The organism is Prosthecobacter sp. (genome assembly GCF_044227185.1).
Classification (GTDB): Bacteria; Verrucomicrobiota; Verrucomicrobiia; order Verrucomicrobiales; family Verrucomicrobiaceae; genus Prosthecobacter.
In genome coordinates this window covers 396877-454547 of the sequence record NZ_JBGAFO010000003.1, presented here as the reverse complement: position 1 = coordinate 454547, position 57671 = coordinate 396877, and the positions used below count along the sequence as shown (strand labels likewise).

The window sequence follows — 57671 nt, the reverse complement described above, 5'->3', positions numbered from 1 at the left end:
AGCATCTGGCGCAGAAGCCCGAAGAGCCGCGGGGCGAAACGGTCATAGAGCTGGTCGAACGCGCGCGTGTCCCCGCGTCCGGCACGCTGGAGCAGGTCTTCGTCGCTGAGTTCTGGCTGGCTCATTAAAGGAGGGGGCACGAATCGCGCCTGAAAGGCTGCGAAGCGCGGATTCCATGCCAGAGCTAATGCGGTCACACAAGTTTTTGCGTCACCAAACGGCGCCTGGATTCAAAAAAAAGTCACTTTACGTCCACCAAACGGCAGCTTCTGGTGAAGAGCAGGGACGAATGAATCCGCTCCATCTTCAGGCCCGTCAGCCGCGCCAGCGCCTGCCGGTAGAGCACGATCTGCGGGCGGTATCCCGCCACTTTTTCAGCCAGGGCCGCCTCGTCCGCCGCTTCATCTGTCTTAAAATCAATCAGTCGCACCGAGTCGTGCTGGATGATGACCCGGTCAAACACACCGCTGATCCAGCTCCCTTCGTGGATCAAATCAAACGGCCGCTCCCTCCAGGCCTGGGCCTCGGGTGAAGGCCTGCCAAAAACATAAGCTGCCGCGGCTGACCGCAGCACGGCACGCACCATCTCCACGGCAGTCCCTTCCACCGCCTCCCCGCGCAGCAGTCCGGCCTCCCGCCAGCGTGATTCCAAAGCAGTCATGCTGCCCCCCCCATCCCACCATTCCACCTGGGCGAGCAGTTCGTGGACGAGATTCCCCAGCCTGCGGCCCGGCTCCCTCCCTGCGCCAAAGAGCATGCTGCCTTTGATCTCAAAGGCCTCCTCTCCCGAGGGAGTCACACGTCTGGCCAGCGGCTGAAACTCCCGCAGCAGATCCCCCAGAGGATGCACCGCCGGCGGCGTCGGCGGCGGCTGGGGCGCTGTGCCCGCACACGCGGCAAACCACTGCGCCTCGCCTGTCTCCCACTCTGCATGGTAGGCAGCGCCGGGCTCAGCCTCTCCGCCCTCGGGCACGTCGAGCATCCGGCGCAAAAACTGCGCCTCTTTCATGGCGGGCTCTTTGGCCTTGGGCGGCGGCTCGGCGATCAGGTACAGCCCGCGCTTGGCCCGTGTCATGGCCACATACAGACGGCAGAGCGACTCAAAACCCGACTGCCGTTCCGCGGCCTCCCTTTCCTCATGCAAAGCCTCATGCAGGGGCACAAAAAGACGCGGCGGCTCCTGCAGCACCCAGGAGATGCCCCGCGCATCCCGGTTCACGATCAAGGAGCGCCGCCGCACAGCGTCCATCGCCTCGCCATCCAGATCGGGCAGGATGACCACGTCGAACTCCAGGCCCTTGGCCTTGTGCACGGTCATCACCTGCACCGCGTTTGCCGCGCCGCGCACCTGCACCGGCATCTCGTGGGCATGCTGCAAAAAGGCGTCCACATCCCGCGAGCCGCCGGCATCGAACTCGGCGGCCATTTCGCCAAACTGACGCAGCCGCAGCTCGTGAAAAGCGTCCATCTCCGGCAGCAGCGTGCGCAGGTGCCGCGTCCACACTTCCGTGAAGCCGACGAAGCCGCGCTCAAACACCTCCTCACGCACCTGATGGCAGGTCTGCAGCCAGCTCTGCCGTGGAAACTCGATGAGCTGCCACAGCGGCGTCATCTTGAGATGCTCCAGCGCCAGCGTGTCCCCCGGATGCGCCGCAAGCTGCAGCAGGGACAGCAGCGCCAGCGTCACGGCATTGTCCGTGGCGGGATAGATCTGGGATTCGCACACGATCTCCATCCCCGTCGTCGCACGAAGCTCTTCGGCGATGGCGTTGGCCGTCTTGTTGCCGCGCACCAGCACCGCGCAGGTGAGTCCGCGCTCCAGCGGCCGGATCTCATTCAGCAAAGCCGTCACCGCCGTCGTGGTGGAGGCGCTGCGCTGGCCTTCTTCATTCACCACGCTGAGCAGCGCGGCATAACCGCGCAGCTTCCGGTTCCGTTCCGCCGCCTCATGGGCTTTGAAGGCAAAGCCAGCGGTGCAGCCGGGAAGCAGCGCCTCGATGCGCGCCGGATCCGCAAAGACCGCGTTCACGGCATCCAGCACGGCCGGAGCGCTGCGGAAGGACTGGCTGAGCGTCTGCGGTTCCAGCCCGTCCTCCCCCTGGTGCGGCCATTCGCCCAGCACATCGTCAAACAGCCCCGGCTCCGCCTGCCGCCAGAGGTAGATGGACTGCTTCGGGTCACCCACCGCGTAAAAGCTGCGCCTGCCGGAGTCATCCTGCATCACCTCATCCACCAGGCCGCGCACCACATTCCACTGCACGCGGCTGGTGTCCTGAAATTCGTCAAACAGCCAGTGATCATAGCGCCCGTCGAGCCGGAACCACAGATCCCCGCTTTCGCCGTCCGCCCATCCCGCGCCATCCGTGGTCGCCGCCGCCAGCAGCCTCTGCACATCGGCAAAGGACAGGCGCCCGCGTGAGCGCACGCGGCGCGCATACTCGGCCTCGTACAGTTTCATCAGCGCGGCCATGCCCTGGGTGCGCTGCGCGCGGCAGACGAGCTCCAGGTTGAGGATTTCCACCGCCACACGCATCCAGGCGCGCGCTGTTTCTCCGGTGAGCTCGGTTTTTTTTCCGCGCCCCCAGGCGATTTCCGCCCTGCCCGATTTCAGCTCCTGCCAGACGGCGGCTGTCTTTTCCAGAAAGTACTTCACCCGGCGCGGCACGCTGGTCCCAGGCTTCAGGGTGGAGGCTTCGGAGATCAGTTCCTGGATGTAGCCCGCCCCTTCATCCGTGCGCGGCACAAAACGATTCCGCAGATCATCGAGCGCCGCCGCAAGGCCGGTGCTGCTCTCCAGCACCAGACCTGGCAGCGTGCCCCAGGAGGAACCATCCCCGCTGTCCATCCAGGTCGCGTGATGATTGTCGATCCAGGTTTCCAAGCTGCCCGCCGCACTGCGCTCCTCAATGCCGAAGGTGGCCTGCTTGAATCCTTCCAGCAGCGCGCGGCCTGCATGCTCATCCTGCGAGGAATGGATGCGCTCCAGCAGGGCGTCCAGCGCCTCCCTCCGCGCCTGCGCCGCTTCATTTTCAGCCATCACACTGGCGCCCAGCGGCAGGCCCAGCTCCAGCGGAAAGCAGGCGGTGATGCTGGAGAAAAAGCTGTCCATCGTCCCGAGGCGGAGGCGGTGAAGGCGCTGCGTGACCCTGCGCAGCAGCACGACGAACTCCGGCCACTGCGCCGGCAGCGGCGCCATGCCCGCGAAATACTGCTCCGGCCTTTCATCATGCTGCGCCAGCACGGACAGCCGCTGCAGAATGCGCTGAAAAAACTCCCCCGCCGCCTTGCGTGTGAAAGTCATGGCGGCAATCCCCTCCGGCGCCTGCCCGAGCGCGAGCAGGTGCAGATGCCGCCGGACGAGCTGGTAGGTTTTGCCCGAACCTGCGGAGGCGGAGACGAGGATGTGGCGGAGGCGGTTCACAGGCACCTGCGATGCAAGCCCACGTGGCGCGCCATGTCCAGCACTCTCACCGCTCCACCCAGCGCCTGATCCATGGCAGAGCGAGCACGACGGCGATGATGACCGCCGCGCCCAGGTAGAAGCCCGCGCTCATGAACTCAGCCCTGCCAAACACCAGTGCCGCGAGCACGATGCCGTACACCGGCTCCATGTTGTAAACCACGTTCACCGTGAAGACACTGACGCGGCGCAGCACGTCCATGAAGCCCGCATACGCGGCCACGGTGCAGACCAGCGCCAGCACCGCGAGCGAGAGCGCGGAGGCGGCATCTGGAAAAGCGGGGAGGCCCCCCTTCTCCAGCAGGGGCCGTGCAAGCAAAGCGGCCAGGCAGGCCCCGCTCATCTGGTAGCAGCCCATCACGCTCCAGTGCGTGCAGCGGGCGACCTGCTGTTTGCTCAAGGTGGCAAAGAACGCGGCCAGCACCGCAGCGGCGATGCCTGCGGAAAAGCCGGCCCAGTAACGGAACTCCACCTGATAGATGAGCCACACAGCGCCCACCATGACCGCACCCACGAGCAATTCAGAGAGGCGCCAGCGCCGCGAGCCATCGATGAGGGGTTCCACCAGCGACGCCCACAGCATGGAGGTGGGCATGGCCGCCAGACACACGGACGCAGTGGCCAGCCGCGCGGACCAAAAGAACAAAACCCAGTGCAGTCCCAGAACCGCCCCCACGGCGAGCATCGCCAGAACATGCGTGCGGGGCGCCCGCAGCGAATGCCCCAAAGCCGCGGCCACCCCCGCAAAGCAGAATGCGGCCAGGGCCGTGCGCCACACCACCACATCCACGGGCGGAAGCAGGATGAGCTTGCCCAGGATCGCCGTGAAGCCCCAGGCCAGCACCACCAGATGCAGTTGGACATAATCGCGTGCGTGGGAGCGGCTCATGGTTTGTGACGAAACTGTTTCTTCAACCACCCGGGTCCTGAAAGCATCCTCTTTGCGGGCGGAAGCAGGATAGAAATGGTCCAGAGACACCTTTTTTCACCTTCTGGCTTGGAAAAAGCTGAGTGGATGCCCTTAGAACTTACGCCTTGACGTGGGGCGGCGCGGAAGCAGTAATGCAGGCTTGTCGTGCCCCGGTCTGGGCGTGCCTTGCCGCCCAGTCTTTTTTCCCGTCCGCCCACTCTGCCATGCCTATGAATTACGGAATCTCCCTCCTGTCCCGCCTGACACTTATTTTTGCAGTGGCTGTCGCTGTCTTGACAGTCATGCCGCGGCAGGTGCAGGCCCAGGCAGGCATTCCGGCCGCGCCCACGGTCAAGAAGATCGTGCAGGACGTTCAGATCATCCAGAAAGGCGCGGTGAAGCTGGATGAAAACCGCATTCGCAGCCAGTTGTCCACCCGGGTGGGCCAGCCCTTTTCCAATGACGCGGTGGAGCGCGACATCCGCGCTCTCTACAACACCGGGGCCGTGGAAAACCTGGAGATCAACGCCGTGGATGTGCCCGGCGGCGTCAAAGTGATCGTGGAAATCGTGGGCCGCGGCGGCATCGCTGAAATCAATTTCATCGGCAACACCGCCATCGAAAACAGCAAGCTGCGCAAGGAGATCGGCGTCAAAGTGGGGGACCCCGTGGATGACATCAAGCTTTCCGCCGCCCAGCAGAAGATCGTGGAAGTCTATGAAAAAAAGGGGTTCTCCGATGTGACCACCAGCTATGACATCACCCCTTCGGCCCGTGAAGGATTTTCCACGGTGACCTTCAAGGTGGAGGAAGGTGCGCGTGGCATCATTCACGACATCCGCTTTGAGGGCAACACCGCCATCAAGTCACGGGTTCTGCGCGGCAAGATCAAGTCCCAGGAGCACCACATCTGGAACCTGTGGGGCAAAAAGGGCAAGCTGAACAACCAGGACCTGCAGGAGGACATCAAGAAGCTGGAGCAGGCCTTTCAGGACGAGGGCTACATGTACGCAAAGGTGACCGAGATACGTCGGGAGCCGGTCTCCGCCAAGCAGATGGACCTTGTCTATGTGATCAATGAAGGCGCCAAATACGACATTTCGGCCGTCAAGCTCTCTGGAAACACCATTTTCAAAAACGACACCTTGATGCAGGGCATCCAGACCGAGCCCGGATTCCCTTACAAGGTCAGCTTTATCAAGGGCGATGAAAAGATGATCCAGGATTATTATGGCTCCCGTGGCTACGCCGATGCGCGTGTGGAGACCAGCACCATCGAAACCGGCGCCGGACAGGTGGCCGTGGCCTACCACATCACGGAAGGCACGAAGTCCTACATCAGCAAGGTCAACATCTCCGGAAACTCCATCACGAAGGACGAGGTCATCCGCCGCGAGCTTCCCTTTGCCCCCGGTGAAGAATACAACACGGTGAAAGTCGAGGCCGGCAAAAGCCGCCTGCAAAACCTCAACTACTTCAGCACGGTGGACATACGCCCCACCCCCACCACCGTGCCGGGATACAAGGACGTGGACATCAATGTGGCGGAGCAGTCCACCGGCACGGTGAACTTCGGCGCGGGCTTCAGCTCCATCGACAGCATCACCGGCTTCATCCAGGTGACCCAGACCAACTTTGACATCAGCGACTGGAAGGATTTCCGCGGCGGCGGCCAGCGTTTCAACACCAACATCCGCGCGGGCGCCCTGCGCCGTGACGTGACCGTGAGCTGGACGGAACCGTGGTTCCTGGGCCGCGAGCTCTCTCTCACCATGGAGGCGTTCTTCCACAACCTCTACTACCTCTCCAACTTCTTCAACCAGACCAACGTCGGTATATCGTCCGGCCTGCGCAAACGGCTCGGCGAACACGCCTACATTGACACCACCTACACTCTCCAGCAGATCAAGATCGGCAGCATCGCCAGCGGCGCCTCCACCCTCATCGCCCAGGAGGCCGGCTCATACCTTCAGAGCAAGATTGATGCGAGCTTCGTGCATGACACCCGCGACAGCGTCTTCATCACGCGCAGCGGTCACAAGATCGAGGCGGGGCTGCTGCTCTCCGGTCTGGGCGGGGACGTCCCCGTGTATGGCGGCAGCATCAAGGGCCAGCAGTATTTCAACCTGCCGGGAGACACCATCCTGAGCTTCGAAGGCATGTTCCAGACCGTTAACAGCTGGAACGGCAGCCGGGTGCCCATCTTTGAGCGCCTGTTCCTCGGCGGCGCCAACAACCTGCGCGGCTTCACCTACCGTCATGCCGGTCCGAAAGACAACACCGGTGAGCCCATCGGTGGCCGGACCTCCATGTATGCCACCGGCGAATTCTCCGTTCCCGTGAACATCACCGCCAACACCGAGAAGGCGCCGCGTGTGGTGTTCTTCGGCGACATCGGCACCATCTCCGGCGCCACCGGCGCCACCACCGGCAACGGCTTGATCTACTCGGACGCCGGCATCGGCCTCCGGCTTTTCCTCCCCGTCGGCCCCATCCGTGTGGACTACGCCGTCCCCATCGGCAAAGACCCCTCTTCTGGCAGCGGCGGCCGCTTCCAGTTCAACATGGGCTACAAGTTCTAGCTCTGTGTGCCGGACATTTTGTTTGTCCGTCCCCCAATCCCGTTCAAACCTCCCCCTCCTCCTATGATTCGCAGCGTTTTCACCGCCCTCCTCCTCGCCACTGTCAGTCTTCCGGCCGCCGATCTTAAAATCGGTGTGATCGACATGTCCAAAGTCTTCCAGGAGTTTCACAAAACCAAGACCGCCGCGGAAAAGTACAAGGCCAATTTCGACAAGGCCGGCCAGGAGATGAATGAGCGCCAGGAAAAATACAAGGTGCTGGCCACTGAAATCCAGAAGCTTCAGAAAGTCGGCCAGGATCCCATCATCACCCCCGAACAGCGGGCGAAATACAACGCGGAGCTGAACGAGAAGGTGAAGGAGATCCGCGCTTTGGAAATGGAGATGCAGGAGTTCGCCGAGCGCCGCCACCAGCAGCTCAAGCAGGAGGACATGACGATCCGCAAAGGCCTCTATGAGGAAATCCTCGTCGTCGTTCGCGCCCAGTCCGAAAAGGGCGGGTATGACTTCGTCTTTGACAAGACCGGCGTCAGCCTTTCCACCGTGCCGATCCTCGTGTATGTCAAGCCGGGCTCCTCCACCGATCTTACCGACCAGCTCATCGTCGAGCTGAACAAGGATGCGCCGCCTCCCGGGGCCGAGCCCAAGAAAGAGGACGCCGCCGCCGCCCCGGCGCCCAAGAGCGAAGAGCCCAAGAAGTAGCCCGCGGCCGACCAATCTCCCAAGGCACGCCGCAAACCGTTGCGACGTGCCTTTTTTTGTTTATTCCATTCATCAGCCTGCATCATGAGCTCCATCACCCTGCAGAAACTCGCGGAACTCGTCGGAGGAACCCTCTCCCTGGGGGGGGCGGACTCGGTCATCACCGGCCTGAACTCCCTTCATGAAGCCGTGCCTGGAGAAGTCACCTTTCTGGGGAATGCGCGCTATCTGCCGGGGCTGAAGACGACGCGCGCCTCGGCGGCTCTCGTTCCTGAAGATCTCGATGGCGAGCACGCGCGGGAGGGCCTCTCGCTCATTCGTCTGAAAAACCCCACGCTGGCCTTCTCAAACGTCATCCGTTTCTTCGGCCCGCCCCCCGTGGAATTTGTTCCTGGAATCCATCCCACCGCCGTGGTGGCTGCTGACGCGGCCTGCGACCCGCAGAAAATCAGCGTCGGCCCGAACGCCGTCATTGAGGGCGGCGTGCAGATCGGAGACGGCTGCACCATCGGCGCCGGCGCCTACATCGGCCGCGGCGTGAAGCTCGGCGAAGGCTGTGTCATTCACGCCAACGCCGTCATCAAGGAGTACTGCGTTCTCGGGCGGCGTGTCATCCTTCACAGCGGTTCCGTGATTGGCAGCGACGGCTTTGGCTACGAGATGGTGCAGGGCCGGCATCAGAAGATCGACCAGGTCGGCATCGTGCAGATTGATGACGATGTGGAGATCGGCTCCTGCACCACCATCGACCGCGCCCGGTTTGGCCGCACATGGATCGGCGAAGGCTGCAAGATCGACAATCTGGTGCAGATCGGCCACAACTGCACGCTGGGAAAACACTGCATCATCGTTTCACAGACCGGCATCTCCGGCAGCACGCGCCTGGGCAACTACGTCACCATGGGCGGCCAGGTGGGCGTGGCAGGGCATCTGGAGATCGGAGACCAGGTGATGTTCCTGGCCAAGTCCGGTGTCACGAAGAACATTCTCGAAAAAGGAGCCTACACCGGCTACCCGGCGCGCCCGCTCATGGAGGGCCGCAAAATGCTGAGCCTGCCCGCCAAGATCCCCGACCTGCTGGAGCGTGTGCGCGAGCTGGAGAAAAAGCTCGCCGCACTGGAAAAAAGCGCGGTCCAGTCCTGAGCCGGGGGGCGTAACTTGGCCTGAAGCCAGCGCGGGCATTGCCAAGGGCCGGTGTTCGCTCTATCTTCGCCTCCCCCATGACCGCCGCCTCCATCCTTCCGCTTCCCGTGATGCCAGACAGCCACGGCCATTTTGGCCAGTACGGCGGCATGTTCGTGCCTGAGACTCTCATGGCCGCGCTCTCCGAGCTGACCGACCACTATGAGCAGGCCAAGGCGGACCCGGCTTTTCAAAAGGAGCTGGACGGCCTGCTGCACGAGTACGTCGGCCGTCCGACGCCGCTCTACTTTGCCGAACGCTGGACCGAAAAGCTGGGCGGCGCGAAGGTTTACCTCAAGCGCGAGGACCTGCTGCACACAGGTGCGCACAAGATCAACAACGCACTCGGGCAGATCCTGCTCGCAAAGCGCCTGGGCAAAAAGCGCATCATCGCCGAGACCGGAGCCGGCCAGCATGGCGTGGCCACGGCCACGGTGTGCGCGCGCTTTGGCTGCGAATGCACCATCTACATGGGCAAGGTGGACATGGAGCGCCAGGCGCTGAATGTGGCGCGCATGCGCTTTCTCGGCGCCAAGGTGGTCGCCGTCACCGCCGGCCAGGCCACGCTGAAAGAGGCGGTGAATGAAGCCATGCGCGACTGGGTGACCAACGTGCGCACCACGCATTACATCCTCGGCTCCGCGCTGGGCTCACACCCCTTCCCCATGATGGTGCGTGATTTCCACCGCGTCATCGGTGTGGAGGCCCGCCGCCAGATTTTGGAGCGCGAAGAGCGCCTGCCGGACCTCCTCGTCGCCTGCGTGGGCGGCGGCAGCAACAGCATCGGCCTTTTCCACCCCTTCCTGAATGACAAGGACGTGCGCATGACCGGCGTGGAAGCCGGTGGCGACGGCATCATCCCCGAGCGCCATGCCGCGCGCTTCCAGGGCGGACGTCTTGGCGTGCTGCAAGGCACGAAGACCTGGCTGCTGGCAAATGCGGACGGGCAGATCGAGCTCACTCACAGCGTCAGCGCGGGGCTGGACTATGCGGCCATCGGGCCGGAGCACGCCTGGCTGCACGACCAGGGCCGCGTCACCTACAATTACGCCACGGATGAAGAGGCGCTCGGCGCATTCCAGGAGCTCAGCCGCATTGAGGGCATCATCCCCGCGCTGGAGAGCAGCCATGCCATCGCTGAAGTGCGCAAAGTGGCGCCCACCATGCGCAAGGACCAGATCATCCTCGCCAACCTTTCCGGCCGCGGGGACAAGGATGTGGCCCAGGCGGCGCGCATGATTTTCGGGGAGGAACTGAAGTTCTAGACGCATGCCATGAAGCTGTGGAGCATCGTCTTGGGTCTGCTGGCCGTCGTCTGCGGCGGCAGTGCTTTGGCGGCGCCAAAACGCATCCATGTCTTCGTGGCTCTCGCTGACAATGCGAGCCAGGGCATCGCCCCGGTGCCGGCAAAGATCGGCAATGGTGACGACGCGGACGCCAATTTGTACTGGGGCGCCTCCGAAGGCTTCCGCTCCATCTTCGGCCGCAGCAAGGCCTGGAAACTCGAAAAGGCCGAGACCAGTCCGACCGCGGAAATTCTGGACCGCCGCAGCTACCGCCATGCGGACAAAGACTGCATCCTCGTGGCCGAAGCGTGGCGCGGAAAAAACATCCACGAATGCCTGGAGGCCTTCTTCGCCTGCCTGCGCGACCGCCGGGGCGATCTCACGGCCTTCATCGGCCACAACGAGCTGATGGACGCGCCCATGGCGGTATCCGTCCTCAGTCCCGGGGCGCCGCCCACGGACGCCATCATCCTCTGCTGCGTCAGCGGAAGTTTTTTCAAAACGCCCCTCGCCGCCCTGCAGGCACGCCCCGTTCTCACCACGGAGCAGCTCATGTACCCCGGGGCCTTTTTGCTGCGTGACGCCCTGGAAGTCTGGCTGCGCAACGGCTCCCGGCCCGAGATCCGCATGGCCGCCGCCAGAGCCTATGCGGCCAATCAACACATCTCCGTCAAAGCCGCCTCGGGGGTGTTTTCCAAACTGGAGTGACATGATGAACCCCGACCCTTCATCCTCCGCACTCATCCAGCCTGGAAACGTCATTCAGCAGGACATGGCCAGGCTGAAATCGCTGCTGCATGATTCCCTGGCTCCTCACCTGCCCGCGGAGCAGAAGGACATGCGCATCCTCAACCTCGCCTGCGGGCGCTGTGATGAGGCGGAGACCCTCATCCAGGTGGGCTCCGAGCTCACGCAGGGGGGCGGAGTGGAGATGATCGGCGCGGACATCCGCATCCGCGAGATCCGTCAGGCGCGCGAAACGCACGGGCATCTCCCCGCGCAGTTTTTGATCGAGGACGCCACCAAGATCGACCAGCACAAAGAGCTCAGCGATGACTTCAACATGGTCTTCCTGCGCCACCAGAACTTCTGGCACGGGCAGGAGCTGTGGAAGAAAATTTTTGACCAGGGCATCGCCAAACTGCGCCCGGACGGCATGCTCGTCATCACCAGCTATTTCGATGTCGAGCACCGGCTCGCGCTGCGGGCGCTGGAGTCGCTGGGCATGGAGGTCGTCAGCAACCGGCGCAACAAGGAAAGCCGGGCGCTGAAGGACGCCCCCGGCAAGTCCGTGGACCGCTGGGTGGCTGTTTTGCGCCAGCGGCGGGCCTGAGACAGGCCGCCAATAACATTTACAAGGGCCTCGCAAGGCGGTAAACTCCTTGCCCCTTCCCCAATTTAATTCATGAACCGTCTTTTTTCCGTCCTCATCCTCATGGCGGCGTTTGCCCTGGCTGCACCGGTGTTGCGTGCCCAGTCCGTTGATGTCAGCAGCGAGGTGGCGGACCAGTACTTCCGGGGCTTCGTCCTCAACAACGAGGCCGCCAAACTCGAGGCGGCGGGCGACTTCACGCTCGCGCAGACCAAATTCAAGCAGGCGGGGGAGATCATGGACAGCATCGCCCGCAATTACCCGACCTGGCAGCCGGAGATGCGCGCCGCACGTCAGCAGAAGATTCAGGACGCCCTGGCACGCCTGCAGGTGCGCTCCGCGCAGACCATGTCCACCGCCGTGCCAGCCTCCGCGCCCGCGCCTGAACCTGTGGCTGCTGCGGCTCCGGCCCCGGCCATGCCCGCCGCCGTGCCTGCACCCGGCCTGCTGGCACAGCCGGCCCCCGCCGCCCCCTCGGCTCCTGGTTCCCTGCCGAGTCTCAGTGATATTTTCAACCAATACGAGCAGGCGTACAAGCAGCGCATCGGAGAGCTGGAGGCAAAATCCAGCCAGCAGCAGGTCGATCTGGGCAAATGGCAGAACTGGTACCAGTGGGCCTCCGGTGAGATCACCACCGCGCGTGAGCAAAACTCCATTCTCAGCCAGAAGGCCTCCGCTCTGGAGCAAAGCATTCTGGCCCTGGGCAGGGAGGTGGAGGCAGGCCGCGCCATGCAGGGCCAGATGAGCAAGCTGATGGAGGAAAAAATGGCGGTGGAGCTGGAGATGCGCAAAAACGCCCAGCGGATCACGAGCTCCGAAGCCGCCGCCAAAGACGCCTCCGAAAAGCTGGCCGAGGCCTCCAACCGCATGGCCGCCCTGGAGCAGGAGCGTGACAAGGTTCTCAAAGAACGCGAGAACCTGGTGAAGGAACGCGACAGCGCCATCACCCAGCGTGACGACGCGGTGAAGCAGCGCGAGACGGCCGTCAAGGAACGTGATGCCGCAAGCGCGCGCAGCCTGGGGCTGCAGGCGGAGGTGGACGACTTGAAAAAGAAAACCAGCAGCGCCGAGATGAAGCGCCTCATCGCGGAGAACGAGGAGTTGAAGCGGAAGGTCGCCGAGGCGGAGAAGCAGGTGGAGACGCTGCGGGCGGATGTGGGCCGCAAGGACAAGGAGATCGCCGACCTGCGCGGCCAGCTCACCGGGCTGCAGGGCCAGATCGCCGAGCTGCGCAAGGAGAGCGCCGGCTACCAGACCCAGGTGGCGGAGCTGACCAAGCAGCTCAAGGAAGTGCAGACCGGCGGCATGGAGGGCAAGATCGCCGCCACTCCTGAGCTCACCCGCGAAAATGAAATGCTGCGCGGCATCATCATGCGCCAGTTGCGCGCCCAGCACCGTCAGCAGGCCGCAAAGGACCTCATGATCGCCGAGCTGCAGAAAATGGAGAGCGCCTCGAACGATCTCGTGAAGCAGGTCGAGGAGATGAAGAACGCACGCATGATCCTCACCCCGGACGAGGAGAAACTCTTCTCCGACCCCGTCGTGCGCGAACTGCTCGGCCCGCAGGGAGTTCAGGCCACCCTCATCGCCAACGCCTCCCCTGAGAGCGACAAAAAGGCCGCGCCCCCTCCCCCGACCTCCGTCGAAAAACTCATCAGCGAGGCCAATGAGTCCTACATGAACAAGAACTTCGAGAGCGCCGCCAAACTGTACCAGGACGCGCTGCGGGCCGAGCCCAAGAACGTCACCGCGCTCATTGGCCTGGGCATCACGCGCCAGCGTGAAAACAAGCATGCCGACGCCGAGGTCTCCCTGCAAAAGGCGCTGGCCTATGATCCGGCCAACGAGCCCGCCGCCTTCGCCCTCGGCGTCACCTACTTCAAGCAGGAGCGCTGGAAGGATGCGATGACCTACTTTGAGAAGAGCCTCGCCAAGCGCCCCGACAACGCCAGCGGCAGGCATTACCTCGGCATCATCGCCACGAAGCTGAACCTGATCGAACGTGCGGAGCGCGAGTTCAAGACCGCGCTGGCCATCGACCCCGACTATGGCGAGGCTCATTTCAATCTGGCGGTCCTTTACATCACCTGGGATCCGCCGAAGTGGGACAAGGCGCGCGCGGAGTACAGCGAAGCGATCAAGAAGGGCGTGCGCCCCGACGCCAACCTCGAAAAACTGCTCGAAGGCGGCAAGGTTTCGCAGCGTTAAGGCAGACGGCGGCCGCATGACTGCCGCCGCTCCTCTGCCATGAAACCCCTGCTCTTCCTCCTCTGCGGAATCTCCAGTCTCACAGCGCAGACCTTGGTGGAGATCGGCGGGAAGGCGGACGGTCCCGTCATCGAGCTGCGCTACACCACGGCGGACAACTTTTTCAAAACGGCCTTCTACCCCGCGCAGGCGAAGGCTCTGCTGCGCCCGGAGACGGCGGCGAAGCTGGCGCGAGTGCAGGCCGAATTGAAGTCCCAGGGGCTGGGCCTGAAAATCTGGGATGCCTACCGTCCCCTCGCGGTCCAGCGGGCGATGTGGAAGGCGCTTCCAGACGAGCGTTATGTGTCGGATCCCGCAAAAGGCGGCCGTCACACCCGGGGCGCGGCGGTGGATGTGACACTCGTCGATGCGCGCGGCGAGGAGCTGCGGATGCCGACGGCGCATGACGACTTCTCCGAAAAGGCGGGCGCACGCTTCAAGCTGCTGCCGCCTGAAATTTTCAAGAACCGCGAGAAGTTGCAGCAGGCGATGACGAAGCATGGTTTTGTGGTGCTCGAAAGCGAGTGGTGGCATTTCGATGATGCGGACTGGCAGCGGTATGAAGCCCTGGACCTGCCGCTGGAGAAGGTGCGGCAGAAGCACCTGATGCTCGACTCGCGGCTGGTGGAGGAAACGGGGAATGCCAGGCTGGTTCTCGGCACGCCGGAAAAGCATCCGGCCAATCCGTTGTTCCAGGCGGACAAGCCGTGGGAGAATTCCATGAACAATCTCTATCCCAATGTGATCTGGGATGAAGAGGCCGGGCTTTTCAAGCTGTGGTACAAGTGCGTGCTGGCAGACAAGGAGGTCATCGCGCAGATGGATCAGCCCGGCACCGTGCACGATGTGGGATGGTATCTGCTGTATGCCACCTCCAAGGACGGCATTCATTGGGACAAGCCTGAACTGGGCATCCACAAGTTCGCGGGCAGCGGCGCCAACAACATCGTGGCCCGTGACTGCCCCAACGTGGGCGTGTTCAAAGACTTCCGCGATGCTGATCCGCAGCGGCGCTACAAGATGGTGAGCGATGTCGGCCTGGGCAAACCGCAGGTGCGCTTCTCCGCGGACGGCATCCATTGGGGCGAGGCCCTGGCGGCGCATGGCTTTGGCGCGCAGAACGGCGACACCCATAACAATGCCTTCTGGGACGACCGCGGCGGGAAATACCTGTGGTTCACGAAGCTGTACCTCGGCGAGCGGCTGGTGGCGCGCTTTCAGAGCGATGACTTCATCCATTGGAAAAACGACGGCCTGGTGCTGCGCTCCAGCCTGGAGGAAGGCCGCGCCAGCCAGACCTACTGCATGCCGGTCTTCCGCTACGGCAGCCTCTATCTGGGGTATGTGATGATGTACCACGTGGGCAGGGGCCGCACGGTGGACTGCGAACTGGCCTGGAGCCATGACGGCCTGCAATGGCAGCGCGTGCTGCCCGGCACGCCCTTCATTCCGCGCGGAGCGAAGGGGAGCTACGACAGCGAATGCATCTACGCGATGGCGGGACCCCCCATCCTGAGAGATGGCAGGCTCATGATCTTCTATGGCGGCGACGACTTTCCGCACACCGGGTGGAAGCGTCATTGCCTGCCCTGCCTGGCCATGTTGCGGCCGGATGGCTTCGCCGGCTATGCGCCCGTGGAGCCCGGCAAGCCCTCCCACGTCCTCACCACTCCGCTGCGACTGACGGCGGAGCCTGTGTGCATCACCGCGGATGTGGCTCCTGGCGGCAGGCTCCAGGTCTCCGCGGTGGATGAGCAGGGCGCAGTGCTGGACGTGGCGGAACCCATTTCATCCTCCGTGACCGATGCGGCGCTGAAATGGAACAAGGGCGGGCTCAAAGTCTCAGAGGCGCGTTTGCGCATCGCACTGGATCATGCGTTGATTTATGCTGTCAGCGGCTGCGAACTGGTGCGGCAGGAGCCACCATCGCCGGAAAGCCCGTTGAAAAAGCCGGGCCGCGAGATGCACCCCACCGCCACGCGGACGATTTCATTTGATGCGGACGCCCAGGGCTGGAAGGGCGTGGACAAGATGGAACACCGTGCCTCTGATGGCGCGAAGGGCGGCTACGTTCATGTGTCACGCAGCGGCAGGGCGCTGCCCATTGCTTTCTCACCCCTCACCGCCAGCGAGTCACCGCTGGCGGGAGACTGGACGAAGATCATCGGCGGCCAGAGCGCGGAGATCACCTGCGAGGTGCGCTCCCTGAAAGCGGGCGGGCGGGTGATGATCGAGCTGTTCGCGAACGACGTGGCGCAGTGGCAGTTTGAAACGACGACCGCCTTTTCCCACGCCTGGCGCAAGGCCTCAGCCACCCTGCGCTATGACTGGGACGATGACGAAGCGCGGGCCGCGGGCTGGAAACGCGCGGTGAACGGCTTCTCCTGGGCGGACACGATCCAGCACATCGGCAAGGTCGTGGTCGTCCCGAGCGCCGCGGGAGCGCAAGAGAGCTTCGATCTGGATGAAGTGAGCGTCAGCGGCTCCGCCCCCTGAAAAATCAGGGACGGATTTCCTCGCCAGTGGCCGCGTTTGCCAGGGTGATCTGCTCGCGGTGGAAGGCGGGATCGCTGCGGAAGGTGAGGCGCGCATGATACTTGCGCTCCAGATCCACCAGCAGTTCGCCGTCTTCGGTTTTCAGACGGTTCAGCACTTCGGGATGCACGATGACGATGAGGCTCTTCTGGTCCTCCTTGGCACGGCCCAGAACGGCGATGAGGCGGCGCTGAAGCTCCACGCTCATGGTCAGCGGGGTTTTGACCTGGCCGTGGCCCTTGCAGTATGGGCAGGGCTCATAAAGCGTGGTGCCGAGGCTTTCATTGAGCCGCTGGCGGGTCATCTCCATGAGGCCGAACTGCGAGATCTGCAGCACCTGCGTCTTGGCCTTGTCGCGCTTCAGATGCTCGATCATCAGCTTGTACACGGCCTGCTGGTCGCGGCGGTGCTTCATGTCGATGAAGTCCACCACGATGAGGCCGCCCATGTTGCGCAGGCGGAGCTGGCGGGCGACTTCGGCGGCTGCTTCGAGGTTGGTTTCGAGCAGGAGCTTATCGACATCCTTGTGGCCCTTGTTGCGGCCGGTGTTGACGTCGATGGAGACGAGGGCCTCCGTCTGGTCGATGACGATGTAGCCGCCGCAGGGCAGCCAGACCTGGCGGTAGAACGCGTTGTCGATCTGCTTCTGGATGCCGTAGTGCTCAAAGATGGCGGTCTGGCCCTGGTAGTAGTTGATGCGGCGCTTGGCGCGGCCGGAGATGTGGGCGGCCATGCGCTGCATGCGCTCGACGGTGGGGGCGTCATCGCAGGCCACTTCATCGATGTCCTCGGTGAGGAAGTCACGCACGGTGCGCTCCACCAGATCCGGCTCCTGGAAGCAGCACACGGGGGCGTTCTGAGCGTCGCGCTTGGCGACGATCTGGTCCCACTCGTCCAGCAGGATGTTCAGATCCCGCACGATGTGGCGCGCGCGCTTGCCGGAGGCCTCGGTGCGCAGGATGATGCCCATGCCTTCCGGCAGGCTGATTTTTTCGATGATCTTGCGCAGGCGGGAGCGCTCCTTCGGATCTTCAATCTTCCGGGAAATACCGCAGGTGTCGTTCAGCGGCATCAGCACGAGCAGGCGGCCCGCGAGAGAGATGTTGGTGGTGACGCGCGGGCCCTTGTTGCCCACGGGGCCCTTGGTGACCTGCACCATGATTTCAGAGCCGATGGGGTAGAGGCTGGGGATGTCCTTCGCCTCGATGCGCTTTTTCTTTTTGCTGCCGCCGCGGTTGATCTCCTCCAGGCCGGCGTCCAGCGCGGCGGGGATGGCGTCCCAGAAATGCAGGAAGGCGTTTTTGTCGAAGCCGATGTCAATGAACATGGCCTTGAGGCCCTGCTCGATGTTGCGGATGCGGCCCTTGAAAACGCTGCCGATGAGGCTCTGGGTGCCGACGCGCTCGATGTTGTACTCCTCGACGACGCCCTTGTCGAGCAAGGCCACGCGGTTCTCCAGTTTTTCGCAGTTGATGACAAGGCGGACGCCGCTTTTGATGTCGCGTTTGCCAGTAAGCAGTTCTTTGATTCTTTGAACGAAGGTCAATGCCATGGTGTAAAATCTCCCCTAAAATAGTGCAGTTCTTCAGCGGAAGATTCTGCGGAAAAATCCGCCGCCGCTGGGAGCGGGATCGGATGGTTTGCTGTCCTGGGAGCCTCCCCGGCTGAAGATACCGACCCTGCGCACTGGCACGGCCCTAGGCACATTCTGTCCGGAGCTGGTTCCGGCCGATCCCGCTGAATCGGCCTTCCGTTGGATGTTGGGCGTCGTGTGCACACGAGGCTTGTCAGCATCATCGGGTTCTGGCGCGGACACACCCGTGCCCGTGTCACCGTCCTCATCCGGACCGAGCGCCTCGGCAGGCACCGCGGCATCGACGTATTGGACGGATGCGATATGATTGAAATGACCTTCCGCGGGCTCCATCGGCTCGGGCACCACGGTGAACGTTGAATTGGGATTATCCAGGGCCAGGCACTGTTCGAGCACACGCCGCGCCACAGGCGCCGCGCAGCCGCCGCCAGACTTGCCATTCTGCACCAGCACGGAGACGGCGAAGCGCGGATTCTGATAAGGGGCAAAGCAGATGAACCAGGTGTGGTTGTCATCGTGTTTGTGCCGGTTCTCATCGAGGCGCCAGTTCTGGGCGGTGCCGGTCTTGCCAGCCACCTCCACACCGGTGATGCGCGCGCCCTTGCCCGTGCCTGAAGGATCATTGACCACCTTCCACATGCCTTTGCGGATGACTTCGATTTCTTCGGGCTTCACGCTGGCGGAAAGGTCGCCACGAAGGCTGGGCGGGTTTTCCAGCACCGCCTTGTCGTGGTCCATCACGCGCTTCAGCAGATGGGGGCTCCAGGCCTTGCCGCCATTGGCGACGGTGGCGCTGACGGACGCCATCTGCAGCGGGGAGGCGAGCACCATGCCCTGCCCGATGGAGGTGTTGGCCGTGTAGCCATCACTCCAGCGTTCCGCAGGGCGGTGCGCGCGCAGCCAGTCGGGATTGGGCAGAATGCCGGGATCTTCGTCTTCCAGCTCGATGCCGGTCTTGGTGCCCACGCCGAGGATCTTGCCCACCTTGGTGATGTTGCCAATGCCGGCCGCATTGCCATAGCGGTAGAAGAAGCAGTTGCAGGAAAACTTGATGGCATCGCTGAGGCCGAGCGTGCCGTGGGAGCCGCCGCTCTGGCGCTGGATCCAGCACTGCATGGCCTTGTTGCCGTAGGTGACGCTGCCGCTGCAGTTGAACCGGCTCATCTGGATGCCGGCGAGGCAGCCGGCAAAGGAGATGGGAATCTTGAAGGTGGAGCCCGGCACATGACCTTTCACCGCGCGGTTGAGCAGCGGCACCGTCTTGTTGTTCAGCAGCGCATCCCAGTCCGACTGCTGGATGCTGGGAATGAAGTTGTTGGGATCGTAGGAAGGAACGGAAACCATCGCCAGCACTTCTCCGGTGTTGGGGTCGATCACGGTGACGGCGCCGCGGCCGATCTTGGCATCGCGCAGAGCCTTGTCCGCAATGATCTGCATGCGGGCGTCGAGGGTGAGGTAAACATCGTTGCCCTTGCGGGGTTCTTCGTACTCTTCATCCACTTCACCCACGGGTCTGCCGCGCTGGTCGCGCTGCATCACGCGCACACCGGGCTTGCCGTGCAGATACTGGTCAAAGCTCTTCTCCACACCGGCGCCCCCGAAATCATCCGGCACATAATAGTCCCAGCCCTTGCGGTCTTCGGCGGAGGCACGCTGATCGTCCGGCAGACGGACGTAGCCGAGGATGTGGCAGGCGACGGATTTGAGGGGATAGACCCGCGAGGCACGCTCGGCGACAGTCACCCCGGGCAGGCCCAGATTGTGCTCGGCGATGCGGCTGAACTCGGCAAAGGTGAGGTCATCCCGATAGACCCAGGGGACAGCGCCGCCAAAGCTGCGATAATGCACCTGCAGGGACTCCTTGGAGTACTCCTTGTGGACACCCATCTCGATCATCCGCCGGGTGATCGTATCTTCAAAGATCTTGTGGATGTCGAGTTCGGGCTTCTGCCGCTTGATGCCCTTTTCGACAATATCAAAGGTGATTTCCGGAACGGCCGTTTTGTTTTGCTTGGCGAGCCGCTTGTACTCCGCGACGACCTCCGCCAGATTGATGCGGACCTCGAAGCTGGCCTTGTTGGTGGCGAGCACGACGCCGTTGCGGTCCTTGATCTCTCCGCGGGGGCCGGGAATGCGCGCACGCTCCTTCTTCGCCCCGGGGATCATCTTGGCAAACTCCTCCCGGCGGTCGATCTGCAGCGACCACAGCCGGAACACGAGCAGCCCAAACCCGCACAGCATGGCGAGGGTGAACAGGTAGAGACGGAAGCGGTATTTAACGACCATCGAAACGGTACCTCAGCCCTTCATATTTGATTTCATAGCTCGACAGGCGGGCAAGCGAGTACAGGAGCAGGAAGATGAGCGGAGCGGCGAGCATGGCAAGCAGGCTGTCGGTGATCATCTTTGACCATACGCCCACCGGAAACTGCAGGGAACCCCGCAGGAATGTAATGATGAGAAACTGCGAGAGCAGCCACACGAACACAGCGATGCCGACCATGAGCACCGGCAGCTCAAGACGCCCCCGCTTGAACAAAGGGCGGATGCCCTGCAGCAGGGTGCCGAGCATGCCGAAAAGCACGATGGACAGGCCAAACGGCAGCGGATGGCTGCCCGCGCCCAGCTCCACATCCGCGCCCGTGCCAAACACATCCTCGCCACCCGGGAAGCTTTCCACAACCCCCTGAAGATGGCGCGCATCCCAGAGAAAACCGGTGATGAACGCGAGCAGCAGCATCATTGAAAACGGCGCCGCCACGGAGGCGCTGAAGAAAAACACCGCCGGCAGAAACAGCGTGGCAAACTGGGCGATCTCCAGCCCGGGAATGAACTCCTGCACCATGAAGGTGAGCAGCAGCAGAATGATGGAGATCGGGTGAAACAACATGGCGGCTCAGGGCTTGGCGCGTGCTGGTGTGGGTGCGGGTGCCGGCTCCGGCGCGGGCTCGGCCGCCTGCATCTCAATCACAAAGACGTAGTCCAGAGTGGAGAAATCTACGGCGGGTTCGATGACGGCCTCTCCGGATATCTCACGGTTTTCAAAACGCTTCACGCGGCCCAGAAGCAGGTTTTCCGGAAACACGCCGCCCTCTCCGGAGGAATAAACACCGGCGCCGGCATTGATGTTCGAATTGCGGTGGAGGAAACGCAGGTGCAGTTCGGGACGCACCTCCAGCGCGGCGCGTTCGCCACCGAGGATGCCCTGCTCCAGGGTGCCTTCGATCTTGGCGGACACGCGGCACATTTCGTCCGTGAGCAAAATCACCTTCGCCATGTGGGGGGCGAGCGTGGAAGTCTTTCCCACCAGGCCGACGGAGGTGATGACCGGACTGTCCGTGCCGATGCCATCCAGCGAACCTTTGTCGATGATGAGGCTGTTCCACCAGGTGCTGGAGCTGCGGCGGATCACCTTGGCGGCGGTCATCTTGAAAGGAGCGGACTGCTTGAACTCGATGAGCTGGCGCAGCTTGGCATTTTCCTCAATGATCTGGTTGTACTTCTGCTGAATGATGCGCAGGCGCTCAAGCTGGACGCGCTGCTGTTCATTTTCCTGCTTGAGTTCAGCGGGATTCACCTGCGGAGCCACGGCATTTTCAGCAGCCTGCTCCATGGCGGCGCTGCTGTGGATGAACGGGGACAGCAGGCTCATGACACGGGCCTGGATCCGCCGGGTGGTGGCCGTGTCAAAGGTGAACACGGCCACCAGTCCTGCGATGAAGATCAGAAGCGCGAGGATGTTGAGCTTTTTCATGAGTGGCCTTTCCTCCGGGCTGCATGCGGCGCTGGTCGGCAGACACCTTCAAGCGAACGCAGTGCGGCGCGAAATGGTCATCAGACTTCAGTCGTGCTGACTTTGCGCAGGAATTCGAGTTCACTCAGCACGCGGCCGGTGCCTTCGCCGACGGCGCTGAGCGGATCCTCCGCCACATGCACGGGAAGCGCGGTTTCTTCCTGCAGCAGCTTGTCCAGGCCGCGCAGCAGCGCGCCGCCGCCGGCCAGCATGATGCCGCGGTCCACCAGGTCCGCGGAGAGCTCCGGCGGGCAGCGCTCCAGCGTGGTGCGCACGGCGTCGATGATGGCATTGAGCGGCTCCAGCATGGCTTCGCGCACTTCCTGGCTGGTGATGGTGATGGTCTTCGGCAGGCCGGCCACCATGTCGCGTCCTTTGACTTCCATGGTCGTCTCCTTGCCCAGCGGGAAGGCGGAGCCGATGCGCAGCTTGATTTCTTCCGCGGTGCGCTCGCCAATCATGAGATTGTAGGCGCGCTTCATGTAGTTGATGATGGCTTCGTCGAGCTCATCGCCGGCCACACGCACGCTGCGGCTGTAAACGATGCCGGAGAGCGAGATGATGGCCACCTCCGTGGTGCCGCCGCCGATATCGACGATCATGTTGCCCGCGGCTTCCTGCACCGGCAGGCCCACGCCGATGGCCGCGGCCATGGGTTCTTCAATGAGATAAACTTCACGCGCGCCGGCCTGCTCCGCGCTTTCCTTCACCGCGCGCTTTTCCACTTCCGTGATGCCGGAGGGCACGGCGATGACCACACGCGGCCCGCGCATCTTGCGCCCGCCGCCCTGCACCTTTTTGATGAAGTGGCGCAGCATGGCCTCCGTGACGCGGAAGTCGGCGATGACACCGTCTTTCAAAGGACGGATGGCCGTGATGCCGCCCGGGGTGCGCCCCAGCATGCGTTTGGCGTCATCACCCACAGCCACCACTTCGTTGGTGCCGGTTTTAACCGCCACCACCGAGGGTTCTCTGAGGACGATGCCGTGATCTTTTACATAAACGAGGGTGTTTGCCGTGCCGAGATCGATGCCGATGTCTTGGGCGACGAAGCCAAAAAGTTTGCCGAACATTGAGAATAAATGGGAAAAGTGTTGATGCGATCAGGGTTGGGAATCCAAATGCGCGGCGGAGAATTCCAACTGTTTTGAGAATCACGAAAAGCAACGCGGCGCACGGCATTCCAACCCACTTTAAAGCTAAAACCGCCTGAAAATGCGTCAAGGGATGTTTGTAAGAAGCTTGGAATTGCCCATTTCGGGCCATTTCGGGTCAAATTTCCCGCCTTTCAACCCCGGACCCGGCTGAAAGCGGCCCCCTCGACCCCGTACACCCTTCCCGCCAGCCGGTCCGTCTCCACCCAGTCCAAATTCGTGGTGGTGATGATCTTCTGCGTTCCCGGAGGCAGGCAGGACAGCAGGGCCCGGCGGCGGTGGGCGTCCAGCTCGCCGAAAACATCGTCCATGAGCATGAGTGGGGGCGAACCACAGGCATGCTCCAGCACCTGGGCCTGGGCCAGCTTCATGGCCAGGGCAAAGGACCGCTGCTGCCCCTCCGAGGCAAAGGTGGTGGCATCCAGGTCATTCAGGCGCATGCCGATGTCATCCCGGTGCGGACCGAAGGCGGTGGAACGAGAGCGCGCCTCCTCCTCCCGGGCGGTCAGCAGCGCCTCAAACAGGCTCTGCTGGGGATCGCTGGTGGGCTGAAAGGTGATGGAGACCGTTTCCGAGCCTTCGCTGAGCTTTGCATGGGCCAGGGACACCTCCGGGGCCAGAGCCGCACATAGCTCCTGGCGCCGCAGCCAGAGGGTGTGGGCAAAGCCGTTCATCACCCGTGCAAAGGCGTCTGCCTGCTTCCAGGCGATGCTGGCGTCCCGTTTCAAAACATGATTCCGCCCGCGCAGAGCACGCTCATAGCCGCGCAGCGCATGCAGGTAGTCCGGAAACATCTGGCTGGCGGCGAAGTCGAGAAACCTGCGCCGATGCTCCGCGCCGCCGCGCAGCAGGCTCATGTCCCGGTGGTCCATCCAGACCACCACCCCGGAGGCGGCGAGATAGTCTGCGGACCTGCCGCACACAGAGCCTTCCACCGCGAGGCGCCGTGTGGTGGCGGACTGGGCATAGCGCAGGCGTTTGCCCCGCCAGTGTGCCTCCACCAGGCAGGTGGAGGCGCCGAAGCGCACGAGCTCGGCGCGGTTTGAAGTGCGGGGTGACTGCAGACGCAGCAGCACGCAGGCGGCCTCGATGAGGGAGGTCTTCCCCTGGGCATTGCGGCCGACCAGGAGCGTGACATCGGGATGCAGCTCCACCTTCGCCTCGGCGAAGCAGCGGAAATCGCGCACAAACAGGTCGGAGAGCATGCGGGCAAAACACTTCCGCACGACGCCGCATTTCCGGTTGCGTACACGTTGCGCATGAAGATCAATCCCGCCCTTCTATGGCCTCCATCCAAACAGTCAATGGCTTTCGCGAATTCTTCCCTGAAGAATGCGCGTTGCGTAACTACATTTTCGACACCTGGCGCGCAGTGGCCCGTCGTTACGGCTTTGTGGAGTATGAAGGCCCGGTGCTGGAGCCGACGGACCTGTTTCGCAAAAAGAGCGGCGATGAGATCACCAGCCAGCTTTTCTGCTTCACCACCAAGGGCGAGGACGACGTGTCTCTGCGTCCGGAGGTGACCCCCTCCCTGGCCCGCATGGCCACGGCACGGCAGCGTGACTTCAAGAAGCCCATCAAGTGGTTTCAAATCGGCTCCTGCTTCCGCTATGAGACACCGCAGAGGGGCCGCACGCGCGAGTTTGTGCAGTTCAATGCGGACATCCTGGGTGATGCCTCTCTGGCCACAGATGCGGAGCTCATTGCTCTGGCGATCGACACCATGCGTGAGTTTGGCGTGAGCACAGAGGATTTTGAAATCCGCCTGAGCAACCGCGAGATCTGGAACCTGTATCTGGCGGAGCGGAACATCGCGCCGGAGCAGACCTCGGCCTTCCTGCAGATCATCGACAAGATCGAGCGCGCGAAGCCGGAGGACACGGAAAACAAACTCGCCGCCATCGGTCTGAGCCTGGCAAATGTGCGGGCTTTCATGGCCTCCGCGGATGAGAACAATCCCGCCTTTGCCGCACTGCGTGAGAACCTGGCCGCGCGCGGCCTGTGGCAGTACGTGCGGATTGATGCGACGATTGTGCGTGGACTGGCCTACTACACCGGAACGGTCTTTGAAGTCTTCGACAAAAAACATGGCCTGCGTGCCGTGGCAGGCGGCGGCCGCTACGACAAGCTGTGCGCACTGATGAGTGACGGCAAGGTGGACATGCCCGCCGCCGGCTTCGCCATGGGCGACGTGGTCCTCGGCATCCTGCTGTCGAAAACTCCAGGCGCGCAGATGAAGCTGACCAGCGCCCTGCTGGCCGCCAGCAGCATTGATGCGTTTGTCGTCGTCGCGGATGAAGCGCAGCGTGGAAACGCGCTGGCCGCCGTGCAGGCCCTGCGCGCCGCAGGCGTGCGTGTGGACTACAGCTTTGGCCCGCAGAAAGTCGGCAAACAGTTCCAGGCCGCCGAGGACCGCAAGGCGCGCCTTGCCATCACCTTTGGGGCCGAATATCCCGAGGTGGTGATCAAGAATCTGCTGGCTCGCTCGCAAAGCGCGGTGGCGGTGGACTCCCTTGTGGCCGAGGTGCAGAAGCTGCTCGCAGAGCCCGCGATTGGGCCGCTGATCGCCTGAGGATGGCAAAGAATGCTCTCGACGATTTTCTTCCTATAACGTAATTTTTTCGCGTTATAGGAAGAAAATCATGTTTGTCGGAAGAAGCGAAGAAACAGCCCGTCTGCGTGCTGCCATCGAGGCGCGCACGGCGAAGATCGCGCTCGTTTACGGGCGCCGGCGCATTGGCAAGACTTCGCTGATCCGGCAGGCGGTGGGCCGTGAACCGGCGCTGTTCATCGAAGGCCTGGAGAACCGGCCCACGCAGGCTCAGATCGCCAGCTTCCTGCAGCAGGCCTCGCATCAACTGCGGAAAAAACTGCCTGCCGTAACCTCCTGGCAGGAGGCGCTGATGGCGCTGGACAAGGCCCTGGCAGGGCGGCGCATGGTGATCGTGCTGGACGAGTTTCAGTGGCTGGCAAACTACCGTCAGGAACTGGTGTCCACGCTGAAGATGGTCTGGGAAAACCACCTTTCCCGCAAACCGGGCCGCACGCTGGTTTTGTGCGGCTCCATCGCCTCCTTCATGACGACGAAGGTGCTGAAGTCCAGCGCGTTCTACGGACGAACCGATGTGGTGGTGCACCTGCAGGGTTTCAGTCTCACGGAAACCGCGCGCATGCTGCCCAAACGCGGCGCACAAGAGGTGCTGGACGCGCAGTGCCTCACGGGCGGCGTGCCCAAGTACCTGGAACTGCTCTCCAGCGCACCCTCCATCATGCTGGGGATGGAGAAGGAAGCCTTCCGCGCGGAAGGCTATTTCGTCGAAGAATACGAACGGGTTTTCATCAGCCATTTTGGCGGCAACAGCGAGTTTCAACGGCTCATCCGCGCCCTGGCCGCCGCACCGTATGGATTAAACCGCCGCGACCTGGCCGCCGCCGCCGGTGTGGATGAAGGCGGCATGCTGAGCCAGCGGCTCTACGATCTGGAGGCGGCGGGCTTCATCTCCTCCCAGCGGCCCTTTGACAAAGGGGCCGAGACACGCCTGCTGCGCTATCATTTGAGCGATCCGTGGATCAGCTTTTACCACGCCTTCATGCGCACGCGCCTGCGCCAAATCCGTGAGGGCGGGCGGCGCGATCTCTTCACCAGCATCCGGCAGACCGGCGCTTTTCGCGCCTGGATGGGCCGCGCCTTTGAACTCGTGTGCATGCGCCACTGCGACCAGATCGCCCATCTCATTGGCTTCAGCGCGGTGGACTATGACGCAGGCCCGTGGTTCCGCGCACCGCGCAAAGGCATCAGCGGCGTGCAGATCGACCTCGCCTACGACCGCAAAGACGGCGTCATCACCCTGTGCGAGATGAAGCGTCAGACCGCGCCGCTGGGCCGCGCCATCATCGCTGAAGTGGAGCGCAAGGCGGAGGTGCTGCGCACAGAGCATCCGCGCCGCACCATCCAGCCTGTTCTGGTGGTGGACGGCCCGGTCTCGAGGGAAATCGAGGCTTCCGGATACTTTTTCCGGATCATTCAGGCTGTCGAACTCATGAAATGATTTTCTTCCTATAACGCTTTTTTTTGGCGTCATAGGAAGAAAATCATTTCCCATGAAAACATGCTCCTGTGGCGGTGTGGCAAGGAATCGCGCTCACGTCCCGTTTGCTGAGAGCTCTATGAAGTCCCTGATTTTCTTCCTGTTCTCAGCCCTGGCGGCCACGCTCCATGCACAGCCTGTTTTCCGCGCGGGCGTCTCCGCCATCGACATCACGCCGACGACTTTTCCGCGCATCATAGCGGGCGGGTTTCTCGAAGGGCGGGGTGAAAAGATCACGGACAAGCTGCACGTGCGCAGCTTTGTGCTCGATGACGGCAGGACGAAGATCGCCTTCGCCATCGTGGACACCTGCATGATGGAGCAGACGCTCATCGATGAAGCCAAGGCGCTCGCTTCAAAACAGTGCGGCATTCCGGTGGACCGCATGATGGTCAGCGCCACGCACACCCACTCCGCACCCGCGGCGATGGGCTGCCTCGGCACACGCAAGGACACCGAGTATGGCAAATTCCTCACACCGAAAATCGCCGAGGCCATCGTCGCGGCGGACAAGGCCCTGCAGCCCGCACGCATCGGCTGGGGCAGCTTTGACGACTGGGAGCACACGCACAACCGACGCTGGATTCGCCTGCAGGGCAAGGAGGTGGTGGATCCCTTCGGCGAACCTACAGGGCGTGCCAACATGCACCCCGGCTACCTCAGCAAAGACGTCGTCGGCCCCAGCGGCCCGGTCGATCCGCAGCTCTCCGTCATCTCCCTGCAAACCACCGACGGCAAACCGCTCGGCGTTCTCGCAAACTACTCGCAGCACTACTTCGGCAGCGGTCCCATTTCATCCGACTACTATGGTCTCTTCTGCAAGCACCTCGCCGCCAAAATAGGACAGCCGGGCGATGGCAACGGCCCCTTCGTCTGCGCCATGTCCCAGGGCACCAGCGGCGACCAGATGTGGATGGACTACGGAGCGGAGAAGAAAAACATCACCCTGGATGCTTATGCCAGCGCTGTGGCCGAGAGTGCAATGCTGGCGCTGAGGACAGTAAAGTATCACGACCATGTGCCACTCGGCATGGTGGAGAAGACGCTGGAGCTGGCATACCGCGTACCGGATGAAAAGCGGCTGGCATGGGCGCGGCCCATTGCAGCGAAGATTGTGAACGATGTTCCGAAGAACAAAGAGGAAGTGTATGCGCGTGAGGCGCTGATCCTGCATGAGCGCCAGAAGACGAGCGTGAAACTGCAGGCCATCCGCATTGGTGACCTGAGCATCGCCACGCTGCCAAACGAAGTTTATGCAATCACGGGGTTGCAGTTGAAGTCCGTCAAAACGTCGATCAGCCATTTCAACATCGAACTCGCCAATGGAGCCGAGGGTTACATACCGCCGCTCGAACAGCACGCACTGGGAGGTTACACTACATGGCCGGCGCGAACCGCCGGCCTGGAGGTGGCCGCCGAATCAAAGATACGAGAGGCTCTCGTGAGCATGTGGGAGGAGCTAAAGCCGAAGTTTTTCGGCGCACTGAGCCATGAACTGGCCCCCTACTCGAAGGAGGCAATACACTCAATGGCTTCAACCCATGTGGATTTCCAGGATGATGGCTACGGCACGATTGGTTCAGGAGCCCCCTCTCAAGACATGCCCCAGGTGGCCATCAAAGGCCCCCATGCCTTATGGGTGCCTGGAATCAATGCCGGACGTGGCTATGACGATGAATCCGCCCTCAAGCCGGAGGTAAAAACCCGGCCTGACAAAATCAACCGCTCCATTCACCTGGCCGGAGGCCATATTGAAGTCACCAACTTGAAGCGGGGAGCTCAGGCTTCAATCGCCCTCTGGTTCTGGCTCGGCCACGAAAGCGGCGCGAGCGATCGCACGGGTGAGTTGATCAACGCACTCGGTGTCAGCTTGAAAGCGCACCAGGACGCGAGACACCACGTGCGTCTTGCCTTGGGAGGCGAGGAGTCGAAGGAGGAGCTGTTTGCAGACGACTGGCATTTCGCCGTTCTCATCCGTGATGGCGACACCGTGCGTGTGCACATTGACGGCGCGGAGAAACCTTCGCTGGAAGGCAAAGCCGGCAAGGCGGCAGCAGAGGCAACTTTTGGCAAAGGGCTTCAAGGTCGGCTGGACGAACTTACCGTCTGGGATCGCGTCATTGAGCCCTCTGTCATCGCCAAACTTTGGGACATTTCGAAGGTGGCCGAAGACAATGCGCGGCACGCGGTCAAACGGGCGGAACGAGCGAAACAAGCCCAGGTTCAAACCTCGGCCATTTTAAAAGGACATGAAAAATGGTCGGCCTCTCTGCGCTTCCGCAACACAAAAGCGAACGACGCGAGCCCCGTGACCGCCTACCTCATCTCCCGCGGCCCCAAGGGCGATCATCAGGCTCCGGGAGATCATCTCGGCATCGGCGGCCATTACAAAGACTCGCAGCCCGGGCGCCTGTTTGTCTTTAACGGCAATGCCGCGAACCAGATCGTGCGTGGGCAAACCGTCATCGCCCCCGGCTCGTGGAATGACGTGAAACTGGAGCGCACCGGGACACGCGTGAAGGTCATGCTCAATGGCAAACTGGAGATCGACGCCGAGCTTCCCGTCACCGCGCCCGAAGCGACCGGGTTGTTCTTCGGCAGACGCTGCGATGGCTTCGCCCCGCTGGAGGGCGAGTTCACAGATGTGGCCGTCACCGGTTTGGAAAAACCTGCATCAACAACGAACGTGGAGCTCGCCTCCCAGCCGCTCTCTCCCGAGGAATCCGCAAAAAAGTGGCACGTGCGTGAAGGCTACCGCATCGACCTCGTCGCCGCAGAGCCTGTGGTGCTGGACCCCGTGGCATTTGACTGGGATGACAAAGGTCGCCTCTGGGTCATCGAGATGGCCGACTACCCCCTCGGCATGGATGGCAGCGGCAAAGCAGGCGGCCGCGTGGTGATGCTCGAAGACACCGACGCCGACGGCCGCTACCACAAGCGCAACGTGATCGTGAACGACCTCAGCTACCCCACCGGCATCCTGACCTGGCGCGATGGCGTGCTGGTGACTGCCGCGCCAGACATCTTTCTCATCAAGCCCAATGGAGAAAAGAAAGTGCTCTACACCGGCTTCAGCACCGGCAACCAGCAGCTCCGCGTCAACGGCCTGCGCTGGGGCATGGACGGCTGGGTGTACTGCGCCGCAGGCGCGCACCACGGCGGCTACAACAAGGGCACCCAGATCGAATGCAAGCTCACCGGGCAGAAGATCGATCTCGGCAGCCGCGACTTCCGCTTCAAGCCCGACACGGGCGAGTTTGATCCCCAGAGCGGCCCCTCGCAGTTTGGCCGTGCGCGCGATGACTGGGGTCACTGGTTCGGAGTGCAGAACAGTTTTCCCCTGTGGCACTACGTCCTGCAGGATCACTACCTCCGCCGCAATCCCTACGTCATCCCGCCAGATCCGGTTCATCAGCTCTTCCCGCGCAATCCGCCGGTGTATCCCGCCAGCAGCATGGAGAAGCGCTTTCACAGCTTCGATCAAGCAGGCCGCTTTACCAGCGCCTGCGGCATCGAGGTGTACCGCGACCGCGTGCTGTTTGACGATGGCAAAACCCACGCCTTCACCTGCGAGCCGTTTCACAATGTGGTGCAGCATCACGTGCTGGAGGACGACGGTGTGACCTTCAAGGCCACGCGCGATCCCGCGGAGTCGAAGATGGACTTTCTCGCCAGCGAAGACCGCTGGTGCCGCCCCGTGATGGTGCGCACCGGCCCGGATGGCGCGCTGTGGGTGGCGGACATGTACCGCTACATGATCGAGCACCCGCAGTGGCTGCCGCAGAACGGGAAGGAAGAACTGCTGCCGCATTACCGTGAAGGGGATGACAAGGGACGAATTTGGAAAGTGAGCCGTTCTCAGGAACCGCCTAAAGGCGGGACTACAATACAGGGCCTGGGCGCCGCGAATGGCTGGCAGCGCGACAAGGCGCAGATGATGATCGCATGGGGAGTTTCGAAAACCGAGGTCCAAACGCTGCTGACGGACAAACTAGCGCAGACACGGGCACAAACCGCCTGGGCCTTGCTCACAAACGGCAAACTGATCCCAGCCATGGGATTGAAACTGCTGGTTGATGATTCGCCACATGTTCGTGAGCAGGCGCTGCAAATGGCGGAGAAGATGAAGTGGCTTGAAGACAACAGCGAGTTGCAAAAGGTGCTGGCCCGAATGGCAGACGACAAGGATGAGAAGGTGAGGCTGCAACTGGCCTGCACGCTTGGCGAGCTGAAGGGCGACTGGGCGGCGGACTTGCTGACCGCACTGCTGCAGACAGCTCCCGATGGCTCGCCTCTGCAAGGCGCGGCCATGAGTTCGCTGCTGCCGCATCTGGAACGAGTGTGCTCGCTTTTCCCTGAAGGCGACAACCGCGTCATGGGCATGCTGTTCCGGTGTGCGCTGGCGGTGAAAAATGAGACCGCGCTGGCGGCTTTGCTGTCGCGTCCGGACTCACAGAAACATGCCGCCGAATTTCTGGCGGTGCTGGATGGGAACGGGCTCTCGCTGACGAAGTTCATGGAGCAGACCACTTCAGCCGAAGCGCAGAAAGGATTGAAGGCCATGGCTGAGATGCTCGCCAAAGCGGTGACGGCGGTGAAATCGGCGCAGGCCTCGCCACCGATGGCGGAGCTGGCGCTGCTGGCTTCTGACCGCGGACATCGGGAGATGGTGCGGGCGCTGCTGCCGGAGCTGTGGGGAAGATCTGCCAGCCCGGAGGTGCTCAGATTGGTGGGGAAACTGCAGCCGCAGAGCGGCGTGGAGTTTTTGCTGGCGGAATGGAATGAACGAACGCCTGCGGTGCGGTTGCAGATCATCGAGACTCTGCTTTCCAACGATGGATGGACTCTCGCTCTGCTGAAGCGACCGGAGGCGAAAGGCTGCGATGCGGCGACTCGGGCGCGGCTGGTGAAGCATCCGAAAAAGGAGATCGCCAAACAGGCGGCGGCGGTGTTTGCGGATTCCACGAGCGCCGCGCGCGCCGCCGTGGTGGAAAAGTTCAAACCAGCCCTGAAACTCAACGGCGACGCCGCAAAAGGAAAGACGGTGTTTGCACAGGTGTGCATCAGCTGCCACAAGCTGGACGGCGTGGGCCTCGAGCTCGGCCCGGACCTGCGCAGCGTCGTGCAGCATGATGCGGAGAAGCTGCTCAATTCCATCCTCGACCCGAGCGCGATCATTGAGCCAGGATTCATGGCCTACCACTGCACGCTGAAAAATGGCGAGCAGCTCTATGGAGTGATCACCACGGAGACGAGCGCGAGCCTCACCCTGAAGATGGCGGGCAATGTGACGAAGTCGGTGCTGCGCAGTGAGATTGAAAAGCTGCAAAGCACCGGTGCCTCCCTGATGCCCGAAGGCCTCGAGGCCGCGCTCACACCGCAGTCGCTGGCGGACTTGATCGCCTATCTGCAAACGCCGAAGTAATTTTCGGATTCGCACTATGTGGCTAGAGAGCCCTCTTCTGGCGCGTATTGGACCCCGATGTCTTCTCCCGACCATCAATGCAGCGGCCATGGCGGATCGCACGCCTTCGGCTTCATGAACCCGCGTGTGCGGGATGGCGTGGTCGTGCACAGCAGGCGCTCGGTTTTGAAAACAAGCCTCGCAGGCCTGGGCGGTCTCACTTTGCCGGCGCTCACAAAACTGCACGCGGAAGGAAAGACCACCGGGAAAGGCAAAGCGGTGATCCTCCTCTGGATGACCGGCGGCCCCTCTCAAATCGACACCTGGGACCCAAAGCCTGAGCGGCCACGCGAGATCCGCGGCCCCTTCAAAACAATCCCCACCAAGCTGCCGGGCACGCACATCTGCGAGTATCTGCCGAAGCAGGCCGCGATGCTGGACAAGTTCACTTTGATCCGCTCAGTGGACTGCCGCTTCAGCAATCATGAGCCCAACATGGTGATGCAAACGGCAAACCTGGCCAATGAGCCGCGCACCAATGCCAAGGCGAAATACTATCCGTCCTTTGGCAGCATTGTGGCGAAGCATCATGGCCCCAATCATCCCGCCATGCCGCCCTATGTGGTGCTGAACATGAAGTCGCGTTCCCACGTGGCCTGGGGCGGCTATCTCGGCACGCAGTATGATCCCTTTGACGGCAGCAGCGCCACCAAGCTTTTCCAGCTTCCCGCGGGCCTGACCATGGACCGCCTGCAGTCGCGTCTCACCCTGAGCCAGCAGATGGACGGCTTGCGTGCCGGCATCGATGCCAGCGGCATGATGAGCGCGATGGACAGCTTCTCCCAAACGGCCTTCGACATCGTCGCCGGCGGCCGCGCGCAGGAGGCCTTTGATCTGAACAAGGAGCCGCAGAAAGTGCGCGACCGCTACGGTGAGCATGATTGGGCGAAGCAGGCGCTGCTCGCGCGGCGACTCGTGGAGCGCGGCTCCTCGTTTGTCACCATCGACCTCAGCAACCACGGCGCCTCCGGCACTTGGGACAATCACGGCGACAACATCCCTCCCTACGGCGGCATCTGGAACGGCCTTCGTCCGCTGCTGCCGGTGTTTGATCACGTGATCACCACCCTCGTGAGCGATCTCGCTGAGCGCGGCATGCTCGATGACACGCTGGTCATCACCATGGGCGAGTTTGGCCGCACACCCACGCTCGGCACGCAGGGCAGCACGGACGGGCGCAATCACTGGCCGCATGTCATGTCCATGTCTCTCGCCGGTGGCGGCTTCCGCCACGGCCAGGTCATTGGCGCCTCGGACAAAGACGGCGCTCAGATCGATGAACGCCCCGTGACACCCGGCGATCTCGCCGCGACCATTTATCACCACATGGGCGTGCCGCTGGATGCCACCTACACAGATCATCAGGGGAGGCCGAACTTCATCGTGGATCAGGGCGCGCCGCTGCGGGAGCTCATTTGAGTCCGGGCAGGCCGTTAAGCTCCGCCCCGTTAGGACCGTGGCCTATCGCCCACGCTCCTTTCATTCTTTACACGATGAGGGCTAGATGCCAGTCTCTACCATCGTTCGTGATTTCGCATGCCGATGACTGTTGTTGTTCCCAAAGAAACCCACGCAGGAGAAACGCGCACCGCCCTGGTGCCCGAGCATGTGGCGAAGCTCACCGCCCTGGGAGCCAGGATCGAAGTCGAGTCCGGCCTCGGACATTTCTGCGGCCACAGTGACATCGAATACACCCGGGCAGGAGCCACGGTTCACACCGACCGCGCGGCCATGCTCGCAAATGCAGATGTCGTGCTGCAGGTCCGCAAGCCATCCCTCGAAGAAGCGGGCGCCCTGCGTGCAGGCGCGGTCTGCATCGCGCTGCTGGATCCTTTTCAGTCGCCGGAGCTCATTCGTGCGCTGGCATCACGCGGGGTCAGCGCCATCAGCATGGAAATGGTGCCGCGCAGTACCCGCGCGCAGAAGATGGATGTGCTCTCCTCACAGGCGAGCCTGGCCGGCTATGCGGCGGTGATCGCAGCCGCGGCGGAGACCGGAAAGATTTTCCCCATGATGATGACACCGGCAGGCACCATCAAGCCGGTGAAGGTCTTCATCATCGGCGCAGGCGTCGCAGGCCTGCAGGCCATCGCCACCGCGAAGCGACTGGGCGCGAAGGTGGAGGCCTTCGATACACGGCCCGTCGTCGAGGAGCAGGTGAAATCCCTCGGTGCCAAGTTTGTGAAGATCGACGTGGGCGAGACCGGCCAGACCGAAGGCGGCTACGCCAGGGCCCTGACAGACGAGCAGCTCAGGCTCCAGCGCGAAGGCATGGCGCGCATTTGCGCCGAGTGTGACATCGTCATCACCGCAGCGCAGGTGTTTGGCCGGCGCGCGCCCCTGCTGCTCACCGGCGAAATGCTGGATGCCATGAAGCCCGGCAGCGTGGTGGTGGATCTCGCGGTCGAGAGCGGCGGCAATGTGGAAGGCGTCGTGGCGGACCAGATCACCGATCGCAAAGGCGTGAAGATCATCGGCACCGCCAGCCTGCCCTGCCGCGTGCCGGTGCATGCCAGCCAGATGTATTCCTCAAACATCACCGCGCTGCTCACGGAGTTCTGGGACAAGGAGACCCAGGCGCTGAAGCTGAAGCTGGAGGATGACATCCTCAAAAGCTGCGTAGTCACCCACGGCGGGCGCATCCTGAATGAAAAACTCGCCACCACCACCTGACATGCCATGACCGGGGAAATGCTCATCTTTGTCATCTTCGTGCTGTCGGTCTTTCTCGGCTTTGAGCTCATCTCCAAGGTGCCCTCCATGCTGCACACGCCGCTGATGTCCGGCACCAATGCGATCCACGGCATCATCCTGCTCGGCGGCATGCTCGCCCTCGCTGAGTCCGACGGCTTCATCCAGACCACCGCCGGATTTCTCGCCGTAGTGCTCGGCTCCGCCAATGTCTTCGGCGGCTTCATGGTCACCGACCGCATGCTGCAAATGTTCAAACGCAAGAAGTGAGACTGCCGCCGCCATGATCACCTCCTTCGCCTTTCTCATCGCCGCCGTTCTGTTCATTCTCGGCATCAAGATGCTGGCATCCCCCAAGACAGCGCGTCGAGGAAATCTCGTGGCAGGCCTGGGCATGCTGCTCGCGCTGCTGGCGGTGCTGCCGCATCTGCACGGCTCGCATGGCGGCGGCGTGCCAATGGGGAAATGGTTCCTCATCTTCACCGGCATCGTGCTCGGCCTGGTCGTCGGCGCGGCGGGTGCCTACAAGGTGAAGATGACGGCCATGCCGCAGATGGTCGCCCTTTTCAATGGCGCCGGCGGCGGCGCGGCGGCCCTGGTCGCCGCCATCGAGTTTGCCCATCTCTATCCGGGTTCGAGCCTGAAGTTTGTGGTTCCCATGCTGTGCGCCGCCATGATCGGCGCCGTGTCCCTGTCCGGCAGCGTCATCGCCTTTCTCAAGCTGGAGGGCCACTTTGACAAACCCGTCACCTATCCCGCGCAGCAGTGGCTCAATGCCGCCCTCTTCGTGGTCAGCCTCCTTTTGGCGTTCGCCATGGCCTCGGGCTCGCACAGCATGGTGCTCATGGGCCTCTTCCTCGTGATCGCCCTCGCCCTCGGCGTGCTGATGGTCATGCCCATCGGCGGTGCGGACATGCCCGTGGTCATCTCCCTGCTGAATTCCTTCACCGGCCTCGCGGTGGCGGCGGACGGCTTTGCCATCGACAATGTCGCCATGATCATCGCCGGCACGCTCGTCGGCTCTTCCGGCACCATCCTTACCCTCGCCATGTGCCAGGCCATGAACCGGCCGGTCACAAACGTTCTCTTCAGCGCCTTTGGCAAAGCCGATGCCGCCTCCGGCACGGGTGCCGCCGCCACCGGCAGTGTGAAGTCCGTGCAGGCAGATGAAGCTGCCCTGCTGCTCAGCATGGCAGGACGCCTCGTCATCGTCCCCGGCTACGGGCTCGCCGTGGCCCAGGCGCAGCATCAGGTGCGGCAGCTCGCGGATGAACTCGCCAAAAAAGGCGTCGAGGTCACCTTCGCCATCCATCCCGTGGCCGGTCGCATGCCCGGCCACATGAATGTCCTGCTCGCCGAGGCCGATGTGCCCTATGACCAGCTCGTTGAAATGGAAACCATCAATCCCGAGATGGACCGCGTGGACGTCTGCCTCATCATCGGCGCCAATGACGTGGTGAACCCCGCCGCACACGAGGACAAGTCCAGCCCCATCTACGGCATGCCCATCATCGAGGCCGAGAAAGCCGGCACCGTCATCGTCATGAAGCGCAGCATGGGCAAAGGCTTCGCCGGCATCGAAAACGCCCTCTTCCTCCGCGACAACTGCCGCATGCTGTTTGGCGATGCCAAGGCTTCCCTGCAGGAGCTGGTGACACTGGTGAAGGCTGGGTGAGCCGGGAGCAATGACGAATGTCGAATGACTTTTCCGATGATGGCCCAAATTTGTTTACACCCATGAAAACAATGACCGTCGCTGCAGCATCCCGAAACTTCAGCTCCATTCTGAATGATGTCGCAGCCAGCCAGGAAGAGGTCGTGATTGTGCGTAATCGTAAACCAATCGTCCGGCTTGTTCCGGAACCTCAGGCTCAAAACGCGCTGGAAGTTTTCGGTGACCTCTATGGCACACTCGATGATGAAACGGCGGAGGCCCTGGCTGACGCAGTTCATTTCAGCAAAAATGCCCAGGCTGGCCCCCTCAACGAGCTCCGCGACCCTTGGGATCAAAAATGAACCATGAGACTCGCATAATAAGAGGGTGACAACAGTCGCCCAAGATCAGCCCCCCTCACACGCAGTCTTGTCCAGAGCTCCCGGAGGGAGCAGAGAAGGTAGCCGGTGGTGAAGCGAAACCGCGCAGCGGTGCAGCGGGAACCACCGGACTGAGGCAGTGCGCCACATCCCGTGAACGGCGCATACCGGAGGTATGCGAGAAGCCTGCTGCCAACCAGCGTGGACGTGGAGTCCGCGTACACCTCTCGCATGCCTTCAGCATGCGGCCTTGGGCAAGAGGGCTCCATGCACGTAGTCCGGTGGTTCTCGCTCGCCAAGCCTCGCTTCACCACCGGCTACCCTCTTTGCTCCTTCCAGGAGCAGGTAGCAGGCCTCCCTTTGAAGGGAGGTCACCAGCCAGCACTGAAGGGTGTCACCCCATTTCGCAAGTCTCAATAGATGCTTTAAAACTGCCCCGCTTGGAAATCCCCGCCCCGCATGCTACAGGCATCCATGCGCATCCATGTGGTCAGCGATCTCCATCAAGAATTCGGCGAGGTTTCTCTGCCGAAGGTGGATTGTGACTGCGTCGTGCTGGCGGGCGATGTCTCGACCAAGACCAACGGCTTGAAGTGGATCCTGCGCGAATTCCCCGATGTTCCAGTGATCTACATCTGCGGAAACCACGAGTTTTACGGCGAGAACTATCCCAGCCTGTTTGACAAGCTGCGCGAGCAGGCGCGGGGCACCAACGTCCACTTCCTGGAGAATGAATCCGTAACGATTGGCGGCGTCCGGTTTTTCGGTGCCACCCTTTGGACGGACATGGCGCTCATGGGCGACTGGATGGACGGGGCGGCCGTGGCCGGTCCCGTGATGAATGATTATAAGCGCGTGCGCAACTCAGCCCGTGGCTACAAGCGCCTCTCCCCCCGTGATACTCGTCTGGCACATCTGGCCTCGGTTCATGCTCTGAGAAACTTCCTCGGCAGCGGCGATCCCCGGCAGTCCGTGGTCGTCACTCATCACGCCCCTTCGCTTCTGTCACTGCCCGAACGCAGGCGCACTGAGGAGATCAGTTGTGCCTACGCTTCTCATCTCGATGCCTTGATTCAGGAGTTTCAGCCGCAGCTCTGGGTGCATGGTCACATTCACCACAGCAATGACTACCGGATTGGAGAGACTCGTGTTTTAGCCAACCCACGGGCCTACCCCGACAGTCCCAACAAGGGCTTCATCCCTGACCTCACCATCGGGCTCACCGCTGCAACGTCCCTCCCAGACCGAGCGTAATGCCATTCCCCGCCACCTTTCCCTCCCCATGCGCCTCCTCCTCACAGCTTTCCTCTTCGCCATCACCCTCCACGCCCAGCAGCCCGCCGCGCCGAAGCCGAAGGCCTACACCGATCCGGCACAGACCAACGAGGACTTCCCGATTCAGGGCGAGTACGTCGGTGAGATCGACGGCAAGACCTACGGTGTGCAGATCTGGGCGCAGGGCGGTGGAAAGTTTGAGGCCGTGAGCCACCTGGGCGGCCTGCCAGGCGCGGGCTGGGATGGAGACCGCTCAACCATGACGCGGGTCATTGGCACACGGGCCGAAGGCGCAAAGAGTGCCTCCTTTGAATCTCCCGACGGTTCCATCAAGGCGGAGGTCAACGGTGCAAGCATCTTGGTGAACAATTCGGACGGCGTGAAGATCATGGAGCTCAACCGCATGAACCGCGAATCCACCACACTCGGAGCGCCAGCGCCGGCGAATGCCGTGGTGCTCTTTGACGGCAAGGGCGTGAACCGCTTTCCCAAGTCACGTGTCGATGAAAAGGCAGCCGCTCTGATGGAGGGCATCACCAGCGAGGACACCTTTGGCGACTGCAGCCTGCACGTGGAATTCTTCCTGCCCTACATGCCCGAGGCCCGCGGTCAGGGCCGCGGAAACAGCGGCCTCTACCTCCAGGGCCGTTACGAGGTGCAGATGCTCGACAGCTTCGGCCTCGAAGGGAAGGACAATGAGTGCGGCGGCCTGTACAAGATCGCTGCGCCAAAGGTGAACATGTGCCTCCCTCCCCTCACCTGGCAGACCTACGATGTGGATTTCACCGCCGCGAAATACGACGCTGCCGGGAAGAAAACCGCGAACGCCAGGATCACCGTCAAACACAACGGCGTGGTGATTCATGACAATCAGGAACTCCCCGGCGCCACGACCTCCGCCCCCAACAAAGAGGAGAACACCCCTGGGCCGGTCTATCTCCAGAACCACGGCAACCCCGTGCGTTACCGGAACATCTGGGTGCTGCGCAAGTAACGCTGACACCGCTTCCAGCGCACAAACCTAAGCTTTGTCTTAGCCCGAAATTGTGAACAACCTACGCCTTTGTGAATACAAGGGCCGCATTTTTTCGCGAATAATTATGGCAAACGGACTGAGATTCCTTTATTTAAGGCCCATTAACTACCAATCCCGCCTGTGTTTGGGACTGGACTTTCAGTTCGCCTGCTCATGCCTGCTGCCAAGAATGGCTCCAAAAAATCAGCCAAGCGCTCTCCTTCCAAGCGCAAGGGAGTGGGCACCCACGTCATCGACTACGAACCGGAATCCCCCGTCATCCGCAAGCACGAGGCCGTGGAGCGCCGCCGCCGCGGCTTTCGCACCGCCATGTGGCTGATCACCGCCATGCTCGTGATCGGCGTCGGCTGGGTCACGTGGCATGAGGCGCTGGAGAAAAATTCGCAGTTCCTCCTGAAGACCGTGGAGGTGAACACGGCCGGCACCCTCACCCGGCAGCAGATCGTGGCCGCCACCGGCCTCACCGAGGCCACCAACCTCCTCACCATGAACCTGCGCGACGTGCGCGCCAGGATCGAGCGCCTGCCGCAGGTGAAGTCCGCGGTCATCCAGCGCGACTACCATGGCAAGCTCACGCTGGATGTGGTGCAGCGCCTGCCGGTCGCCTGGATCGAATGCCCGAAGCACAAGCTCATGTCCCCGCTGAGCGGCAAAGGCTGCCTCATCGATGCCGAGGGCGCGCTGGTGCCCTGCAATGTCATCACCAAGGAATACCTCGCCATGCCCCGCATCCAGTTCGCGGCGCTCAGCGAGGCCACCCCCGGCGTGCCCTGCAAGGATCTGCAGATGCACGCGGCCCTGCGCCTGATGGAGAAGCTGCAAAGCCGCGGGAAGGACGACCTGCCCGCCCTGGAGTCCATCGAAATCCCCAATTCCTGGTCCCTCGTCGCGCATTTCACAGGCGAGGCCAGGATCACTTTCGGAGTGGATGATCTCGATCCCCAGCTCGCACGCTTTGACCGCGTGATGCATGAAGCGCGCGCGCGCCAGTGGCGCATTGCCACGCTGAATCTCATCGCCAGCGTCAATACTCCCGTCACCTTTCATGAAACGCCGGACATCGCCGGGCTGAATCTGGCGGAGACCGCCCCCACCCCACCTGCACGCTGAATCCCATGGCCAAAAGCACCATCTACGCAGGACTCGAAATCGGAACGCACAAGATCTGTGTCGTCGTGGGGGAGGCCAAACGCGACGGCGCCATCAAGATTCTCGGCGTCGGCCAGGCCCCCTCGCGTGGCGTGCGCAAAGGCGAAATCGTCGATTTTGAAAAGGTGCAGACCTGTGTGAACGATGCCCTCGTGCGCGCGGAGGACCGCAGCGATGTGATGATCCGCAATGTCTTCCTCGGCGTCACCGGAGCCCACATCGAGAGCTTGAACAACCGCGGCCGCCACCGCCTGCCGGACGAGCAGACGGAGATCGGCGAGGACGATGTGGAGGAGGCGAAGGAGATCGCCCGCAGCGTCTCCATCCCGCAGTCGAATGTCTTCCTGCACAGCGTCACGCGCCAGTACATCGTGGATGGCCAGGAGGCCGTGCGCCAGCCCATCGGGCGCGAGGGCCGCGTGCTGGAGGCGGACTACCACATCATCCACGGCGTGCGCGGCCGGGTGCAGAATGCCATCCGCTGCGTGCGTGAGATTCCGCTGGAGGTGGAGGACGTCGTTTTCAATCCCGTCGCCGCGGCACAGGTCGTGCTGACCCGTGAGGCCAAGATGCAGGGCGCTCTCATGATCGACTTCGGCGCCGGCACCTGTGACTATGTCTTGTATGAAGACGGCATGATCACCGCCTCCGGCTGTGTCCCCCTCGGCGGCGACCACATCACGAACGATGTCTCCATGGCGCTGCAGATCCCGAACGGCCGCGCCGAGCGCCTGAAGGTGGAGGAGGGCAGCGTCCTCTATGAAGACGTGCCTGAGGGCGAGATGCTCAGCATCGAGGACGACACCGGCCTCATCCTCGGCGAGATCGAGCGCGCCTTCCTGAACGAGGTCATGAACCTCCGCACTAAAGAAATATTAACCCAGGTGCGCGTGCGGGTGGAGGACCACCTCGGCCGTCTGGGCGCGGGCATTTATCTCACCGGCGGCGTCAGCATGATGAAAGGCGTTGACGTGGTGGCCCGCGAAGTGTTTGGGATCAAGGTCACGCGCGCAGGTTCGGCTCCCGTCAGCGGCATCACCGCCACTTTCGAGAATCCGCAATACTCCGCTCCTATCGGCCTCATCCGTTACGCGCAGATTCTGGACAGCGAGAAGCCCTTTCTATCTCCCCTCAAGCGCCTCGGCCGCCGCATGCAGGAGCTCCTTTCATCCATCACTTTTTAAAGCAAGCACTCCATCCTCAACCACCCACGATTATGGTAGAATACGACCGCTCCCAATCTCCCGAAGGTGCCAGCTCTGCAGCACCTCGTATCTGCATCGTCGGCGTCGGCGGCGCGGGCTCCAATGTTGTCGATCGCATCACCCTCGACCGCATTGTGGAGGCCACCCTCGTCTGCGCGCACACGGATGTGCGGGTGCTCGGCCATTCCATGGCCCCGGTCAAAATCCAGCTCGGTGCCGAGCTCATGAAGGGTATCGGCGCCGGTGGCGACCCCGATCTCGGGCGTGAGGCCGCCCTGTTCTCCCGCGAGCAGATCCGGCAGTCGATGGAAAACCACGACATCATTTTCATCAGCGCCGGTCTCGGCGGCGGCACCGGCAGCGGTGCGGCCCCCGTCATCGCAGAAATCGCCAAGAACACCGGCGCTCTCGTGCTCGTCGTGGCCACCATGCCCTTCAGCTTTGAAGGCCGCCGCCGCCTGGCCCAGGCCGAGGAGGCCCTGGAGCTCCTGCAAAAGCGCGCGGATGCCCTCGTCCTGTTTGAAAACAACCGCATGGGCGAGCTCATCCTGCCGAAGGACGGCATTCAGAAAGCCTTCAATCAGGCGGACCAGCTCATCGCGCAGAGCCTGCGCGCCATCTCCACCATCACCACCACCCCGGGGCTGGTGAAGCTCGGCCTCGACGACCTCACCTCCGCCCTGGCCAACGCCAACGGCCGCTGCCTCTTCGGCTTCGGCGAAGCCCGCGGCCAGAACCGTGGCACCGAGGCGCTCAAGAAAGCGCTCAAGAGCCCCCTCATCGACTCCGGCCGCCTCCTGCATCAGACGAAGAACCTGCTGGTCCACGTGGCTGGTGGCGAATCGCTCACCTTGGTGGAAGTCGAAGGCGTCATGAAGCAGCTAGGCCGCCATGTGCCGGATCAGACCCACATTCTTTTCGGTCTCGGGGTCGATGCGAAGCTCGGAGACGCCGTCGCCGTCACGCTTATCAGTTCGCTCGGCCTCAACCAGCTCAACGCCCACGCCACCGCTGCTCCGCCTTCAGAAATGCTGCAGCCGCGCATTGAGGCGCCAGCGCCCGCACCCGCCGCGCTTGCACCCGCCCCAGCTCCGGCACCTGCTCCCAAGCGCGAGCCTGCCGTGAGAAAAGCCCATTCCGCCTACGCGCCGCCGCCGGTGGAGTCTCCGCCTGATCTTCTGTTCAAGTCCGAAGAATTTGTCTCCGTCCCCGCTGTGGGAGAGGCCTTCCCTCTGGGCAGCCTCCAGGCAGACGCCGCCCGTGTGCAGCCCCAGCCTCTGCCTCAGGCCCCTCCCCCACCTCCACTCCAGGAGCAGCCGGTGGCGCAGGTGGAAGAAGAACACCCGTTCATTGAGGAGGAGCCCGTCGTCGCCCCCGCTCCGGTCGTTTCCTCCACCCAGGAAACAGCCCGCATTCCGGTGCGCACGCCGGCCGCCAAGGAGCTGGCAGATGCCGCCCGCAGCAGCAAGGAATCCACCCTCGCCGCCGTCGTGGCCCGCAGCGTCACCCTGCAGACCGAGCCGGCGCCCGCGCAGGATGATCTCATTTCCTTCGACGAGCCTGAATCCGAAGCCACCACCATCAGCGCCACCACCGCCGTGCTTGCCCGCCCCAAGGCCGCCGCCGAAAGCCAGCAGACCTTCAGCCTCGGCGAAGAAGACCGCGGCCGCTTCAAGGACACCGAGCCCTCCATCGTGCAGGGTGAGGACCTTGATGTCCCGACCTGGATGCGCCTGAAGAAGAAGCTGCGCCGTTAAAACACGGGCTCAGGCGCGTTTGTTCTCACGCATGAACGCCCCTTTCTCCCGCCGCCGCCTGCTTCAATCACTTCCGCTTGCCGCATGCGCGGGCGGTTTCCACATCCTCGTCCGCTCGCAGGAGGCCAAGAAATCCTGGATCACCGGCAATCCGGCCATCGACAAGCCCCGTGAAATCGCGCTCGGCCTGCTGAAGCCCACCCAGGCGCAGATCGAGCACGCCTGGGAGCTCCATTTCGGCTCCGTCGTGTTTGAGAGCTACGGCTTCGCCCCCCGCTGCGCCATCGACGCCGAGGCCATGAACGAGGCCATCAAAGCCGGCGCCGGCGCCGCCGAGATCACCGACCTGCGCGAGTCCATGTCCATGAACCGCAACGCCACCAATGAGCGCGAGCGCAAGGAGTTCCTGGATGCCTTCCACGCCGCCGGCGTCACCTGCATTTTCCAAAACACCGGCGAGGAAGGCAGCGACCCCATGCGCCTGATCAAACGCTTCGCTCATTTCACCAAAGCCACGGATTTGCTGAAGCCCGCGCTGTCCAAAGTGGTCATGGCGGATGAAATTGTGGCGTTGAAGAAGGCGGGAAATGTCGGCCTGTGCTTCACCACCAACGGCGTGCCGCTGAAGATGGACTGGGAGAGCGTGCGCGATGAACTGCGCTTCGTCCGCATCTTCCACGAACTCGGCGCCCGCATGATGCACCTCACCTACAACCGCCGGAACCCCCTGGGCGATGGTGCCGGCGAACCCCACGATGGCGGGCTGAGCGACTTCGGCCACGCCGCAGTGAAGGAGATGAACAAGATCGGCGTGATCGTGGATGTGGCGCACAGCGGCTGGACGACGGCCCTCGACGCCGCCAAGGCCAGCGCCAAACCCATGGTGGCCAGCCACACCACCTGCTGCGGCGTTTATGAGCACTTCCGCGGCAAACCCGACGCCACCATCAAGGCCATCTGCGACACTGACGGCCTCGTGGGCATCTGCTGCATCCCGCGCTTCCTCGGCGGCAAGGGAGACATCACGGCGATGATGGATCATCTGGATCATCTCATCAAAAAATTCGGCGCCAGCCATGCCGCCATCGGTTGCGACGTGGCCTACACCTCCCGCTTTGACAAGGAGGAGCGCGCCAAGCTCCTCAAAGCCCCCGGCGGCAGCGCCGACAGGTGGGAGCACCTCTGGCCGAAGGATGATTACGTCACCACCATCGAGGCCGAGCAGAGCGTCGCCTGGTCCAACTGGCCCCTCTTCACCCTGGGCATGATCATGCGCGGGCACAGCGATGACGCGATCCGCCAGGTCATCGGCGGGAACATGCTCCGCGTGCTGAAGGCAAATCAGGTCTGAAAAGTGGCAAAAACCGCACTTTTGCCCCCTGCAAGGTGGCACAACTGCTGCGCGTATGGATTTTGGCGGGAAGTGGTGTAGAGTCGCTTTCCGTCGAACCCCCACATGACCCTCCGCCTCCAGTTTCCCTCTCTCGTTTTGGGCGGCTTTGCCGTCGCCGCTTCCCTCGCGCCGGCCGCCGAGACCTTTCCGCCTGACCAGATCGAGTTCTTCGAGAAAAACATCCGCCCGGTCCTCGCCGAGCGCTGCTACGAATGCCACAGCGCGCACAAGCACCAGAACGGCCTGCGCCTCGATTCACGCGAGGCCATCATCCGCGGCAGCGAGTACGGCAAGGTGGTGGAGCCTGGCAATCCAAGTGCAAGCAAGCTGGTGAAGGCCATCAATCACGTCGCCGGTGTCGAGTCCATGCCCAAGAAGGGCGGCAAGCTGCCCGCGCCGCAGATCGCCGCGATTGAAAAATGGATCAGCATGGGCCTGCCCTGGCCCGTGGAAGCCACGGTGGGCGAGCACCCAAAGGCCGACCCCATGCAGCACTGGGCCTTCAAGCCCGTGCAAAAGCCCGCCCTGCCCGCCGGCTACACCGGCAATCCCATCGACGCCTTCGTGGGCGCTAAGCTCAAGGCCGCCGGACTGGATTTCGCCGCCCCGGCCGACCCCGCCCTCCTCACCCGCCGCCTCTACCTCACCCTCACCGGACTGCCGCCGAGCTATGAAGTTCTGCAAAAGAACCCCGCCCCGCAGGCGGTGATTTCAGAGCTGCTCTCCCAGCCCGCCTATGGCGAGCGCTGGGCGCGCTTCTGGCTGGATGTGGTGCGCTACGCGGACACCAACGGCTACCAGGTGGCGGGCCGCAGCAACTACTACCCCTTTGCCTACACCTACCGCGACTGGATCGTGAAGGCGCTGAACGATGACATGCCCTACGACAAGTTTGTGAGCTACCAGCTCGCGGCGGACCGCATCACCGCCGCCACGCCAAACTCCCCCGACCTCGCGGCGCTGGGCTTTTACAATGTGGGAGAGCGCTTCATCAACGACAAGCTGCTCATCACCGATGACCGCATCGATGTCATCGGCCGCGGCCTCATGGGCCTCACGGTCGCCTGCGCGCGCTGCCACGATCACAAATTCGACCCCATCCCCAGCCGCGACTACTACGCGATCTACAGCATCCTGAACAGCAGCGAAGAGCCGGACGACACCGTGCTGCCCATCATCGGCAAGGCGGCGAACGAAAACGATGCCAAGGACTACAACGCCAAGGTGGCGGAGATCGAGAAGAAGGAGCTCGATTTCAAGCGCACCGTGTATGACGAGTTCCGCAAGCCGGAGCGTCTGGCCGACTATCTGGCCTTTGCGCAGGAAGAGGCGGACGTGAAAGACAGCACCGTCTTCAAAGGCAAGGCCGGCCAGGTGAAGCTGCGCGACCGCGTGGCCAGCCAGTGGCGCGAATTTCTGAAGCGCTACGCCCTCAGCGCCAAACCACATGCCACCATGATCGCATGGAGCCGCTTTGCCCAGATCCCCGCGGCGGAGTTTGCCGCCAAGGCGCCGGCCATCGCGCAAGAGCTCGCCAAGCCCGGCAGCGGCTGCACACCGGAAATCGCCGCTGTCTTCACGCAGACGCCGCCGAAGTCCATGAAGGACGTCGCGCTGGCTTATGCGCGCATCATTCTCGAAAGCAAAGTGGAGCCGGTGCGCCAGCTCATGCAGGACAAGCTTTCGCCCATGTCCGTGCCGGTGGAAGGGGCCAATGTGTTCTTCACCCGCAAGGACAGTGAGACGGTGGTGCGCCTTAACAACGAACGCACCAAGCTGGACAGCACCCACCCCGGCGCGCCGCCGCGCGCCATGGTCATGGTGGACAAACCCAAGCCGCAGGATGTCCACGTCTATATTCGTGGCAACCCCGGGAGGCAGGGCGAGATGGCGCCGCGTGCCTGGCTCACGATGTTTGGAGGTGAAAAATTCACCGATGGCAGCGGCCGCCTGGATCTCGCCAAACACATCGCCAGCAAGGACAACCCGCTCACCGCGCGCGTCATTGTGAACCGCGTGTGGCTGCAGCATTTCGGCAAGCCGCTCGTCTCCCAGACCAGCGACTTCGGCGTGCAGACCGCAAAGCCGGTGCAGGCGGATCTGCTCGACTACCTCGCCGCCACCTTCATGGAAAGCGGCTGGAGCCTGAAGAAGCTGCACACGCTCATTCTCACCTCCCGCACCTTCCAGCAGAGCAGCCATGCCACGCCGGAGAAGATGGTGAAGGACGCGGAGAACGACCTGCTCAGCCGCTTCAACCGCCAGCGCCTGGATTATGAAACCATGCGCGACTCCATCCTCTCCGCCTCCGGCGAGCTGGACACCCACCGGCACGGCGGCCGCGCCACGGAGCTGAACGCCAAGGATGCCGACACCCTGCGCACCGTGTATCTGAAAGTGGACCGCTACGACCAGGCCAGCGTGCCGGCCATGTTTGACTTCGCCAATCCCGACAGCCACAGCCCGCAGCGCTTCAACACCACCGTGCCGCAGCAGGCGCTCTTCCTCATGAACAGCCCCTTCATGCGCGCCCGTGCCGATGCCATCGCCAAGGCCACCCCGCTGACCGGCACCACGCTCGATTCCGAGGCCATCCGCGCCATGTATCACCGCGTCCTCGCCCGCGATCCCAAGCCCGATGAAGTCGAGCTGGCCCAGCGCTTCGCCGCGGATGCCACCGCGCTGAACGCCGAGAAGCCTTTCCGCTGGAGCTACGGCACCATGAAGTTCACCCGCACGCCTGAGGGCAAGCCCGGCTTCACCGACTTCCTCGCCTTCACGCAATTGACCGATCGCGGCGGCGGTGGCCAGAAAATCTGGAGCCCTGCGCCAAAAATCCCGGACCCCGTGTGGGGCCACGTCTTCTGGGCCAACTACGGCGGTCATGCCGCGCCCAGCGGCTTCGTCGTCACCGCCCGCTGGCACGTCCCCGCGGACATGAAGATCTCCATCGACAGCACCCTTTCCCGCAGCAGCGATCGTGGCGATGGCGTCCGTGCCTGGATCTACAACCTGCGCACCGGCATCCTGGCCGAGCAGCTCTGCACGCCACAGAACAAGAAGGTCCCCATTCAGCTCACCACCGAGGTGAAGCGCGGAGACACCCTCTGCTTCATCGTCCACAACGAAGGCGGCACCGACAGCGACAGCTTTGACTGGCAGCCCACCATCAGCCGCGCCGACACCGGCGAAGTCCTCACCAACTCCAAAAACGACTTCTGCGACGCCAGCCGCTGGCCCATCGGCCGCGCCAGACCCCAAAGCGCCCTCAGCCAGCTCGCCCAGGTACTGCTCATGAGCAATGAGTTCATGTTTGAGGATTGAGTCAGGCGCGATGGGCGCTCGAGTCTGTCGCCCCGCGCCCCGTCCCCAGCAGGCAGGAGGTGTCTGGCGCGATCCCAGGCATTTCAAAATGTCTCGACACCGCTCCGGCGATCGCGGTAGCATACCTCCATGAATTCGCCACGTGCCCGCCTTTGGCTGCGTTGTGCCGTCGTCTTTTCTTCGCTGAGCCTTCTCCTCGGCTGCGCCTGGTTCGCGCAGAAACAATCCAACCCAGCCATGATACCGGGCTCCAAGAGCGGCACCTTAATCATGTCTGGCAGTAAATCTTACACCGGCGGGACCACGATTGCCGGAGATGCCTTGCAGACCAGCAAGTCGCAGCCACCGCCTGCCAAGCCGTGAATGGGACACACGCGCATCCTGCTGCTTTCCTTCAGCAATGAAGACTCGCTCTAAACTCGTCCGCCTCGCCGTGCTGGCCTTGTCACTCGCCCTGCTGGCCGCCTACGTGATTTATGCCCAGTCCAAAAGCCGGACGGCGAAGCAGGAGGCCAGCGAGGAGTTCATGCTTCCGAGTTCCAAAGCCCTCACCCGCCCTGTGTTTGTCACGCGGGAGACTGAGACCACGGCAGCGGATGAAAAAACAGCCGAACCAGCGGTCCAGGCACCTTCTGATCCATTTGCACCCAGGCCATGAACTCCTCTGGCATCGCACGCTTCGCAGCTCTGGCTTCATCGGTCACGCTCCTCACTTGCTACGTGGTGTACTCACACCGCTCGGCCAAGCCTCTGGAGGACCACGCCGACACAGAGACGGAATGGCCGCAGCCAAAAACTCCATCACCGCCCCCCGATCCCATCGCCGCACTGGCCGCCACTGATTCCCGCCCCCACCAGATGCAGCCCGCGCTTGCTGACGTGGCGGTGGGAGACCTCCACCCGCCCGGCTCCGCCGAGCCTCTTTGGAAATCACCCATGAACGCGCGGGTTCTGGGAGATCATGGCAACGGCCCCGAAAACAGCGAACGAATGACGACTCCCGCAAAACTCGCAGCGAAGTATTTCCATCGGAGCCGGCAGATCATGCCGGGGTCAAAATCGGCCGCCGTGTTCGCGCCGCCGCTGGCCATCACTCCGTCGAATCTCCCTCCGGAGCTCGAAATCTTCCGCTTCGAATCTCCGGCCAGGACCGAGTTCTCGACCGGCCTCCCTTTACTCACAGATCAACTGACCTGGTATGCTGACGCCCTTCCACCTGACCCGCCCGGCTCGCTGGAGCAGCCGCAAAACATCCAGCGCATTCTGGCGAATGATGGCCGCGAGACCCGCCCGCAGCCCGACTCCCTTCAATCATCCACTCCGCCCGACCCGCTGGAGCAGCCAACTAACATCCAGCGCATCCTCGCGGATGACGGCCACTCAGCGGACGAGAGCAGAAAGGCCATTGCTCCTGCAAGGCTCGCCGAAGTCAGGCTCTACGAGCAAACGCCGGTCCCGGTCTATACGGGCATGTGGTTCGGCCAGAGGCCGAAAGAGGTGCCGGACAGTGTCTTTTACCGGCCTTTGTTCCAGCTTCTCACGCCCCTGACCATCAACGAGCCTCCCACTCCATCACTTCATCAAGACTCACGGCTCCCGCGCAAATAACCAGGAGTCAGGCACTTCCCCTGTGACCATGCGCACTCGCTTCCAAGTCATCCGCCTTGCAGCGCTTGTGTCATCACTGACGCTGCTGACCGTCTATGTGATCAATTCACAATTCAAACGTCGCACGGTGATCCATTCACATTCCAACTATCCCCCGGCGAACGATTCACCATCCACACATCGCACGGTGACACCTGCCGATGAGAGGCGTCTGATGCTTCCGGGCTCCAAAGTACCTCTCGAGGCCGTTATCCCCGCTCAGCAGCTGGAAAAGATTTCCACCATATGGGTCTTCCCCATCGTGCCCGACACAACCAGCGGCTCAGCAGGCTCCGCCACCACTCCACCGTCAAAGCCATGAACCTTCCCGCCATCATCCTTTCCACCAGCCTGAGCCTGCTCTTTCTCGTGGTGCTCTTCCGGCCGCTGGAAAAGCTCTTCCCGGCGCGCGAAGGACAGAAGTTTTTCCGCCCCGCGTTCTGGACGGACCTGTGCTTCCTCCTCGGCCAGTATCTTCTCTGGAGCGGCCTGGTGTTCTGGGCGCTGAACCACTTTCGCGGCTGGCTGGATGGCATCGTGCCCGCGCATTTCCGCGCCGGTGTCGCCGCTCAGTCGTGGTGGCTGCAGGCCATCGAGATGGTCGTGCTCAGCGACTTCCTCATCTACTGGGCGCACCGCCTTCAGCACACGCTGCCCTTCCTCTGGCGCTTTCATTCCATCCACCACAGCGCGGAGCACCTGGACTGGCTGGCCGCGCATCGCGAGCATCCGCTGGATACGATCTACACGGTGGGCATCATCAATCTGCCCGCCTTCATCCTCGGCTTTCCGCTGGAGACGCTGGCGGGCTTCCTCGCGTTCCGCGGGCTGTGGGCCATCTTCATTCACTCCAATGTGCGCCTGCCCATCGGCCCGCTGGGCATGATCCTCGGCGCGCCCGCGCTGCACCACTGGCACCACGACAAGGCGCGCGACGCCGGCAATTACGCCAACATCTCCCCGCTCATGGACATCCTCTTCGGCACCTACCGCTGCCCGGACCACGAGCCGGAGGCCTTCGGCATCCACGAACCGATTTCCAAACACTACCTCGGCCAGCTCTGGCACCCGTTCCGGCGCAAAAAGCGGAATACAGCATGATCCCCGCCCGGAGCATGGACTTTCCTGCCCAGGCCCGGCCTTCTACCCCCAAAATGGCAAGATCAGCACTTCCTTGTCGTACATGCCCCCGATATTGACCTTCCATCTCAACTCCTAGCACACCATGTTCCGCATCCCTGGCGTTCCCGGCAAAGACCTTTGCGACAAAAACCTCGGCTTCTCCCGCCGTGACATCCTGCGCGTGGGCGGAGGTTCCATGATGGGCCTCACCCTCAACAATGTGCTCCGTGGCCAGGCCATGGCGGCGAACTCTCCGAACGCGGGCCGTGCGGGATGGGGCAAGGCCAAGCACGTGCTCATGATCTACCTCCAGGGCGGCCCCTCGCACCTGGACCTGTGGGACCCCAAGGAAAACGTGCCGGACAAGGTGCGCAGCGCCTTCAAGACCATCCCGACGAAGGTTCCTGGCAAGCACTTCACCGAGATCCTCCCCGGCCTCGCGAAGGTGAACGACAAGTTCACCATGATCAATTCGATGAGCTACACGCCGAATGGTCTCTTCAACCACACGGCGGCGATCTACCAGATCATGACGGGCTACACCACGGACAAGGTCAGCCCCTCCGGCCAGCTCGAGCCGCCGAACGCCAAGGACTTCCCGAACTTCGGCAGCAACATCGTACGCCTGAAGCCGCTGCAGGAGCCCATGCTGCCCTTCGTGCAGCTTCCCCGCCCGCTGCAGGAGTCCAATGTCGTCGGCAAAGGCGGCGGTGCAGGCTTCCTGGGCAAGGCCTACGATCCCTACACGCTCTTCCCCGATGGCGATGACCTCGACATGGGCAAGATGGACCGCATCAAAATCGACGACCTCCAGCTCCGCCCGGACCTCTTCAGCGTGCGCCTGGAGCGCCGCGCCAAGCTACGCGACGCCATCAATGACCAGATGCCGCAGATCGAAGCCGCGGTGAAGGACATGAGCCTGGACAGCTACTACAGCCAGGCGCTGAACCTCATCTCCAGCGGCCGTGCGCGTGATGCCTTCGCCCTGGACCGCGAGCCTGCCAAGCTGCGCGACCGCTACGGCCGCAACACCTTCGGCCAGAGCTGCCTGCTGGCCCGTCGTCTGCTGGAGGCCGGCACCCGCGTTGTGGAAGTCATCTGGCCCAAGGTCGCCAACTCCGACAATCACTCCTGGGACCACCACGTGGGCCTGACTGAGCGCATGAAGAACAAGTCCGGCCCCATGCTGGACCAGGGCCTCAGCGCGCTGTTTGAAGATCTGGACGCCACCGGCCTGCTGGATGAAACGATCGTCGTCGCCCTCGGCGAGTTCGGCCGCAGTCCCGAGAAGGGTGTCTCCACCAGTGGCAATGGCAACAGCGCCGACGGCCGCGACCACTGGCCTTACTGCTACACCGCCGTTGTGGGTGGTGCCGGCATCAAGCGCGGTTACGTCCATGGCAAGTCCGACGCCACCGGCTCCGCACCTGCCGAAGACGCCGTGCATCCCACCGAGCTGCTCGCCACCATCTACCACGCTGTCGGTATCGATCCCGAGACGATTGTTTACAATCACCTCAATCAGCCGCGTGAACTGGTGAAGGCGAAGCCCGTGACGAAGCTGTTTGCGTAAATCAGCGCAGGTCACACTGCCCGTTGTGCAGAGATTCCAAACAGGCATGCTACGGCATGCCTGTTTCATTTCCGACGCTTGATGGCCGCCTCGCATTCCGCGAGCGCCCGCTGCGTGCGCACGTGATGCACCAGACCTGGGAAAGCCTGCTCTTCCTGCACTGGCGCTGGGACCCGGCGGACATTCAGCGCACGCTGCCGCCAGGTCTGCATGTGGACACTTTTGAGGGAGAGGCCTGGCTCGCCATCGTGCCCTTTTACATGCGCGGCATCCGTCCGCGCTTCCTCCCCGCCGTGCGCGGCGTCAGCGATTTCCTCGAACTCAACGTGCGCACTTATGTGCATGATGAGCAGGGCCGCCCCGGGGTTTGGTTTTATTCGCTCGACTGCAATCAACCGCTCGCCGTCTGGACGGCGCGCACCTTCTTCCATCTGCCTTATCAGCATGCGCGGATGAGCGCTGAGGCCAGCCATGGCTGGATCGACTACCGCTGCCAGCGGCGTGGTCACTCTGCAGAATCCCTCTTCCGCTATTCACTCGCGGAAACGTCACCGCCCGCGGGGCCCGGCACGCTGGCGTTTTTTCTGGCAGAGCGCTATCTGCTCTTCTCCCAGACACCCCGCGGCATCCGCTGTGGGCAGGTGCATCATTCACCCTACCCGCTTGCAGAGGCCGCCTTGGAGGCCTGGGATGTGAACCCGCTGCTGCAGGCCGGGTTCTCAGATCCGCAGCGGCCGCCGGATCATGTTATTGGTTCGACAGGCGTCGATGTGGCGGTTTATCCTCTCACCGCATGAAGGCTTCCTTTTTGACTGGCTTGAGCACCTGCGGAATTCTCGGCACGGCTTTCTGTTTCCCGCTCACGACTTTTGCGGGCTTGCAAGTCGCCAGCGATCCTCCCCGCCCTCGCACGCCGCTCGATGCGCGCAACGCCTTCTTCGCCGGCATCATTCACTGGCTCCTGCTCGTCACGGCAGCGGTCGCGCTTGCCTGGCTGGTCTGGTGGGCGCTGCGGTTACGCCGCAAGTAAAAGCGTGAAAGTCACCGCATGAAAACCGAGATCCCCTCATCCACGAGAGGCTTCGCGGCGCGCAGTTGCTTGTCGGTGGAGGAGAGCTGTTTGTCGCCGCTGAGGTACGCCGGAATGTTTTCCACGGCCGGGCTGAAGCGGATGCTCACCTTTCCTGCCAGCTTGCCGCCTTCAAAGTTCGCGTAGCCGCCGTAGTCCCATTCAAAGCCCGCGATTTTGAAGGGCTTGCCGTTGATCTTCTCCACTTCCGCCACCGTCATCCCGGACTTGAGGCCGTTTTCAAACACCCACGCCTTGCCGATCACGCGGATGTCGAACACCACCTTCTTCTTTTCGTTGTCCGGGTCCCACACGATCTCCAGTTCGCGGTCGGTGTCTGGAAAGAGCTTCGCTCCGTCGATTTCCTCGCCCTCCGCCCCAGGGATCTTCTGCAGCTTGAGGTTTTCCTTGCCATAGGCGCGCTCGATGTCCGTGGCAGTCATGCCAGGCTTGATCAACCCGACCCGTTTGCCCAGCACGATGGTGTTGTCTTTCGGATCAAACTCATCGGCACGAAGGAGCGCCGTCAACAACAGGAGGCAGGAGAGGATGCGATTCATGCCTCAAATCCTTGGGTCGAGGATGATTAAATCAAGCGTCTTTTACGGCTGAAAACGGCCAGCGGCGGCTTCTCCAGCTCCAGCCCAGGAAAACCAGCGCGCCGGTCAGCAGCGCGACGAGGCCGCCGCCCAGCAGCACGCGGTCCGTCGTCAGCAGCAGATACGTCCAGCCGGCTAGCGCCAGCAGGGCGGGCAGCGGGTAGAGCCACATGCGAAACGGCCGCTCCATCTCCGGCTGAGTGCGTCGCAGCAAAATCAGCGCCCCGATCTGCCCGGCAAACTGCACCACGATGCGCGTGGTCAGCAGCGCATCGATCAGCGTGCCCAGTTTCACAAACGTGGCCGCCGCCGCGAGCACCCCCACCACGACCAGGGACACATGCGGAAAGCCCAGGCGCGGGTGCAGGCGGCCGAAGACCTTGAAGAAGCTCCCGTCCCGCGCCGCGGCATACGGGATGCGTGAATACCCCAGCAGCATGGCAAAGCAGCAGGCCGCCATGGTCCACAGCACCAGCACGGTGAAAAGCTGCGCAAAGTCGTTCCCGTAGATCTTCGCCATCATCATCGTCACCAACGGTTTGCTCACTCCCTCCTCACTCACAAACTCCCGCCAGGGCACGACACCGAGAATGGACAAATTTACGGCAAAGTAGATCAGCGCCACCAGCACGAGGCTGAGCATCACCGCACGTGGGATGACTTTCCCCGGCTGCTTCACCTCGTCACCGATGAAGCAGATGTCGTAGTAGCCCAGGTAATCATACATGCCGATGCGCGCCGCCGCCCCCAGCGCCGCCCATTTCATGCCGTCGAAGTTCCAGGCATCCGCGGGAAAATCAAAGGCCAGCTTTGCATCGAAATGCAGCGCGCCGGTGACGATCACCACGGCCATGGCCAGCAGCGCGCCGCCCCACAGCGTGACCATGATTTTGCCGATCGACTCGATGCGCCGGTAAAGCAGCAGAATGATGCCCAGCCCCACACCCGCCCCCAGGCAGAGCCGCGTGAATTCGCTGCTCCGCGGCCACAGCGGCTGCACATACTGCGCCACGCCCACATAGGCCGTGGCCAGCTCCAGCGGCCCGCTCAGCATGAACTGCCAGATAAAGAGGAAGCCCATGAAGCGGCCCCATTTTTCACGCCCGTAGCCTTCCCGCAGATAGACATAGGAGCCGCCGGATTTTTGCAGCGCCGCCCCCAGCTCGCTCCACACCAGGCCGTCCGCCAGAGCCAGGACCAGCGCCACGCCCCAGCCCAGCATGGACTGCGGCCCGCCCATGGTCAGCATCAGCGCCGGGATGGTGATGAACGGCCCCGCGCCGAGCATGTTGGACATGTTCAGCGCGGTGGCCTGCAGCAGGCCGAATCGGCGCTGCTCGGGAACATGGGAGCCGGGCGGGGAGGCGTTCATTTCATGCGTGACTCGATCCACTCCAGCAGGACTTCCGGGGCCGGCGCCTGCCGCAGCCTTGCCGCGCACGCCTGCGCAGCCTGATGGATCGCAGGATCGTGCAGCAGATGCTGCAGCTCCCGCCCCACACGCTCCGGCGTGAACTGCCGCACGCTCAGCCCCCTGCCCGCCCCGAGGCGCTCCAGGCGGTCCGCGTTGTCGGGCTGGTCATGCGCCATAGCCATGATGAGCTGCGGCACTCCGGCGCCAAAGCCCTGCGACATCGTGCCGACACCTCCGTGATGCACAAACGCCGCCGCATGCCTCAGCAGCGTGCTGAATGGCGCATAGGCCACCGTGAGAATGCTCGCAGGCTGGTCTGGCGGCACCTGTTTCGGCTCACGCGTGACAAACACCGCACGGCAGCCAATACGCCGCACCGCCTCCGCGGCCACGGCGAAAAAGCGTGCCGCTTGCACGTTCGCGCTGCCAGGCGTGAAGACCACCGGCCGCTCGCCGTTTTCCAGAAAGGCCCGCAGCTCCGGCTCCAGCACCTGCTCCTTGGCCAGGTCCTCTAGCGGAAAGGTCCACTGCAGCAGGTTCGCCGGCCAGTCCGGCTGCGGCGGCGCAAACCATTCGGGAAAGAGCACCAGCACACCATCGGGTGAGTCCCACCACTCCCGCCACAGGCTGCGCGGCGGCCTGACGCCATTCGCCAGGCAGATGCGGCGGACTTTCGGCAGTGCGAAGAGATCCACCGGATTCGGCAGCGCAAGAACCGCTTTTTTCAACCACACCGGCAGCTTGTTGAAGAACCGCATGGCCGGGTGCAGCAGGGGCGTCTCATGCACGCTTAGAAAAACCGCGGGCTGCAAATGCACCGTGATCAGCGGGATGCCGTGCTTTTCACGGGCCAGCCGTCCCGCGAATGCCGTCATCGGCGCGAGCATCAGGTCCGCCTTCCCGCAGCTCTCAATGGCCGCGAGGTAGGGCTCCACCGACTGCGCGGCGAACTCAAACACGACCTTTGTGCCGATGCCGGACTTCCAGATGCGCGGGTCGCGGATCATCTTCTCAAACTCGTCCTGCTCTCCCAGCGGAATAAACTCCAAACCCGCCCTCCTCGCATGGTCTTCAAACAAGCAGGCCGTGATCATCCGCACCCGGTGCCCCCGCGCCGTGAGCTGCCGCCCCAGCCAGATGAAGGGAAACACATCGCCGGCGCTGCCGAAGGGGAGGAGTAAAATGTCTGCCATGTCGGGTGGTCAGGGGCAGCATAAATGACGAAACCAGAATGGCGAATGACGAATGAATGACGAAGCCACAAGCCCTCGCTCATTGGGACTTCATTCGTCATTCCTCATTCTGGTTTCGTCATTCTTTTCCGCTCCACCGCTTCAGCAATGCGGGCAGCGCCTGCGGACGCGACATCGTCACATACACGCCTCCGATGATGGCGCTGCCGCCGCAGAACCAGAAGATGTCTCCGGGCGTCCAGCCCAGGCGCATGTTCAGCTCCTTTTGCAGCACCGCCGCCGCGCTGATGCCCACCCAGGAAAGCCACGAAGCCGCGCCCTGCACCGACCCTTTGCGGTCTGCGGGCGGACGATGCTGCAGCACCGCGGCCAGCGGCACGATGAACAGGCCGCCGCCGATGCCCAGCAGCGTGAGGCAGATGGCGAATGCGGACTTGGAAATGCCCGCCCACCCAAGCGCGAAGCCCATGGCCGCCATGAGGAAAGCTCCCACCGGAATGAGCCCGTACTCCACATGGTCCCCGCTCAGTTTTCCCGCGAGCAGGCTGCCAGCAGCCATTCCCACAGCCAGCGCCACCTGCAGCGCGCTGTTTTCCATCGGCTCGATGTGCAGCACCTGCTCCGCATACAGCACCAGATTCATCTGAATCAGCACGGCGATGAAGAAGAAGCCCGTGTTGCCGAGATTGGCACGCCACAGATCGCGGTCCGTGCGCATCCACCGAAACTCGCGCCAGAGGTCGCCGAGGAAGTTGATTCGCAGCGGCTTGTCGGGGCTCGCGGCAGGCACCCGCGTGATGCCCAGGCTCATGAGCCAGCCG

Annotated in this window: 44 protein-coding genes (2 of these 44 only partly in view); 31 read left to right on the top strand and 13 right to left on the bottom strand. The window is 62.8% G+C overall.

Features of this window, described 5'->3' with window-relative positions; translation table 11 throughout:
* From ACILSQ_RS09685 to ACILSQ_RS09675, 3 genes are all read right to left on the bottom strand, one after another.
* Positions 1-125, bottom strand: the 5' end (the start) of a protein-coding gene (locus ACILSQ_RS09685) for a sigma-70 family RNA polymerase sigma factor (protein WP_395743403.1). 442 nt of this gene lie to the left of the window's left edge; only the first 125 of its 567 coding nucleotides appear in the window; its start codon is at positions 123-125; the stop codon falls past the left edge of the window.
* 116 nt (positions 126-241) lie between these two features.
* Positions 242-3421, bottom strand: coding sequence for a UvrD-helicase domain-containing protein (locus ACILSQ_RS09680; RefSeq protein WP_395743402.1), 3180 nt, complete (start codon positions 3419-3421; stop codon positions 242-244).
* 46 nt (positions 3422-3467) lie between these two features.
* Positions 3468-4349, bottom strand: a complete 882-nt coding sequence (locus tag ACILSQ_RS09675; protein ID WP_395743401.1) for a DMT family transporter — start codon at positions 4347-4349, stop codon at positions 3468-3470.
* 251 nt (positions 4350-4600) lie between these two features.
* Here ACILSQ_RS09675 and bamA point away from each other — a divergent pair, with 251 nt between their 5' ends.
* The 8 genes from bamA (at position 4601) to ACILSQ_RS09635 (ending at position 16237) form a co-directional block, all read left to right on the top strand.
* Positions 4601-6952: an outer membrane protein assembly factor BamA gene (gene bamA, locus ACILSQ_RS09670; protein ID WP_395743400.1), complete on the top strand. Its 2352-nt coding sequence runs from the start codon at positions 4601-4603 to the stop codon at positions 6950-6952.
* 63 nt (positions 6953-7015) lie between these two features.
* Positions 7016-7654: an OmpH family outer membrane protein gene (locus tag ACILSQ_RS09665; protein WP_395743399.1), complete on the top strand. Its 639-nt coding sequence runs from the start codon at positions 7016-7018 to the stop codon at positions 7652-7654.
* Positions 7655-7738: 84 nt separating this feature from the next.
* Positions 7739-8797, top strand: a complete 1059-nt coding sequence (gene lpxD / locus ACILSQ_RS09660; protein ID WP_395743398.1) for a UDP-3-O-(3-hydroxymyristoyl)glucosamine N-acyltransferase — start codon at positions 7739-7741, stop codon at positions 8795-8797.
* Between the two features lie 77 nt (positions 8798-8874).
* A complete protein-coding gene (gene trpB, locus ACILSQ_RS09655; RefSeq protein ID WP_395743397.1) occupies positions 8875-10101 on the top strand; it encodes a tryptophan synthase subunit beta in 1227 nt (408 codons plus the stop codon).
* A 9-nt stretch (positions 10102-10110) separates the two neighbouring features.
* Entirely contained in the window at positions 10111-10830 is a 720-nt protein-coding gene (locus ACILSQ_RS09650; protein ID WP_395743396.1) for a hypothetical protein, read from the top strand.
* A 1-nt stretch (position 10831) separates the two neighbouring features.
* A complete protein-coding gene (locus ACILSQ_RS09645; protein WP_395743395.1) occupies positions 10832-11455 on the top strand; it encodes a methyltransferase domain-containing protein in 624 nt (207 codons plus the stop codon).
* 72 nt (positions 11456-11527) lie between these two features.
* Positions 11528-13702, top strand: coding sequence for a tetratricopeptide repeat protein (locus tag ACILSQ_RS09640; RefSeq protein ID WP_395743394.1), 2175 nt, complete (start codon positions 11528-11530; stop codon positions 13700-13702).
* A gap of 39 nt (positions 13703-13741) precedes the next feature.
* Positions 13742-16237 (top strand): M15 family metallopeptidase, encoded by a 2496-nt coding sequence (locus ACILSQ_RS09635; protein ID WP_395743393.1) that lies wholly within the window; start codon positions 13742-13744, stop codon positions 16235-16237.
* Between the two features lie 4 nt (positions 16238-16241).
* Here ACILSQ_RS09635 and ACILSQ_RS09630 read toward each other — a convergent pair whose 3' ends face one another.
* The 6 genes from ACILSQ_RS09630 to recF form a co-directional block, all read right to left on the bottom strand.
* The gene (locus tag ACILSQ_RS09630) at positions 16242-17828 is read right to left on the bottom strand and encodes a ribonuclease E/G (RefSeq protein ID WP_395743392.1); all 1587 of its coding nucleotides are present in this window, start codon (positions 17826-17828) and stop codon (positions 16242-16244) included.
* A gap of 33 nt (positions 17829-17861) precedes the next feature.
* The gene (gene mrdA / locus ACILSQ_RS09625; protein WP_395743391.1) at positions 17862-20156 is read right to left on the bottom strand and encodes a penicillin-binding protein 2; all 2295 of its coding nucleotides are present in this window, start codon (positions 20154-20156) and stop codon (positions 17862-17864) included.
* Complete coding sequence (locus ACILSQ_RS09620) at positions 20146-20760, bottom strand: hypothetical protein (protein WP_395743390.1); 615 nt, start codon at positions 20758-20760, stop codon at positions 20146-20148. The genes mrdA and ACILSQ_RS09620 overlap by 11 nt, the downstream gene beginning before the upstream one ends.
* Before the next feature lie 6 nt (positions 20761-20766).
* Positions 20767-21624 carry a rod shape-determining protein MreC gene (mreC, locus tag ACILSQ_RS09615; RefSeq protein ID WP_395743389.1) on the bottom strand — a complete coding sequence of 286 codons (858 nt, stop codon included), beginning with the start codon at positions 21622-21624 and terminating at the stop codon, positions 20767-20769.
* Positions 21625-21704: 80 nt separating this feature from the next.
* Complete coding sequence (locus ACILSQ_RS09610) at positions 21705-22736, bottom strand: rod shape-determining protein (protein ID WP_377169129.1); 1032 nt, start codon at positions 22734-22736, stop codon at positions 21705-21707.
* 215 nt (positions 22737-22951) lie between these two features.
* The gene (gene recF / locus ACILSQ_RS09605; protein ID WP_395743388.1) at positions 22952-24022 is read right to left on the bottom strand and encodes a DNA replication/repair protein RecF; all 1071 of its coding nucleotides are present in this window, start codon (positions 24020-24022) and stop codon (positions 22952-22954) included.
* 77 nt (positions 24023-24099) lie between these two features.
* On the opposite strand from recF, the gene hisS reads away from it, so the two are divergent.
* The 23 genes from hisS to ACILSQ_RS09490 all read left to right on the top strand — a co-directional run bounded on the left by hisS (position 24100) and on the right by ACILSQ_RS09490 (position 53605).
* Complete coding sequence (gene hisS, locus ACILSQ_RS09600) at positions 24100-25389, top strand: histidine--tRNA ligase (RefSeq protein WP_395743387.1); 1290 nt, start codon at positions 24100-24102, stop codon at positions 25387-25389.
* A gap of 70 nt (positions 25390-25459) precedes the next feature.
* Complete coding sequence (locus ACILSQ_RS09595; RefSeq protein WP_395743386.1) at positions 25460-26866, top strand: ATP-binding protein; 1407 nt, start codon at positions 25460-25462, stop codon at positions 26864-26866.
* A 118-nt stretch (positions 26867-26984) separates the two neighbouring features.
* On the top strand, positions 26985-32330 hold the full coding sequence (locus tag ACILSQ_RS09590; RefSeq protein WP_395743385.1) for a PVC-type heme-binding CxxCH protein: 5346 nt from the start codon (positions 26985-26987) through the stop codon (positions 32328-32330).
* A gap of 57 nt (positions 32331-32387) precedes the next feature.
* A complete protein-coding gene (locus ACILSQ_RS09585) occupies positions 32388-33788 on the top strand; it encodes a DUF1501 domain-containing protein (RefSeq protein WP_395743384.1) in 1401 nt (466 codons plus the stop codon).
* 123 nt (positions 33789-33911) lie between these two features.
* On the top strand, positions 33912-35042 hold the full coding sequence (locus ACILSQ_RS09580) for a Re/Si-specific NAD(P)(+) transhydrogenase subunit alpha (RefSeq protein WP_395743590.1): 1131 nt from the start codon (positions 33912-33914) through the stop codon (positions 35040-35042).
* A 6-nt stretch (positions 35043-35048) separates the two neighbouring features.
* Positions 35049-35330 (top strand): NAD(P) transhydrogenase subunit alpha, encoded by a 282-nt coding sequence (locus tag ACILSQ_RS09575; protein ID WP_395743383.1) that lies wholly within the window; start codon positions 35049-35051, stop codon positions 35328-35330.
* A gap of 13 nt (positions 35331-35343) precedes the next feature.
* Entirely contained in the window at positions 35344-36735 is a 1392-nt protein-coding gene (locus ACILSQ_RS09570) for an NAD(P)(+) transhydrogenase (Re/Si-specific) subunit beta (RefSeq protein WP_395743382.1), read from the top strand.
* Between the two features lie 62 nt (positions 36736-36797).
* Positions 36798-37076, top strand: coding sequence for a type II toxin-antitoxin system Phd/YefM family antitoxin (locus tag ACILSQ_RS09565; protein WP_395743381.1), 279 nt, complete (start codon positions 36798-36800; stop codon positions 37074-37076).
* A 477-nt stretch (positions 37077-37553) separates the two neighbouring features.
* The gene (locus tag ACILSQ_RS09560; RefSeq protein ID WP_395743380.1) at positions 37554-38348 is read left to right on the top strand and encodes a metallophosphoesterase family protein; all 795 of its coding nucleotides are present in this window, start codon (positions 37554-37556) and stop codon (positions 38346-38348) included.
* 28 nt (positions 38349-38376) lie between these two features.
* Positions 38377-39363: a DUF1080 domain-containing protein gene (locus ACILSQ_RS09555; protein WP_395743379.1), complete on the top strand. Its 987-nt coding sequence runs from the start codon at positions 38377-38379 to the stop codon at positions 39361-39363.
* A 195-nt stretch (positions 39364-39558) separates the two neighbouring features.
* Complete coding sequence (locus tag ACILSQ_RS09550) at positions 39559-40515, top strand: cell division protein FtsQ/DivIB (protein ID WP_395743378.1); 957 nt, start codon at positions 39559-39561, stop codon at positions 40513-40515.
* Between the two features lie 5 nt (positions 40516-40520).
* Positions 40521-41738 (top strand): cell division protein FtsA, encoded by a 1218-nt coding sequence (gene ftsA / locus ACILSQ_RS09545; protein WP_395743377.1) that lies wholly within the window; start codon positions 40521-40523, stop codon positions 41736-41738.
* A 32-nt stretch (positions 41739-41770) separates the two neighbouring features.
* Positions 41771-43516, top strand: a complete 1746-nt coding sequence (locus tag ACILSQ_RS09540; RefSeq protein ID WP_395743376.1) for a cell division protein FtsZ — start codon at positions 41771-41773, stop codon at positions 43514-43516.
* Between the two features lie 31 nt (positions 43517-43547).
* The gene (locus ACILSQ_RS09535; RefSeq protein WP_395743375.1) at positions 43548-44867 is read left to right on the top strand and encodes a dipeptidase; all 1320 of its coding nucleotides are present in this window, start codon (positions 43548-43550) and stop codon (positions 44865-44867) included.
* 105 nt (positions 44868-44972) lie between these two features.
* Positions 44973-48233 carry a PSD1 and planctomycete cytochrome C domain-containing protein gene (locus ACILSQ_RS09530; RefSeq protein ID WP_395743374.1) on the top strand — a complete coding sequence of 1087 codons (3261 nt, stop codon included), beginning with the start codon at positions 44973-44975 and terminating at the stop codon, positions 48231-48233.
* A 129-nt stretch (positions 48234-48362) separates the two neighbouring features.
* The gene (locus ACILSQ_RS09525) at positions 48363-48596 is read left to right on the top strand and encodes a hypothetical protein (RefSeq protein WP_395743373.1); all 234 of its coding nucleotides are present in this window, start codon (positions 48363-48365) and stop codon (positions 48594-48596) included.
* 37 nt (positions 48597-48633) lie between these two features.
* Positions 48634-48891: a hypothetical protein gene (locus ACILSQ_RS09520; protein WP_395743372.1), complete on the top strand. Its 258-nt coding sequence runs from the start codon at positions 48634-48636 to the stop codon at positions 48889-48891.
* Positions 48888-49841 carry a hypothetical protein gene (locus ACILSQ_RS09515; protein WP_395743371.1) on the top strand — a complete coding sequence of 318 codons (954 nt, stop codon included), beginning with the start codon at positions 48888-48890 and terminating at the stop codon, positions 49839-49841. Before ACILSQ_RS09520 ends, ACILSQ_RS09515 begins: the two co-directional genes overlap by 4 nt.
* A gap of 28 nt (positions 49842-49869) precedes the next feature.
* Positions 49870-50202, top strand: a complete 333-nt coding sequence (locus tag ACILSQ_RS09510) for a hypothetical protein (protein ID WP_395743370.1) — start codon at positions 49870-49872, stop codon at positions 50200-50202.
* Positions 50199-50981: a sterol desaturase family protein gene (locus tag ACILSQ_RS09505; RefSeq protein ID WP_395743369.1), complete on the top strand. Its 783-nt coding sequence runs from the start codon at positions 50199-50201 to the stop codon at positions 50979-50981. Before ACILSQ_RS09510 ends, ACILSQ_RS09505 begins: the two co-directional genes overlap by 4 nt.
* A gap of 124 nt (positions 50982-51105) precedes the next feature.
* Complete coding sequence (locus tag ACILSQ_RS09500) at positions 51106-52575, top strand: DUF1501 domain-containing protein (protein WP_395743368.1); 1470 nt, start codon at positions 51106-51108, stop codon at positions 52573-52575.
* 56 nt (positions 52576-52631) lie between these two features.
* Positions 52632-53372 carry a YqjF family protein gene (locus ACILSQ_RS09495; protein ID WP_395743367.1) on the top strand — a complete coding sequence of 247 codons (741 nt, stop codon included), beginning with the start codon at positions 52632-52634 and terminating at the stop codon, positions 53370-53372.
* Positions 53369-53605 (top strand): hypothetical protein, encoded by a 237-nt coding sequence (locus tag ACILSQ_RS09490; protein WP_395743366.1) that lies wholly within the window; start codon positions 53369-53371, stop codon positions 53603-53605. The genes ACILSQ_RS09495 and ACILSQ_RS09490 overlap by 4 nt, the downstream gene beginning before the upstream one ends.
* 11 nt (positions 53606-53616) lie before the next feature.
* On the opposite strand, the gene ACILSQ_RS09485 is transcribed toward ACILSQ_RS09490, so the two are convergent.
* The 4 genes from ACILSQ_RS09485 to ACILSQ_RS09470 form a co-directional block, all read right to left on the bottom strand.
* On the bottom strand, positions 53617-54204 hold the full coding sequence (locus tag ACILSQ_RS09485) for a hypothetical protein (RefSeq protein WP_395743365.1): 588 nt from the start codon (positions 54202-54204) through the stop codon (positions 53617-53619).
* A 31-nt stretch (positions 54205-54235) separates the two neighbouring features.
* Positions 54236-55615 (bottom strand): APC family permease, encoded by a 1380-nt coding sequence (locus ACILSQ_RS09480; protein ID WP_395743364.1) that lies wholly within the window; start codon positions 55613-55615, stop codon positions 54236-54238.
* Positions 55612-56850 (bottom strand): glycosyltransferase, encoded by a 1239-nt coding sequence (locus ACILSQ_RS09475; protein WP_395743363.1) that lies wholly within the window; start codon positions 56848-56850, stop codon positions 55612-55614. Before ACILSQ_RS09475 ends, ACILSQ_RS09480 begins: the two co-directional genes overlap by 4 nt.
* 118 nt (positions 56851-56968) lie before the next feature.
* Positions 56969-57671 carry the 3' portion of an MFS transporter gene (locus tag ACILSQ_RS09470; protein ID WP_395743362.1) on the bottom strand. 566 nt of this gene lie beyond the right edge of the window, so only the last 703 of its 1269 coding nucleotides appear in the window; its start codon lies beyond the right edge, outside the window; its stop codon occupies positions 56969-56971.

What these genes read in the sequence shown, in the direction of transcription:
- recF (WP_395743388.1), bottom strand. Translation starts at nt 24,022, where the DNA reads ATGCTCTCCGACCTGTTTGTGCGCGATTTCCGCTGCTTCGCCGAGGCG.
- trpB (WP_395743397.1), top strand. Translation starts at nt 8,875, where the DNA reads ATGACCGCCGCCTCCATCCTTCCGCTTCCCGTGATGCCAGACAGCCAC.
- ACILSQ_RS09575 (WP_395743383.1), top strand. Translation starts at nt 35,049, where the DNA reads ATGACCGGGGAAATGCTCATCTTTGTCATCTTCGTGCTGTCGGTCTTT.
- ACILSQ_RS09585 (WP_395743384.1), top strand. Translation starts at nt 32,388, where the DNA reads ATGTCTTCTCCCGACCATCAATGCAGCGGCCATGGCGGATCGCACGCC.
- ftsA (WP_395743377.1), top strand. Translation starts at nt 40,521, where the DNA reads ATGGCCAAAAGCACCATCTACGCAGGACTCGAAATCGGAACGCACAAG.
- ACILSQ_RS09610 (WP_377169129.1), bottom strand. Translation starts at nt 22,736, where the DNA reads ATGTTCGGCAAACTTTTTGGCTTCGTCGCCCAAGACATCGGCATCGAT.
- ACILSQ_RS09530 (WP_395743374.1), top strand. Translation starts at nt 44,973, where the DNA reads ATGACCCTCCGCCTCCAGTTTCCCTCTCTCGTTTTGGGCGGCTTTGCC.
- ACILSQ_RS09540 (WP_395743376.1), top strand. Translation starts at nt 41,771, where the DNA reads ATGGTAGAATACGACCGCTCCCAATCTCCCGAAGGTGCCAGCTCTGCA.
- ACILSQ_RS09630 (WP_395743392.1), bottom strand. Translation starts at nt 17,828, where the DNA reads ATGGCATTGACCTTCGTTCAAAGAATCAAAGAACTGCTTACTGGCAAA.
- ACILSQ_RS09550 (WP_395743378.1), top strand. Translation starts at nt 39,559, where the DNA reads ATGCCTGCTGCCAAGAATGGCTCCAAAAAATCAGCCAAGCGCTCTCCT.
- ACILSQ_RS09495 (WP_395743367.1), top strand. Translation starts at nt 52,632, where the DNA reads ATGCCTGTTTCATTTCCGACGCTTGATGGCCGCCTCGCATTCCGCGAG.
- ACILSQ_RS09520 (WP_395743372.1), top strand. Translation starts at nt 48,634, where the DNA reads ATGAAGACTCGCTCTAAACTCGTCCGCCTCGCCGTGCTGGCCTTGTCA.
- bamA (WP_395743400.1), top strand. Translation starts at nt 4,601, where the DNA reads ATGAATTACGGAATCTCCCTCCTGTCCCGCCTGACACTTATTTTTGCA.
- ACILSQ_RS09505 (WP_395743369.1), top strand. Translation starts at nt 50,199, where the DNA reads ATGAACCTTCCCGCCATCATCCTTTCCACCAGCCTGAGCCTGCTCTTT.
- ACILSQ_RS09515 (WP_395743371.1), top strand. Translation starts at nt 48,888, where the DNA reads ATGAACTCCTCTGGCATCGCACGCTTCGCAGCTCTGGCTTCATCGGTC.
- hisS (WP_395743387.1), top strand. Translation starts at nt 24,100, where the DNA reads ATGGCCTCCATCCAAACAGTCAATGGCTTTCGCGAATTCTTCCCTGAA.
- ACILSQ_RS09565 (WP_395743381.1), top strand. Translation starts at nt 36,798, where the DNA reads ATGAAAACAATGACCGTCGCTGCAGCATCCCGAAACTTCAGCTCCATT.
- ACILSQ_RS09485 (WP_395743365.1), bottom strand. Translation starts at nt 54,204, where the DNA reads ATGAATCGCATCCTCTCCTGCCTCCTGTTGTTGACGGCGCTCCTTCGT.
- ACILSQ_RS09480 (WP_395743364.1), bottom strand. Translation starts at nt 55,615, where the DNA reads ATGAACGCCTCCCCGCCCGGCTCCCATGTTCCCGAGCAGCGCCGATTC.
- ACILSQ_RS09635 (WP_395743393.1), top strand. Translation starts at nt 13,742, where the DNA reads ATGAAACCCCTGCTCTTCCTCCTCTGCGGAATCTCCAGTCTCACAGCG.
- ACILSQ_RS09580 (WP_395743590.1), top strand. Translation starts at nt 33,912, where the DNA reads ATGACTGTTGTTGTTCCCAAAGAAACCCACGCAGGAGAAACGCGCACC.
- ACILSQ_RS09620 (WP_395743390.1), bottom strand. Translation starts at nt 20,760, where the DNA reads ATGTTGTTTCACCCGATCTCCATCATTCTGCTGCTGCTCACCTTCATG.
- ACILSQ_RS09510 (WP_395743370.1), top strand. Translation starts at nt 49,870, where the DNA reads ATGCGCACTCGCTTCCAAGTCATCCGCCTTGCAGCGCTTGTGTCATCA.
- ACILSQ_RS09595 (WP_395743386.1), top strand. Translation starts at nt 25,460, where the DNA reads ATGTTTGTCGGAAGAAGCGAAGAAACAGCCCGTCTGCGTGCTGCCATC.
- ACILSQ_RS09590 (WP_395743385.1), top strand. Translation starts at nt 26,985, where the DNA reads ATGAAGTCCCTGATTTTCTTCCTGTTCTCAGCCCTGGCGGCCACGCTC.
- ACILSQ_RS09570 (WP_395743382.1), top strand. Translation starts at nt 35,344, where the DNA reads ATGATCACCTCCTTCGCCTTTCTCATCGCCGCCGTTCTGTTCATTCTC.
- mreC (WP_395743389.1), bottom strand. Translation starts at nt 21,624, where the DNA reads ATGAAAAAGCTCAACATCCTCGCGCTTCTGATCTTCATCGCAGGACTG.
- ACILSQ_RS09500 (WP_395743368.1), top strand. Translation starts at nt 51,106, where the DNA reads ATGTTCCGCATCCCTGGCGTTCCCGGCAAAGACCTTTGCGACAAAAAC.
- ACILSQ_RS09475 (WP_395743363.1), bottom strand. Translation starts at nt 56,850, where the DNA reads ATGGCAGACATTTTACTCCTCCCCTTCGGCAGCGCCGGCGATGTGTTT.
- lpxD (WP_395743398.1), top strand. Translation starts at nt 7,739, where the DNA reads ATGAGCTCCATCACCCTGCAGAAACTCGCGGAACTCGTCGGAGGAACC.
- ACILSQ_RS09650 (WP_395743396.1), top strand. Translation starts at nt 10,111, where the DNA reads ATGAAGCTGTGGAGCATCGTCTTGGGTCTGCTGGCCGTCGTCTGCGGC.
- ACILSQ_RS09640 (WP_395743394.1), top strand. Translation starts at nt 11,528, where the DNA reads ATGAACCGTCTTTTTTCCGTCCTCATCCTCATGGCGGCGTTTGCCCTG.
- mrdA (WP_395743391.1), bottom strand. Translation starts at nt 20,156, where the DNA reads ATGGTCGTTAAATACCGCTTCCGTCTCTACCTGTTCACCCTCGCCATG.
- ACILSQ_RS09675 (WP_395743401.1), bottom strand. Translation starts at nt 4,349, where the DNA reads ATGAGCCGCTCCCACGCACGCGATTATGTCCAACTGCATCTGGTGGTG.
- ACILSQ_RS09490 (WP_395743366.1), top strand. Translation starts at nt 53,369, where the DNA reads ATGAAGGCTTCCTTTTTGACTGGCTTGAGCACCTGCGGAATTCTCGGC.
- ACILSQ_RS09645 (WP_395743395.1), top strand. Translation starts at nt 10,832, where the DNA reads ATGATGAACCCCGACCCTTCATCCTCCGCACTCATCCAGCCTGGAAAC.
- ACILSQ_RS09525 (WP_395743373.1), top strand. Translation starts at nt 48,363, where the DNA reads ATGAATTCGCCACGTGCCCGCCTTTGGCTGCGTTGTGCCGTCGTCTTT.
- ACILSQ_RS09535 (WP_395743375.1), top strand. Translation starts at nt 43,548, where the DNA reads ATGAACGCCCCTTTCTCCCGCCGCCGCCTGCTTCAATCACTTCCGCTT.
- ACILSQ_RS09555 (WP_395743379.1), top strand. Translation starts at nt 38,377, where the DNA reads ATGCGCCTCCTCCTCACAGCTTTCCTCTTCGCCATCACCCTCCACGCC.
- ACILSQ_RS09665 (WP_395743399.1), top strand. Translation starts at nt 7,016, where the DNA reads ATGATTCGCAGCGTTTTCACCGCCCTCCTCCTCGCCACTGTCAGTCTT.
- ACILSQ_RS09560 (WP_395743380.1), top strand. Translation starts at nt 37,554, where the DNA reads ATGCTACAGGCATCCATGCGCATCCATGTGGTCAGCGATCTCCATCAA.